Here is a 57,671-nt window from a genome sequence, read left to right on the forward strand (position 1 = left end):
AATACGGGGGATTATCATGGACAAGCTCCTTATCTGTGGTGTACAGTTGCACTACTGGAAAAGTAACAGAGCTCCATCATGTTTAGTTATCTTAAAGCAGATACACATTGTTTTCAAATATTAATAGTCAATCTATTGGCTACTAATACCTAAGATATTGAGGATTAATAGCTGATATATTAACTATTAATCCTCAACAAGCAGAAAAACAATAATCATTTTGAAGCCCTAGAAACGTATTATGGGAGTTTGTTTATGATTTTATTCCTGTCACCAAATAAGAAACTGAAGACAAAACAGCGAATGATGTGTTGATGATCCGTTTTCCTGAAAATATATCGCGGTTCATTTTATCAAGCTGGTGCTGAAAGATGAAAGACCATACTGACCAGACCTACCGCTTCAGATTTCAAACAATTGGATGGTCTCAAATCTCCCAAAATAAAGCTATTATATATGTTTAGGGAAGATGGGGAGCATATTTTATTATTTATTGATTCTTATCTTTACATTCTTCTAAATGTTTTTGCCTTACTTTGCATTGTTGAATCTAAAACTAGTTTCATATGAAAACTAAAACCTTGTCATTAAGACATCTTTGTCGTTATCTCATTTCAATCAACCATTTCCCATATAACTATTGTGGGTAACTTTTAAAATTAATGTTTAAGATGAAAAGGCAGTTCGTTACATTAATAATATTTTTTATAGTAGTATCCGCTTTTGCTCAAAAAACATATTATTGCCAGCAAGAAGGAGACACATTAGTTATTGGGAATGATCAGATTGAACGGAAGTTTATTTGGAATGGTGGGAATTTAATGACATATAGTTTAAGTAACAAAGCAAGTGGTAAAATAGAACTAGTAACCGCTCCCCTACCGGATCTACTCATTTCCAAAACGGAAAAAGTCGGTACTAACGGTCTATGCCGAACGGAAGAAGTAACTGCTACTGATATTCATCCAGCTTATCTAAAAACGACAGTAACATTCACCTTGGGTGCATTAGATATTCAAAAAATATATCGGATTTATGATCATTGCCCAGCAATAGCATGTGATACCTATCTGAAAGGAACAATGAATCGTATTTCAGAAGAACAAAATGAAAATTCAGCCGACCACAAAAATATAGAGTCTGCAGAAGACATGAAATCCAGGGCTGTAACTGCGATCTTAGACCAATTGAATTTTAAAGGGCAGCATTGGCATGCGAAAGCTGTAGAATTTTGGGATGTGACAGATTGGAATAATAATTTAGTAACAGAACGAAATGCCATTATTTATCGTAAAAACAATTATCGTGGGAACCTTTTTTTCGTACGTAACGGAGAAGATAACAATGGTTTCTTCTTTTTAAAAGAAGCTCCTTGCTCCAGTGTTCAGTTAGCGTATAAAGATGCAGACTTCATCGCTGAATTTGGAAAATTCATGATCACGGGATTAGGACTTACAGAAACAGATATCCGAGAAGATGAATGGACGCGAACATACAGTTGCGTAACAGGAGTATATACTGGAGATGAACTGGAAGCATTGACTGCATTACGCAATTACCAGAAAAACATCCGTACCCATCTTCAAGAACGTGACGAAATGATTATGATGAATACTTGGGGTGATCGCAGCCAAGATACTAAAGTCAATGAAGCATTCTGCTTACAAGAATTAGAACGTGCAGCTAAATTAGGAATTACTCATTTTCAAATAGATGATGGGTGGCAAACGGGAAAAAGTCCTAATTCAGCTACAGCCAAAGGATCTTTCAAGAATATCTGGGATAATAAAGACTACTGGAAACCCAATATAGACAAATATCCACATGGATTAACTCCAATTGTTGAAAGAGGAAAAAGGTTAGGTATTGAGATTTGTCTATGGTTCAATCCCAGTGTACAAAATGATTTTGCAGACTGGCATAAAGACGCGGAAGCACTGATCGGAATTTATCGTAAATACGGAATTCGAATTTTTAAGATTGATGGATTGACCATTCCCACCAAAACATCTGAAATAAATCTTCGTAAACTATTTAATAAAGTACTGGCAGAGACGGATAATAAAGTCATGTTCAATCTAGATGCGACAGCCAGCCGTCGTGGAGGTTACCATATGTTCAATGAATATGGAAATATCTTTCTGGAAAACCGCTATACAGATTGGAAGAATTACTACCCATATTGGACACTTCGCAACTTATGGATGCTAGCCAAATATGTACCCGCAGAAAAATTGCAAATCGAATTTCTAAATAAGTGGAGAAATTCACAGAAATACGGTAACGAACCATTTGCTCCGGCAAATTATTCATTCGAATATCTCTTTGCAACTACTATGGCAGGACAGCCATTAGCCTGGATGGAAGCTTCCAATCTTCCTGACGAAGCGTTTAAACTGAAGAAGCTAGTAGAGCAATACAAAGAACTACAATATAATTTTCACCAAGGAATCATTCTCCCTATTGGAGATGAACCTTCCGGACGCTCTTGGACAGGTTTCCAATCGATCTGCGATCAAGTGAACAAAGCTCCGAGTGGTTACCTCCTTATTTATAGAGAAGATAATGACCAAGATGAAACATGGATAGAAACTTGGTTACCTGAAGGTAAAGAAATCGTCTGTACTCCAATATTTGGAAGTGGTAAAGCAATAAATAGTATAGTTGGAAGAAAAGGCTCAATAAAAGTCACTCTTCCCCAAAAAAATAACTTCGTCATGTATCAATATCAAGTAAAGGAAAACTGATATTAAACTATAAACACAAGAGAATTTACACTTAAATATAACTTCAAATAAAAAACAGATATGAATAAGAATCTATATTTGTTACTATTTCTACTCTTTCAATCTTTAGCAATATATGCCGGAGAAAAAGTAAAACCATCCGATCTAGACTTATATTTATGTATAGGTCAATCTAACATGGCAGGACGTGCAGATCTAACTCCGGAAATAATGGACACTTTGCAAAATGTATATCTATTAAATGACAAAGGACATTTTGAACCGGCTTCCAATCCGTTAAATCGTTATTCAACAGTCAGAAAGAACCTATCAATGCAACGTTTAGGACCAAGTTATGCCTTTGCCAAGGAAATTGAAAGAAAAACGAAAAACCCGGTAGGTTTAGTAGTAAATGCCCGCGGGGGAAGCTCCATAAATGCCTGGTTGAAAGGCAGCAAAAATGGGTATTATGAAAAAGCCTTATCACGAATCCGAATAGCCATGAAACAAGGAGGACACTTGAAAGCTATTCTCTGGCATCAAGGAGAAGCCGATTGTTCGAATCCGGAAGAATATAAGCAAAAATTAATTTTACTTATTAAAAGTTTCAGAGAAGATCTGGGAATGCCTGAGCTTCCTGTTATTGTTGGACAGATTTCTCAATGGAATTGGACAAAAAGAGAAGCAGGAACAGCTCCTTTTAATAAGATGATTAGGAAGGTTTCTTCATTTATCCCATACTCTGATTGGGTTTCATCCAAAGGAGCAGATTGCTACAAAGATGAAACAGATCCTCATTTTGGGACTAAAGGACAATTGCTAATAGGAAAACGCTATGCTAAAAAAGTATACAAGTTCTATAAATAAAATGAAGCTGTATCAAAATGCCGATTAACTTATCATTCTGTTCTAAGAGAACATAGCGAAGAATCTCTTCTTTCACTTAAATAAAGAGTAAATTCTTCGCTACGTTCAGAATGACAAAGCAAAATAAGAACGATTATCTATTTTGATGCAACTTCACCTCACATTAGCTCCAGACAAAGATTTCACCTCTTAATAACATACGAGATCATGATTCTCCAGAAAGCGGAGGCTGACCAATATAATCTTTAGGCAAAACACCATACTGAGCCTTAAAGCACTTAGCAAAATAAGAAGAAGAACCAAATCCTACCTGTGAAGCGACTTCAGAAATCCGCGTACCACTTTTAATTAACTCGGCAGCACGATTCATACGAAGAGTCTTCAAGTAATCATTTGGAGACACACCAGAGAGAGCTTTTATTTTCCTATAGAAATTAGAACGGCTCATATGCATTTGCTCAGCAAGCGTATCTATAGAGAAATTTTCATCTGCTAATTGATCTGCAATCACTCCCTGTATTTTAGCAACAAACTCACAGTCTTTCTGAGACATCGCAAGATCTGTTGTAACAATAGAGTCTGCTGCTCCAACAGATAAGCTATTCATCAGTTTATAGAAAGACTGCCTCAATTTAAGAAGATTCTCAATCTGCATATGAAGCTGTTTTATTGAAAACGGTTTCTCAATATATACATCTGCTCCGGATTCAAGACCTTCCACTTTAGATTCAAGAGTTGTTTTCGCTGTCAATAAAATAACCGGAATATGCGAATATTCAATATCATTTTTTACTCGGCTGCATAACTCTAACCCATCCATTTCCGGCATCATCACGTCACTTACAATCACATCGACACTTTCCCGAGAAAGTACTTCCAGTGCCTCAACGCCATTAGTAGCTTTCAATACACGAAACCAAACACTCAGTGATTCACGAGTCAGATTCAGTAAATCGACATTATCCTCCACCAGCAACACAGTAAATTTCTTTCCAGAAAACTCGGAAACAATTCCTTCTCCCCCCTCTTCCGATTGAGCTTCTATTATTTCAGCCTCAGGCTCTACGTTTACTTTCTCCAATGGAAGAGATAAAACAAAAGAGGAACCTCCACCAACAGCGTCTTCTACCCACAGATCACCATGATGAGCCTCAGCTAAAGACTTTGCAAAAGCCAATCCAATACCTGTTCCTACAGAAGCGACCTTGTCTCCCGGCAATTGGTAAAAGGCTTCAAAGACCTTTATTTTTTGTCCATCCGGGACTCCCGGTCCATCATCACTTACAGAGATTCTTATATTGGTATCTGTCACCGACAGTTTTAATTCCACATGTGTCTGGGAATATTTTAAAGCATTTCCCATCAAATTGACCAGAATCTTACTGATCTTTTCCGGATCAATCATTAATACCAATTTATTATCAGGCAATACCAGTTTTAATTCAAGCCCTTTCAGTTCCGCCGGACTAGTAAACTGGCTATAAATATCTTGTACCAATTCATTGATCGAACACCGTTTCTGATTCAATTGCAAAGCTCCACTTTCCATTTTCTGGAAGTCAAGTAACTGATTGGTAATCCCCAACAGATAATTCACATTCTTATCAATGACAGAAAGATACTTAACATCCCTCCCCTCTCTCTGAGTTTCCTGCAACTTCTCAAGTGGAAGCCGAATTAAACTTAGTGGAGTACGTATCTCATGTACCAGATTAATAAAGAAGTTAATCTTCGACTTATATACTTCTTTCTCTTGCTTAACCTGATAATCCTCCATTCGAAGTTTGTATTTGCGTTTGACATACCAGTTCCAACGCCAAGCAACCAGATAAGTCAGTCCAAGCAACAAAAGGATATAAACAATATAAGCAATTGTACTTCGCCACCAGGGAGGAGTAATGATTATCCATAGACGAGTTGCTTTATCACTCCACTTATAATCGTTATTAGAACCACGAACCAGAAATTCATACTCACCAGGAGGCAAATTGGTATAAGATGCCATATAACTTTCCGAATTCATAATCCATTCCTTATCTACACCTTTCAATATGTATGAATAACGATTCTTATGCGGGTCTTCATAACTCAATGCAACAAAACGGATAGAGAAACTATTATATTTAAAAGGCAATACAATTTTACGAGCCATATATAACGGTTCGTTAAGCTGAAGAACCTGTTTTACGGTCTTATCTTTGGGTAAATAAGGTAATCGGATATCTGTAACATAAACCGGAGGAATATAAGAATTATCTTCGAATTGTTCCGGAACAAAAGCATTAAAGCCATTTATACCCCCAAAATAAATCTTACCATTAGAAGATTTTAAAGAAGACTGTGCTGTAAACTGATTTCCCTGCAAACCATCATTCACTGTAAACTGACGATAGCTATCTTTAATAACAGGATTAATCTTAATCAATCCTATATTAGAAGATATCCAGAAATTACCTGACTGATCTTGTTCTATAGAATAAATCACATTATTAGGCAATATTTTATTCTGAGGATCAAAATTGGCAAAGTTCTCTTCTTTCGGGTTGAAAGAACAAAGTCCACCTCCATTCGTTCCAAACCACATCGTACCTCTCATATCCTCAAACAAACAGATGACAGAGTTACTGGAAATAGTAGTCGAATCTTCGCGTTTATGCTGGAAATGTCTCCAACTATTATTAATAGTATTATTGAGGAAAACACCATTATTGGAAGTTGCAATCCAGAGATTGTTATACATATCTTCGTATATATCAACTACGGATATCATCGAACCAATGGTTGTAATAGTCAAGAAGTCATCACTCTCCGGAGAATAACAACATAACCCCCAACTTGTCCCGACAAAAATATTTCCTCGTCTATCCTTATATACACATAACACATCATTACTACAAATTGTATTAGGTACTCCTCGCGAATGAGTATAATTCCTCGTCATTCCTGTATTCAAATCTATAACATACAATCCTCCGGCATAAGTACCCACCCATAATTTATTATCATCAAGTAATAACGAACGAATGTCTAATTTCAAATTCTTATCGCCTCCAATGGAATATTCAGATAACTCACCCGTCACAGAATCAAAAAAACATAAACCGTTACGTGTACCTATCCAAATGTTTCCTTCTTTATTCTCACAAAAAGGGCCTACCACTTTTCCTGCACTCAGTACTCCGGGTAATGTAGCCGGTGAATAATAATCAAAGCGTTTGGACTCTTTCGGCATATAATTTACTCCACCTAGGTTTGTCATTACCCAAAGTGCACCTTCCGCATCCCACATCATCGCATTGATTGTCTGATCGCTTAAACTTCGTGAATCATATGGATTATCTCCTCTGCAAAACGTATTCGTAATACGATTAAAAAGATATAATCCATTGTCCGTCCCCACCAATAATTCTTGCTCCGAATATTTCAACAAACAACGAATGGCCCCAAAGTTCAAAGAAGTAGTATAGTGTTCCAGTAACCCTGTTTGTTTATTCAAGTGGTACAGAAGATTAACATCCGCTCCAACCCAAATTTCGCCATCCACATTCTGTACACAATTAATTTTATGACTGTCTGACGCATCCACAAAAGGTGAAACCTCATAGGCCTGCAAGAACTTACCATTTTCATCGAAGCAAAGGAGTCCCTCTTGCAAAGAAGCCGTATAAATCAACCCATCATTTCCAACACAAATATCCCAAAGAAAAGATGTCTGCGAACTATTCTGGATTAACACTTCTCTTTCAGGATCATAAATAAAAATCCCCTGCCCTAAAGTTCCAATCCAAATCTTCCCATCCTTTGCTTTTACTACTTTCTTCACTTCACTACTTACAGACACTCCGTAACTAGTCGTACTATTGAATCTGGAAAAACGGTCGGTCTCCCGATCATAAATATAAAGTCCCGAATTAGTACCGACCCAAATTCTCTGCTCATCTTCAAAAAGAGTTTCCACAAAGTTGCTTTCCAAAGAATAATCTTCATTCAGTGCATTGCGGTAAACTTTATTCCCCTGTCCGTCATATCGATTCAGCCCATCACTGGTACCCAACCAAATAAAGCCATAACTATCTTGAATAGCACACCATACCGTATTATGAGATAAACCATCCTCAACTTGATACTTCTTGAATGAGAAGTATGGAGCCGCTGATAATGGTTCGAGCCAAAAGGCTAATAGAAATATTAGGATTTTAGTCAATTTCATCTTACACATGTGTTTTATTAATTCAATTATCGGTTTAACCATGGTTCCGGATTCAATTTTTCTTTCTCTTTACGCAATTGGAAATGCAATACTGTACGTCCATTATCTGTTCCGTCTGAGAATATCTGTCCTATCTCTTGCTTAGTCTTAACCGTATCACCCGACTTAACTGATGCAGAAGAAAGATTACAATAAACAGAAATATAATCCCCATGACGAATGAGCACATTAAATAGTCCATTCAGTTGAAATACTGCTGCTACCTTACCATCAAAAATCGCACGCGCCTTCGCACCCGGCTTACCTTGGATATCAATTCCTTTATTATCCAGCTGGACATTACGAAGTCCTTCGACTGCATACTGACCATAATGACTGACAATGATATAAGGCCCGGTCACCGGCATTGGAAGCTTTCCCCGATTCGCAGCAAAACTCCCAGATAACTCCCGGTCTTCTTTACTCATCCTGTAAGCATCCAGCGGTTTTGCCTTCGTGGCAGTTACTGTCTCTGTAGATTTCTTCTCTTTAGACTCTGTTTTCTCACGGACAGTAGCGTTACGACGAGCTTCTTCCGCTCTTTTATGTGCACGTTCTATTTCTTCGTTAATCAAACGATCAATGCGTGCATTCAACTGATTAGCTTCTTTTCTCTTCTTATTTATCTCACTTTGCAATCCTTTCTGCTTTTTCTGCAGATTGGCAACCAAAGTACGCTTTTCTTTTTCTTGATCCTCCAGTTTTGCTTTTTCAGCCTCCCGCTCCTTCAGCAATCCCTCCTTAGCGTTTCTTACCTGTTGGCGTTCTGCTTTCTTTTTTCGTATCTGTTCCTGCTTTTTCAATATTTCCTCTCCCTGCAAACGTTGATAAGTCGCATACTCACGCACATACCGCATACGACGATATGTCTGACTCAAACTTTTTGCAGAGAAAATAAACATCAGTTTCTCTTCCACCGATTTGTTCTTATACAAATATTGCACAGAGGCTTCATACTTTTTCTTCTTATCCTTCAAATCTTTTTGAAGAACATTTAACTGATATTCCAAAGAAGACAACTCACGTTCAATCGCCTCCATATCATTATTAATAGCAAGAATATAACGTTTTCTCTCTTCAATCTGTCCGGTTAGCGCAGCTAGACCATTCAACTGACTACCTACATCCTTTTTTGTATCTTTCAATAATGATTCTGTATCAGATATCTGCTTTTGCAGAGCACCACGTTTGCCTTCCAACTCACGAATCAACTTATTCGACTGAGCCGAAAGAGGGATTGCCAGCCATAGGCAACTTATCAGAATCATAAAGATGCGTTTTATCATAACAGAGCTATCAGCATTTTTACTAATTCTTCCAAAGGAACCTCCGTATATTTAGAGGTAAGTTCCGTTGGAGCCATTGAAAATTCTTTTGTCGAGAATTCATATAACTGTATTTTTGCCTTCTCTAATGAAGGAATTCCTAACTCCTTTCCCGTTAGTTCAGTCTTTCCACCCGGGAGAGCTGCATCAGTCAGGGCCCTTTCCAAACGTGAGAATTCTGCATTTTTAGGCAATATATCTTTCAATTCATCTTTGGTTGCACGCACATATCGCTTATTCATCCGATCCACAATCAGTACTTTATCCGGAGCTATCTCGATACGTGCAATCTCGGTACGCAAGATAGGCATTAATAAAGAAATCTGCACCAGTTCGTTACTTTTCATCTTCATGAGACCTCCCACTGACATACTACCACTTTTGCCGGGAATAGTCAGCTGGAGTTTGGAAGCCAAATAACTGAAAGCCGGAGTAACTACCGCCTTCTCCTTTTCTTTCTCTACCACCACATGTTTGCTACTCTTACAGCCCGCCAACATTACCAGCATCAACAACAGATAAGCAAATCTTCTCATTCAGCAATATACTTTTTCTTTTCTATTTTTTGTTTCAGTGTTTTCGAATCATTCCCCATTTCCAATGATTGCTTCCAATACTTTAATGCACCTTCCACATCACCAGTCATGAAATAAATATCTCCACAATGTTCAACCACTTCACTACTCTTCTCTCCATCACTTTTCATCGCATTGTCTATATAGATGCGAGCCTCCGAGTAATTTCCTTTTTCAAACAATATCCAGGCATACGTATCCAGATAAGTCGCATTATTGGGTTCAGCCTTTACTGTCTTATAACTCATTTCTTCTGCTTTGTCAAGATCACGACGTTCCAATGATAAATAGTAGGCATAATTATTCAAAGCACCGACATTCGAAGGATTGTAAACCAAAGCAGAATCATAAGCCGCATAAGCATCTGCCATTTGCTTTTTGGTATGATACATATCCCCCATAATCGAATAAAAATCGGATATAACTTCCTTCTTAGTATCAGGCGTAATATGTTCCAAAGCCTTTTTGCAAACACTCACCACACTATCCGTTTGCTCTGCCTGATTATAAGCAATCGCAAGATAATAATAAAGCTCCAATGCATCGGGAGTTGCTTCAATACCAGGTTCACAGATTTTGATAATTTGCTTATAATCCTCTTTTTTAGCAGCCGAACTAATTAACATCAAACGAGCTGCCTTATTCATAGGATCCAAATCAACCACTTGCTCCAATACCGGCACAGAAGCATCTTCCATATTCTTAGACAACAGATATTGAGCATAAAGCATCGGGATCTGAGGGTCATCTACATCCTGTCGCATCACTTTTGTAAACAAATCAATCACCTGAGTACTATCTTTACCAGCTTGTTCATTTTCTACAATTACTTGACGCATTACATTCAATTTGATATCAGAAGCCACCTTCTTATTCAGCAACAACGTATCCAATTGTTGTTGGTAAAGCTCTTTCTGGTCAGTCTGTTCATAATAAGAAGCCATTGAATAAAGAGCCATTGGATTATCCGGTTCGGCTGCTAATACTTTCTGATAAGCATCATAAGCTTCCTGCTTCTTTCCATTCTGAAGATATACATCACCCAATATCACCTGATAACGCATATCCATCGGATATTCCTGTACCAGACTTTCAATTTCCTGAAAAGCTTTCTTATCATCCTTCATTTGAAGATAAATACGGAACTTTTCCATGGACAACTGTTCATTCTTTCCGATACGTTTCTCCAGACGGTTCAAAGTGGCAATAACTTCATCAAACTTTTCCTGACGTCCGTAAATATCCAGAAGATTGAACAACGGTCCCTGTTTACCGGGAAAACGCTTTGCCATCTGTTCTAATAACACTACGGCTTTATCCAATTGATCTTGTTGCTGATACAAAGAAACTAATCCCTGACTATACCAGAAATTATCCGGCGCATTTTCTACTGCTTTTTCCAATGCAGCCTGTCCTTGAGGAATCTGTCGGAGAAACATATAATACTGAGAAATCTCATAAAGTGCAGAAGCTGCATTGGGATCAATATCCAAACAATGTTGCAACAACTCAAAAGCAGCTGCATACTCCTTCTTTTCCTTCAATCGTATGGCCTCCAAAAAGAAATAATCAAACTTCCGTTGTTCCTCTTCCGTCAGTTGTGATTCCGGATTTTCGCTAGCCTTAGCTACTTTCTTCTTCTTTTTCTCAACTTTCTTCACAGCCGATTTTGTATCAATGGCATTCCCTGACACAACAGCTGTGCTTCCTGTTACTATACCTGCTGCTTGAGCAGCCATACAAGAAGTAAGTAACAAAGTACTAATCAGTAAAAATAGTATTAACTTAGCTTTCATTTCATTTTTTTCCTGTATGTCCGAAGCCACCGGTTCCACGTTCTGTTTCATCCAACACTTCCACTTCCTGCCACTCCACTTGTTCATGCTTAGCAATAATCATTTGGGCAATACGCTCTCCGTCTTCAATTACAAAAGATTCCGAAGAAAGATTGACCAAAATTATACAGATTTCTCCCCGATAATCAGCATCTATCGTACCTGGAGAATTGAGGACCGTAATTCCTTTTTTAATAGCCAAACCACTCCGAGGACGAATCTGTGCTTCAAATCCTTGTGGAAGAGCAATATATAGTCCAGTAGGTACTAAACACCGTTGCAACGGAGCCAATGTCATTGGTTCGGAAAGGTTAGCACGGATATCCATTCCTGCAGATAATTCAGTGGCATAAGCCGGAAGCGAATGCTTCGATTTATTAATAATTTGAACGTTCATAAAATCACATTTACTATTTAACAGGCGAAAATACACATTTTGTACTGAAAAAGAGTTAAGTTTGCAGTTAAATATTGTGGCGATGTGCAAATATGCCAATCCACTAATAGGGTTACACTATAAACTCACACAAAATTTAGTAGATTGAGCAGTATATTGACAGATTAAACATTTATTTATGATGAATTGGAATCAATTAATATCAGCGAAACGCTTCGGCATGGAAGAATTTCATTCGGAACGTCTGGAAAACCGTTCGGAATTTCAACGAGATTATGACCGCCTTATTTTCTCCGCTCCTTTTCGACGTTTACAAAATAAAACACAAGTATTCCCTCTCCCAGGGAGTATTTTCGTGCATAATCGTCTCACACACAGCTTAGAAGTTTCTTGTGTAGGACGTTCTTTAGGCAATGACGTTGCCAAAGCTATCTTAGAGCGTAAGCCGGAACTCCACAATTCCTTTCTACCAGAGATCGGTTCCATTGTATCCGCTGCTTGCTTGGCACATGATCTTGGCAATCCGCCATTTGGACATTCCGGAGAACGAGCCATTTCAACCTTTTTCTCAGAAGGGAAAGGATTAAACTTACAATATAAGCAGTTAAACGGAGAACAACTTTCACCGATGGAATGGGAGGATTTAACACATTTCGAAGGAAATGCCAATGCATTCCGTCTTTTGACTCACCAGTTTGAAGGACGTCGGAAAGGAGGTTTTGCGATGACCTATACAACGCTTGCTTCTATTGTAAAATATCCCTTTTCATCGAGTCTTGCAGGTAAAAAATCCAAATTCGGTTTCTTTGTCAGTGAAGAACAAAGTTTTCAAAAGATAGCTACCGAACTAGGACTTACTCAGCTCAACGACCATCCTTTGAAATATGCGCGTCATCCTCTAGTTTATCTGGTAGAAGCGGCCGATGACATTTGCTATCAAATGATGGACATAGAAGATGCCCACAAATTAAAGATCCTGACTACCGAAGAAACAAAAAAGCTTCTGATGTCCTATTTTAGTGAGGAACGTCAAAAACATATCCGTCAAACTTTCCACATTGTCAGTGACACCAATGAACAAATCGCTTATTTACGTTCTTCTGTCATCGGGCTATTGATTCGAGAATGTACCCGCGTATTCCTTGATCATGAAGATGAAATCTTGGAGGGAAGTTTCGAAGGAACACTCATCAAGCATATTTCTGAATGCCCGGCAACAGCGTACAAACATTGTGCAGACATTTCTATTAAGAAAATCTACCGTGCAAAAGATGTGCTGGACATCGAATTAGCCGGTTTCCGCGTTATCAGTACTTTGCTTGAACTTATGATAGATGCTGTAACTTCACCCGAAAAAGCATATTCTGAATTATTAATCAACCGCGTTTCCAGCCAGTACAATATAAAAGCACCTGTACTCTATGAAAGAATACAGGCGGTGCTTGATTATATTTCCGGAATGACCGATGTATTTGCACTCGATCTTTACCGCAAGATTAACGGCAACAGTCTGCCTGCGGTGTAACAACTTTAGGAGTAAATACTTCTTCAGTCTCACAAGGTGCTTTCAACGCATCCGGATTACTTTCAATAAAGGTCTGGATGTGTCGAATTCGTTTTTCTTCTAATATCTCATCAACAGCAATCAGGATACCGGTTTCTTCCACGTCACCAAATTCATAATTAATCGCTGTTCCAAACATACGCATAGTCGGACTTAAGCTCATATAAGCATTTACCAACGGCGGAATGTTATATCCTAATTTACGGATCTCACAATTCAGAATTTTATAATCCTCTTTGAATGTATCTTTGCAGAATAAAGCTTGTAATTCTTCTTCCGAAGTTTCCATTTTCAACGGTTCCATCGGGTAAACCAGCTGATCTTTATCCCAAAAGTGTTTCTTTAGAAAGTGAAGAATCATATCACGACCACGACGATGATAACTTGGATACATAGTCACTTTACCGAAGAAGAATTTCACATTCGGCATTACTACTGTCAAAGCTCCCAATCCATCCCACAAATTATCTAACGCAAACAGTCCTTTGCTCCCTGCGCGGGTAGACTGATATTCTAATGTCACAAACGAACGTCCCAACTCGATTGTTTGCGGCAAATAATCCTTAATAAACGCATCAGAGAAATGGAACATATGAGAAGTAGCTAGAATCGGAGCCCCCTTTTCATCAAAGCGGACATCTGTCCCAAGCAAATACCGATATCCTCCCAGAATCTCTTCCGCTTCCGGATTCCAAACAATCAGTTGTTTATAAGGATGTTCCATGGTATCGTATTCGTCGATATCCATCGACATCCCAGTACCTCCACCTGCTGCACGGAAAGCTATTTCACGTAAACGCCCAATCTCCTTCATTACATTCGGGGCATCCTGATGAGTAATAATATAAATCTGATTATTACTTTTATTCGTCATACGCAAGCGCCTTTCTTCTGTAAGTTCCGCTTTTAGTAGTTCTTTGCTTACCGGTCTTATAATCTCTTCCATATTCTTTGTTATAGTTGTTCTATAAGTTACAATTTATATACGATATCCTTTACATATTCGGCCCATTGTGCAGGCGTTTTCGATTTATCAAAAGTTTGCCAGGGAATTGGCTTGCCAAATGTAATAGTAAAGGTTTTATGACGATTTTTCAGCATTTCATCGGCCAAATACAGCATTGCGATATTGAATTTGATCCCTAATGTTTTACATGTATTTGCCAGATTGTAAAAGAAATCGGAATTCCGACCTTCAAAATGAACAGGCACCACGTCGCGTTTTGCCTGTACACTCTTCACAATAAATGTTTTCTTCCATTCCAGATCGCGAATAACCCCATTTTGACGACGCGAACAAAGTCCTGCTGGAAACATGATAAGCTGATTATCAGATTGAAAACCGGCTTCTACCATTTTGGGAAAGTCCTTAGCTTGCTTCCCAGTCTTATTAATAGGTATACAAAGCGGTGCCAAGCCACGAAGGTTCATCAATAAGTCATTGACCAGATATTTCACCTTTCCATTATAATGCCGTCCTAATACATAACCGAGTGCTACACCGTCCTGTCCCCCCAATGGATGATTGGAAACAAAAGTATATAAACCATTATCCGGTAGATTCTCAGCTCCTTTCACTTCTACCTTTGCATCCAGAAACTCCAGAGATGCCTCGAGGAAATCCACTCCTAACTTATCTTTCGACTCATTCAGGAATACGTTTAATTCATCCTGATGAACGATTCTCTTTAAATAGGAGATTACGAACTTAGGAATGTACTTATACTGCTTCGGTGCCTTTGCCCGAAGTATCTTATCAACATCAATTAAAAACAAAGAGTCATCAGTCATTCTTTTCAAATAAAAATGATGCTACAAAATTAGCGGTTCTTTTTTATTAATCGCAATAATTTGATAGAAAATGCAGGAATTGAGTTCAGAACCTAAAAAAAGAACACCTAAAAACTATCAAATATGACCTAAAAACTATCATCTGACAGATTTACCCCCCAAGAAAGTTGAATTTACCCCTGTCACTTTTCTTGAATCGCGCTAAACTTGCAACATCAAAAAAAACCGAATAGAATATTAACTATTAAAAAGCAACGCATATGAAAAGTTTAAGCTTCAGAAAAGATCTAATTGGAGTACAAGATGAATTACTCCGCTTTGCATACAAATTAACAACCGACCGTGAAGAAGCAAACGATTTGTTGCAAGAGACCTCACTTAAAGCATTAGATAATGAGGATAAGTATATGCCGGACACCAATTTTAAAGGATGGATGTATACTATTATGCGCAATATCTTTATTAATAACTACCGTAAAGTAGTCCGCGACCAGACATTTATCGACCAGACTGATAATCTTTATCATTTAAGTCTGCCGCAAGATGCCGGTTTTGAAAGCACAGAAAGAGCCTATGACTTGAAAGAAATGCACAAAGTGGTGAACTCTCTTCCTAAAGAATATAGAGTACCGTTCGCTATGCACGTATCAGGTTACAAATACCGCGAGATTGCAGAAAAATTGAATCTTCCGTTAGGAACTGTAAAAAGCCGTATTTTCTTTACGCGTCAAAAATTACAGGATGAATTGAAAGACTTTCGCTAAACCTTAACTATAAACTTGTCAATTTCAGACTTTATATTCTTTAGTACAGATTTTTAGTTGTGTTAATGACCTCAGAGACATGGGAAAATCAACGGATTTTCTCATGTTTTCATTTTTTCCGCACAGGACTCGTCCTTCTTTATCTTCCTTTCAAACGAAGTTTATCTTCTATTACCCCAATTACATATATTACACTAAAGAGGTAATAAAAGCCAAGTAATTTTAATTACTGTACGTATCCCTCTACCATTAATTAGATTTTCTTTTATATTCCTTTGTTAGTTCCATTCCCTTATTGAGGAATTATGGTTTCAGTGCTTGAAACTTTTAGTTTCATCTAATTGAAACCATTAGTTTCAGTGCTTGAAACTTTTAGTTTCACCTAATGAAACCATTAGTTCCAGTGCTTGAAACTCTTCATTCAATAGGATCAAACACTTCATTCATACAGTTAGTTTAAACCTCTCATAACTATTTCTTCATGTTTTGTTCCCCTGCCCCTCTTCCTGATGGTGACGACATAATTTTCCATCACACTGCCATCACCACTTGCCATCACATCGTCGATCATTAATACAAAGGAAGTTAGCAACAAATAGGTGACTGTGATGGATTTATTATAAAACACACATAGGGAAGAAGTGGGCTGAATAAACAAAATAATTAGATGAATCCCCCACCAACAAAGTCTTTTCGGAGCAACTTCATTTTCAATGAAATAAGCAATTAACATTCTGTTGAAAACTTCTCAAAAAGATTTTTGTGGAATATAGTGGGGAATTGTGGGGAAATTCATACTTTTACCGTCGCTTATTATAATAAGGTAAATGATACGTTTTTTAGGGAATATTGAAGCCAGAGCGGATGCCAAAGGAAGAGTATTTATACCCGCCACTTTTAGGAAACAGTTACAAGCTGTTTCTGAAGAGAGGCTTATTATGCGTAAAGACGTATTTCAAGACTGCCTGACACTCTATCCAGAGAGTGTGTGGAATGAGGAACTGAACGAACTCCGAAGCAGATTAAATAAATGGAACAGCAAACACCAATTAATCTTCAGGCAATTTGTTAGTGATGTTGAAGTGGTCACTCAAGATAGTAACGGACGAATACTTATTCCCAAACGATACTTGCAAATTTGTGATATCCGGGGGGATATTCGTTTTATCGGCGTCGATAACAAAATAGAGATCTGGGCTAAAGAACGGACAGAACAACCATTTATGTCGTCTGAAGAGTTCGGAGCCGCATTAGAAGAAATTATGAACGATGACAAAATAGAAAATGGAGAAAGATGAACTGACATACCACGTACCTGTATTACTGAAAGAAAGCGTTGATGCAATGAATATTCGTCCGGATGGAACGTATGTAGACGTTACATTTGGAGGGGGCGGGCATTCTCGTGAAATCCTGTCACGACTCGGAGAAGGAGGACAGCTACTAGGATTTGATCAGGATGAAGATGCAGAACGTAACATCGTCAACGATCCCCATTTCACTTTTGTACGTAGTAATTTCCGTTATCTGCACAACTTCCTCCGTTACCATGACATCGAACAGGTAGATGCGATCCTAGCTGACCTCGGCGTATCTTCCCATCACTTTGATGACAGTGAACGTGGATTCTCTTTCCGTTTCGATGGGGCACTGGATATGCGTATGAATAAACGCGCCGGACTTACAGCTGCGGATATAGTAAATACGTACGAAGAAGAACGATTGGCGAATCTTTTTTATTTATACGGAGAATTAAAGAACAGCCGGAAACTGGCTTCTGTCATTGCAAAAGAACGGAACGGAAAATATATCCAGACGATCGGTGAGTTTCTGGATATTATCAAACCTCTTTTTGGACGAGAACGAGAAAAGAAGGAACTGGCAAAAGTATTCCAAGCACTTCGCATTGAAGTGAACCAAGAAATGGAAGCACTAAAAGAGATGTTACTGGCGACTACCGAGGTGCTTAAGCCGGGAGGAAGATTAGTTGTCATCACCTATCACTCATTGGAGGACCGCATGGTGAAAAACATCATGAAGACGGGTAACGTAGAAGGAAAAGCAGAAGTAGACTTTTTTGGAAATGTACAAACCCCTTTCCGATTGATCAACAATAAAGTGATTGTTCCCAATGAAGCGGAGATAGAAAGAAATCCGCGTTCGAGAAGTGCTAAATTACGTATTGCAGAGAAAAAATAAAAGATATGGAAGAAACAGTAAACAAAAAAGCAGCAGAGGAGAAGAAGAAAAAACGGACTTCGTTGAAAAGTATTCTGGGTGGGGATATTCTGGCTACTGACTTTTTCCGTCGCCAGACGAAGTTATTGGTACTTATTATGGTAATGGTGATCTTCTATATCCACAACCGTTATGCCAGTCAGCAGCAGCAGATTGAAATAGACAAGTTGAAAAAGGAACTGATAGATATCAAATACGATGCACTGACTCGTAGTTCCGAATTAATGGAAAAGAGTCGTCAATCACGTATTGAGAATTACATATCGAGTAAGGAAAGCGATTTGCAAACTTCCACTAATCCGCCTTACCTTATTAAATAGAAAACGAGAGTAGAACATTTGTAGTTTTAAAAGACAAGCACTGTGGCAGTTAATAAAAAAAACATAATGACCCGTTACTTCTTCGTCATACTGATTATGATATTGATAGGAGTGGCAATTGTCGTAAAGGGAGGCATCACTATGTTTGCCGATCGACAATACTGGCAGGATGTAGCCGACCGTTTCGTAAAAGAAAACGTAACGGTGAAGCCCAACCGCGGAAACATTATTTCTTCCGACGGCAAACTAATGGCAAGTTCTTTGCCTGAATATAAGATATATATGGACTTTATGTCCGGTGAAAAGGATGAAAAGAAAAAAATAAAAGATCAGGCACGACGTGATTCTATTCTGAAAGCAAACATGGATTCTATCTGTAAAGGACTCCACCAAATATTTCCGGATAAAAGTGCAGCAGAATTTAAAGCGCATCTCAAAAAAGGACGTCAGGCAAAAAGCCGTAACTACCTGATCTATCCGAAACGTATTTCATATATACAATATAAAGAGGTGAAACGTTTGCCCGTTTTTCGTTTGAATCCCTACAAAGGCGGATTTAAAGGACTGGCATTCAACCAACGCAAAAAACCATTCGGTTCATTGGCTGCACGTACTTTAGGTGATGTCTTTGCCGATACGGCACAAGGAGCTAAAAATGGAATTGAGCTTGCTTACGACACTATCCTGAAAGGACGCGACGGCTTGACTCATCGCCAGAAAGTGATGAATAAATATCTGAATATTGTAGATATCCCTCCGGTAGACGGCTGTGACTTGATTACTACTATTGATGTAGGTATGCAGGATATTTGTGAAAAAGCTTTAATAGACAAGCTGAAAGAAATTAATGCTAGTGTAGGCGTTGTTGTTTTAATGGAGGTTGCTACCGGAGAAGTAAAAGCTATCGTCAATATGATGAAAGGAAAAGATGGTGAATATTATGAAATGCGTAACAACGCTATAAGTGATATGCTAGAGCCAGGATCTACCTTCAAAACAGCTTCCATCATGGTAGCATTAGAAGATGGCTATATCACTCCTGACTACATTGTCGATACCGGTAATGGACAAAAGCCCATGCATGGACGTGTTATGAAAGACCATAACTGGCATCGCGGAGGATACGGAAAGTTAACTGTTACAGAGATTTTAGGAGTGTCTTCCAATGTCGGCACATCTAGTATTATCGACCACTTTTATAATAAGAATCCACAAAAATTCGTTGATGGGTTAAAGCGGATGAGCATCGACCAGACTCTTCATTTACAAATTTCAGGAGAAGGGAAGCCAAATATTCGTGGACCGAAAGAACGTTATTTTTCAAAAACCACTTTACCATGGATGAGTATCGGTTATGAAACACAGGTACCGCCCATAAACATCCTGACATTCTATAATGCAATTGCTAATAATGGCGTATCCATACGTCCGAAATTTGTAAAAGCAGCCATGAAAGATGGAGAAATGATACAAGAGTTCCCTACAGAAGTCATTAATCCTAAAATTTGTTCGGATAAAACATTAGCGCAAATCCAAGATATTTTGCGAAAAGTAGTAAGTGAAGGACTTGCTAAACCAGCAGGCAGCAAGCAGTTTCATGTATCAGGAAAAACCGGAACAGCTCAAATTTCGCAAGGAGCAGCTGGATACAAAACCGGAACAACAAATTATTTGGTTAGTTTTTGCGGATATTTTCCTTCTGAAACACCGAAATATAGCATGATTGTTTCCATACAAAAACCTGGGCTACCAGCCTCGGGAGGTTTGATGGCAGGTAGCGTATTCAGCAAAATAGCTGAAAGAGTCTATGCTAAAGACTTGCGACTGCCACTTACAAGTGCGATTGATACAAACAGTATCGTAATCCCAAACGTAAAAGCAGGAGAAATGCGATCTGCAAAACGGGTTTTGGATGAGTTGAATATCAAAACACAGGGTGAAATTGCCTCTTCAGGAAAGGAAGTATGGGGAAGTAGTCATGCAGCCCCACAAGCAGTGGTTCTGGAAAGCCGGAGTAACATGCAGAATTTTGTACCCAGCGTTATTGGCATGGGAGCAAAAGATGCAGTCTACTTACTTGAAAGCAAAGGGTTGAAGGTTCGCCTGGTGGGTGTCGGTAAAGTAAGAAGCCAATCTATAGCAAACGGAACCGTAGCGAAAAAAGGGCAAACAATTACATTGCAAATGAGGAATTAAAAATGAAAAAAGAAGAGCCAAATAAAGTTATGTTATTAAAAGAGTTACTGAAAGCAATACAACCGGTACAGATATCCGGAGATTCGGAAATTGAAATCACCGGGATCAACATAGACTCCCGCCTGGTGGAGAAAGGACATTTATTCATGGCTATGCGTGGCACACAGACTGACGGTCATGCCTACATACCTACTGCTATTGAAAAAGGAGCAGTAGCAATCCTTTGTGAAGACTTGCCGGAAGAGCCAAAAGCAGGAATTACATATATCCAGGTGAAAGACAGTGAAGATGCAGCAGGAAAGATTGCCACAACTTTCTATGGGAATCCAACCTCCAAATTGGAGCTGGTAGGTGTCACCGGAACAAATGGGAAGACTACGATTGCTACCTTATTATATAATACATTCCGTTACTTCGGATATAAAGTTGGACTAATCTCTACTGTCTGTAATTATATTGATGATGAGCCTGTTCCAACTGAGCATACTACTCCTGACCCTATTACACTAAATCAGTTGTTAGGACGAATGGCAGATGAAGGATGCAAATATGCTTTTATGGAAGTCAGTTCACATTCTATTACTCAGAAGCGGATTAGCGGATTAAAATTTGCAGGAGGTATTTTCACCAACCTGACTCGCGACCACTTGGACTATCATAAAACTGTAGAGAATTATCTGAAAGCCAAGAAGAAATTCTTTGATGAATTACCCAAAAACGCATTTAGCCTGACTAATCTAGATGATAAGAATGGATTAGTGATGACACAGAATACACGTTCCAAAGTATATACCTATTCATTAAGAAGCCTTAGTGACTTCAAAGGGCGGGTACTTGAATCGCATTTCGAAGGAATGCTGCTCGACTTTAATAACCACGAGTTAGCTGTTCAATTCATAGGCAAATTCAATGCTTCCAATCTTTTAGCTGTATTTGGAGCTGCGGTATTATTAGGAAAGAAAGAAGAAGATGTATTACTGGCTCTGAGTACTTTGCACCCGGTAGCCGGACGTTTCGATGCAGTTCGTTCTCCGAAAGGATTTACTGCAATCGTAGACTACGCACATACTCCGGATGCACTTATCAATGTATTGAATGCAATTCATGGAGTTCTTGAAGGCAAGGGAAAAGTGATTACTGTGGTAGGTGCCGGTGGTAACCGTGATAAAGGCAAACGCCCCATCATGGCAAAAGAAGCCGCCAAAGCCAGCGACCGAGTTGTTATCACATCCGACAATCCACGTTTTGAAGAACCACAAGACATCATCAATGATATGCTTGCCGGACTAGATGCAGATGATTTAAAGAAAACCCTTAGTATCGCAGACCGTAAAGAAGCAATTCGTACAGCTTGTATGTTTGCTGAAAAAGGAGATGTAATTCTGGTTGCCGGAAAAGGGCACGAGAATTATCAGGAGATTAAAGGAGTGAAACATCATTTCGATGATAAAGAGGTATTGAAAGAGATTTTTAAATAATGAATCATTCTGCCGATAATTCATAAAGGACAGGCACAATGACACTTTGATAAACTGATAAATATTATGTTATACTATCTGTTTGAATGGCTACATAAGCTTAATTTTCCCGGAGCAGGAATGTTTGGATACACCTCATTCCGAGCTTTGATGGCAGTCATCCTTGCATTACTTATTTCAAGTATCTGGGGAGACAGATTCATTAATCTACTTAAGAAGAAGCAGATTACGGAGACCCAACGCGATGCAAAAATTGACCCATTTGGTGTTAATAAAGTAGGTGTACCGAGTATGGGAGGAGTCATCATTATCGTCGCTATTCTTATCCCATGTTTGCTATTAGGTAAGCTACACAATATATATATGATATTAATGTTGATTACCACCGTATGGTTGGGATCACTCGGATTTGCAGATGATTATATCAAAATATTCAAGAAAGACAAAGAAGGTCTACATGGAAAGTTTAAAATTATCGGTCAGGTAGGTTTAGGATTAATTGTAGGACTCACATTATACTTAAGCCCGGATGTGGTAATCCGGGAAAACATTGAAGTACATAAGCCCGGACAAGAAATGGAAGTAATACATGGAACCAATGACCTGAAATCCACTCAAACCACTATTCCTTTCTTTAAGAGTAACAACCTCGATTATGCAGATATCGTTGCCTTTATGGGTGACCATGCACAAGCAGCCGGATGGATATTGTTTGTCATCATCACAATCTTTGTTGTTACCGCCGTATCGAACGGAGCCAATCTAAATGACGGAATGGATGGAATGGCAGCAGGAAATTCCGCGATTATCGGTGTCACGTTAGGTATTTTAGCCTATGTATCATCCCATATTGAATTTGCCGGTTATTTGAATATCATGTATATTCCGGGATCGGAAGAACTAGTAATCTTTATTTGTGCCTTCATTGGTGCATTAATTGGTTTCTTATGGTACAATGCCTACCCGGCACAAGTCTTTATGGGAGATACAGGTAGTTTGACCATTGGAGGAATCATTGCCGTATTTGCTATCATTATTCATAAGGAATTACTGATTCCAATCCTTTGTGGTGTATTCCTGGTAGAGAATCTGTCGGTAATCCTGCAACGTTTCTACTACAAAATAGGAAAACGGAAAGGAGTAAAACAACGATTGTTCAAACGGGCCCCGATTCATGATCATTTCCGTACTTCCATGAATCTGGTAGAACCCGGTTGTACAGTGATGTTTACTAAACCGGAACAGTTGTTTCATGAATCAAAGATTACCGTTCGTTTCTGGATTGTAACCATCGTATTGGCAGCGATCACTATCATAACATTGAAAATAAGATAACATATAAAAGTAACAAGTATGAGGTATAAGCCGCAAGTACTCATGCCTGTTACTAATATAAACCAACACTTGCAGCAAAACTGAGTATTCAGTTATTATAACCAATACTCTTTTATCCTAGTATATATGAATACAGAAAACAGTAGCAAAGTTAATTTTGCTTCCTCTTCTTCGGAAAGAGCTGAAAAGAAGTCGAGAATTGTAATTTTAGGAGCTGGTGAAAGCGGAGCTGGTGCAGCCGTTCTTGCCAAGGTCAAGGGATTCGACACATTCGTTTCGGATATGTCCGCTATTAAGGACAATTATAAAGAACTGCTGGACAGCCATCAAATTGCTTGGGAAGAAGGGCACCACACAGAAGAACTTATTCTGAATGCTGACGAAGTGATTAAAAGTCCTGGCATACCGAATGATGCACCTATAATTTTGAAATTGAAAGCTCAAGGTACGCCAGTGATCTCCGAAATAGAATTTGCCGGACGTTATACAGATGCAAAGATGATTTGTATCACAGGATCTAACGGAAAGACTACCACTACTTCCCTAATCTATCATATTTTCAAAAGTGCAGGAGTAAATGTAGGTTTAGCCGGTAATATCGGAAAGAGTCTGGCTTTGCAGGTTGCTGAAGATGATCATGATTATTACATTATTGAATTGAGCTCATTCCAGCTGGATAACATGTATAATTTTCGTGCGAACATCGCCGTATTAATGAATATTACCCCTGATCATCTGGACCGTTACGACCATTGTATGCAGAATTACATTGATGCAAAATTCCGTATCACACAAAATCAGACACCAGACGATGCATTCATCTTCTGGAATGACGATCCCATTATCAAACGGGAGCTTGCGAAACATGGTTTGAAGGCTCACTTATACCCTTTTGCCGCTGTAAAAGAAGAAGGTGCTATCGCATACGTAGAGGACAAGGAAGTAAAGATAACAGAACCGATCACCTTCAACATGGAACAAGAAGAATTGGCTCTGACCGGACAACATAACCTATATAATTCCTTAGCAGCAGGAATCTCTGCCAACTTAGCCGGTATCACCAAAGAAAATATTCGGAAAGCACTTTCCGATTTCAAAGGTGTGGAACATCGTTTGGAGAAAGTAGCACGTGTACGTGGTATCGATTTCATCAATGACTCTAAAGCAACAAATGTCAATTCCTGCTGGTATGCTTTGCAAAGCATGACTACCAAAGTGGTATTGATTCTCGGTGGAAAGGACAAAGGCAATGACTATACGGAGATAGAAGACCTGGTACACGAAAAATGCTCGGCATTGGTATACCTAGGACTTCATAACGAAAAGTTGCATGATTGTTTCGACCATTTAGGTCTTCCGGTGGCTGACATACAAACGGGAATGAAAGACGCAGTAGAAGCAGCCTACAAACTAGCTCAAAAAGGTGAAACCGTATTATTAAGTCCTTGTTGTGCTTCATTCGACCTCTTTAAGAGTTACGAAGATCGCGGCGATCAATTTAAGAAGTACGTCCTCGCCCTTTAATTACCTATTTCTAATTTTTAATTCTTAATTAAAAAGATGGATTTATTAAAGAACATATTCAAAGGTGACAAGGTAATCTGGATTATTTTCCTCTGTCTCTGCCTCATCTCAATTATTGAGGTATTTTCGGCAGCTTCAACGCTTACCTATAAAAGCGGTGACCATTGGGGACCTATTACACAACACTCTATCATTCTGATGGTAGGTGCTGTAGTAGTGGTATTTCTACACAATGTTCCTTATAAATGGTTTCAGGTATTTCCTGTTTTCCTATACCCGCTTTCTCTAGTCTTATTGGCATTTGTTACGCTGATGGGTATCATTACAGGAGACCGTGTCAATGGAGCTGCTCGTTGGATGACTTTCATGGGACTACAATTCCAGCCTTCAGAGTTGGCAAAAATGGCGGTTATCATTGCTGTCTCATTCATTTTGTCTAAGAAACAGGATGATGAAGGAGCTAATCCGAAAGCCTTTAAATATATCATGATTATCACCGGACTGGTACTCATATTGATTGCACCGGAAAACCTTTCAACAGCTATGCTATTGTTTGGAGTGGTATTCATGATGATGTTCATCGGGAGAGTATCCTCCAAAAAATTATTAATGTTGATGGGAGGACTTGTACTCGTAGCAGGGCTTGGCGTAGGAACAGTAATTGCTATTCCTGCAAAAACATTGCACAATACTCCCGGACTCCATCGTTTGGAAACTTGGCAAAACCGTATCAAAGGTTTCTTTGACAAAGAAGACGTACCTGCTGCAAAATTTGATATTGACAAAGATGCACAGATCGCACATGCACGCATTGCTATTGCAACAAGCCATGTAGTCGGCAAAGGACCGGGAAACTCGATTCAACGTGACTTTCTTAGCCAAGCATTCTCCGACTTTATCTTTGCCATTGTTATCGAAGAGATGGGACTGATAGGAGGGGCATTTGTGGTATTCTTATATCTCTGTCTGTTAATGCGTGCAGGAAGAATCGCACAAAAATGTGAACGGACTTTTCCCGCCTTTCTTGTAATGGGAATTGCCATATTGCTAGTATCACAAGCGATATTAAATATGATGGTTGCCGTCGGATTGTTTCCTGTAACCGGACAACCTCTCCCCCTGATAAGTAAAGGAGGTACAAGTACATTAATTAATTGCGCTTATATCGGAATGATATTAAGCGTCAGCCGATATACTGCCCATTTGGAAGAACAAAAAGCACACGATGCACAGATTCAGATGCAAATAGCAACTGGTACCTCCGATTCGGAAGCACAGACAGCTGCTGAACCGACTGCACAGATTCTGAATAGCGATGCTAAGTTCGAAGATGAACAGGACAGTCATAATAGCTGATAGATCAGCAATAAAAGAAACGATGAACGGTGAACAGGAAAGAAGAAAGGATTAGTATGGAAAAAGAACTTAGAATTATCATCAGTGGTGGAGGAACGGGAGGTCATATTTTCCCGGCTGTATCCATCGCCAACGCAATAATCGAATTACGCCCGGATGCAAAAATACTTTTTGTAGGTGCCGAAGGACGAATGGAAATGCAACGGGTTCCCGATGCAGGTTATAAGATAATCGGGCTTCCAATTGCAGGATTCGATCGCAAACATCTATGGAAGAATATAGCTGTACTGATGAAATTGGCACGTAGTCAATGGAAAGCACGTAGTATCATCAAAAACTTCCGCCCACAAGTAGCGGTAGGTGTAGGAGGTTATGCCAGCGGTCCCACATTAAAGACAGCAGGAATGATGGGAGTTCCTACTTTAATCCAGGAACAGAACTCTTATGCAGGAGTAACAAATAAATTATTGGCACAGAAAGCCAGAAAGATATGTGTAGCATATGAAGGAATGGAGAAGTTTTTCCCTGGCGATAAAATCATTATGACAGGGAATCCGGTTCGCCAGAATTTGACAAAGGATATGCCTTCCAAAGACGAAGCACTCCGTTCATTTCATCTGCAATCCGGTAAGAAAACTGTATTAATTGTAGGAGGCAGCTTAGGAGCTCGTACTATTAATAATACATTGATAGCCGGATTATCTGTAATCAAGGCAAATAGCGATGTACAATTTATCTGGCAAACAGGAAAATTCTATCATCCGCAAGTCATGGAAGCCATAAAGGCCACAGGAAAACTGCCAAATTTATTTGTAACCGATTTCATCAAGGACATGGCTGCTGCATATGCTGCTGCCGATTTGATCATTTCACGTGCGGGAGCCGGCTCTATTTCTGAATTTTGCCTATTGAACAAGCCTGTTGTTTTGGTTCCTTCACCTAATGTTGCAGAGGATCATCAGACTAAAAACGCACTAGCACTTGTCAACAAGCAGGCTGCAATCTATGTGAAAGATAGCGAAGCCGAAAATACATTGCTGAATATAGCTTTAGCAACTGTAACAGATGATCGTAAATTGAAAGAGTTGAGTGAGAATATTGCCAAACTGGCTTTACCTGATTCTGCAAAAATCATTGCACAGGAAGTGATAAAGTTAGCAGAAGAATCTCTATAATCCATACCCGATATCATAAAATAAAACAGTGAAAACAATGAATATTGAATCCATAAAGTCAGTCTATTTCGTAGGTGCCGGAGGTATCGGCATGAGCGCACTCGTACGTTATTTCCTTTCCAAAGGGAAAATCGTAGCCGGATATGACCGTACCCCTACTCCATTGACTGAGAATCTTATTGCTGAAGGTGCACAAATACATTATGAAGAAAACGTTTGTCTGATTCCAGAAAGTTGCAAAGACAAAGAAACAACATTAGTGGTATTAACTCCTGCTATTCCTCATGAGCACGAGGAACTGGAGTATTTCCGTAATAATGGATTTGAGATACAAAAACGTGCACAGGTATTAGGAACAATCACTCGTTCGAGTAAAGGATTATGCGTAGCAGGTACACATGGTAAAACAACTACTTCTACTATGGCTGCACACCTGCTAAATCAATCACATATAGAATGTACCGCTTTTCTCGGAGGTATTTCTAAGAATTATGGTACTAATCTGTTGCTTTCCCAGAAAAGCCCCTACACAGTAATCGAAGCAGACGAGTTCGACCGTTCATTCCATTGGTTATCTCCTTATATGTCAGTCATCACAGCAACTGATCCTGACCATTTGGATATTTACGGAACAGAGAAAGCCTATTTGGAGAGCTTCGAACACTATACCACTCTGATCCAACCGGGAGGTGCATTGATTATCCGTAAAGGTATCGCTTTGCAACCTAAAGTACAAGCAGGGGTTCGTGTATATACATATTCACGCGACGAAGGAGACTTCCATGCTGAAAACATTCGCATCGGAAACGGAGAAATCTTCATCGACTTTGTCGCTCCTGATACGCGAATCAACGATATCCAGCTCGGAGTTCCTGTTAGTATCAATATCGAAAACGGAATAGCTGCGATGGCACTCGCCCACTTGAACGGAGTAACTGACGAAGAGATTAAACAAGGAATGTCAAGTTTCCATGGGGTAGACCGCCGTTTTGACTTTAAAATAAAGAACGACAAGATTGTATTCCTAAGCGACTACGCTCATCATCCTGCCGAAATCAAGCAAAGTGTACAGTCTATCCACGAACTTTATAAAGATAAGAAGATCACAGCGATCTTCCAGCCACATCTTTATACCCGTACTCGCGACTTTTACAAAGACTTTGCAGACAGCCTTTCCTTACTGGACGAAGTCATTTTGATAGACATCTATCCTGCTCGAGAGACACCTATTCCAGGTGTTACCAGCAAGCTGATTTATGATAATCTCCGCCCGGGTATTGAAAAAAGTATGTGTAAAAAGGAAGAAATACTGAACATTCTGAAAGATAAAAACATTGAAGTATTGATTACCTTAGGTGCCGGAGACATTGACAATTATGTTCCCGAAATAAAGAAACTATTGGATATGAAAGTTCTTCATTCTTAATTAATAATATTATGGTAAAGAGAATCCTTCTGTTCATTGTCATGCTGGTGCTTATAGCCTACCTCGGTATAGCTATAACTGCCTTCAACCGTAAGCCTGCCGATCAGACTTGCCGGGACGTGGAGTTAGTGATCAAGGATACCGCTTATGCAGGCTTTATCACCAAAGACGAATTGAAAGGTGTCCTTCAAAACAAAGGTATATATCCTATCGGGAAGAAGATGGAACGCATCTCCACTAAATCGTTGGAGCGCGAACTAAGTAAACACCCGCTCATTGCAGAAGCGGAATGCTATAAGACACCTAGCGGAAAGATCTGTGTTGAAGTAGCGCAACGCATTCCTATCCTTCGTGTTATGAGTAGCAACGGTGAAAATTACTATCTTGATAACAAAGGAACCATCATGCCACAAGATGCGAAATGTGTCGCTCACCGGGCAATTGTCACCGGAAACGTAGAAAAGTCGTTCGCAATGAAGGATTTATATAAGTTTGGTGTATTTTTGCAAAACAATAAGTTCTGGGATGCCCAGATAGAACAAATTAATGTGTTGTCCGACCGTACTATCGAACTGGTGCCACGTGTAGGAGATCACCTTGTCTATCTCGGAAAACTGGAGAATTTTGAAAATAAGCTTTCACGCCTAAAGATATTTTATGAGAAAGGACTCAATCAGGTAGGCTGGAACAAGTATTCACGCATCAATCTAGAGTTTAGTAACCAGATTATTTGTACAAAACGAGAATAATAACAAATAAAAAGATATGGCAACAACAGAATTTATCGCCGCGATTGAACTAGGTTCATCGAAGATAACCGGTGTGGCCGGAAAAAAGAACAGTGACGGAAGCATGCAGATTTTAGCATATGCGCAAGAAGACTCTTCAACGTTTATCCGTAAGGGAGTCATCTTTAACCTTGACAAAACTGCACAAAGCCTGACTTCTATCATTAACAGACTGGAAGGTGAATTGAATAACTCAATCGCCAAGGTATATGTAGGTATTGGTGGACAATCGCTCCGCACAGTCCGTAATGTAGTGAGTCGCGACCTGGAAGAGGAAGCCATCATATCGGAAGAACTTGTAAACGCTATCGGTGACGAGAATATCGCTATTCCGGTGGTTGATATGGATATATTGGATGTAGCACCACAAGAATATAAAGTAGGTAATAACTTACAAGCCAATCCGATTGGCCTAGTTGGAACCCATATTGAGGGGCGTTTCCTCAATATTGTGGCCCGTTCTTCTGTACGCAAAAACCTGGAACATTGTTTCCAACAAGCAAAAATCGAGATTGCCGATCAACTGATTGCACCATTGGTTACAGCGAATGCCGTATTAACAGAAAGCGAACGCCGTTCGGGATGTGCATTGATTGACTTCGGAGCTGATACAACAACCATCTCAATTTATAAAAATAATATTCTTCGTTTCCTGACTGTTCTTCCATTGGGAGGAAACAGTATCACACGTGATATCTGCACCCTGCAAATGGAGGAAGAAGAGGCAGAACGTCTGAAAAAAGCATACGGAGATGCATTATACGAAGAAGACGAGAACGAAGAACCCGCTACCTGCAAACTGGACGACGATAGCCGCACGATTGAGCTAGGTAAACTTAATAACATTATCGAAGCACGTGCCGAGGAAATCATAGCCAATGTATGGAATCAAATCCAGCTTTCAAGCTATGAAGACAAGTTGCTGGCTGGTATTATCATGATCGGTGGAGCAGCTAACCTGAAGAATCTGGATGAAATGTTACGCAGACGCAGCAAAATAGAAAAAATCCGACTAGCTAAATTGCCTCGTAATACAGTTCATGCTTCTAATAATATGCTAAAGAAAGACAGTTCTTTGAATACAGTCTTCGGGCTTCTTTTTGAAGGTAATCAGAACTGTTGTTTAACAGAGACTACTCATAAAGCTCCAGTTGCTGTTCCTAAAGCAGAACCGGAAATTCACCAGACAGTGGATATGTTCGAAGACGACAAAGAACTGCAAGAGCAAGCCCGATTAGCAAAAATCAAGAAAGACGAAGAAGAAAGAGAAGCCAGACAAGCTGCCAGAGATGCTGCTAAAGAAAAGGAGAGACTTCGCAAACTAAAGGAGAAAGAAGAAAAGGAAAAACGGAAACGGGAAGCCGGTCCAAGTTGGATCCAGCGAAAGATTGATTCGCTGACAAAGGAAATCTTCTCTGATGATGATATGAAATAATTCAAAATTCAATAAGATATGGACGAGATAGTACAATTTGATTTCCCGACCGACTCGCCGAAAATCATAAAAGTAATCGGTGTAGGTGGCGGTGGCGGTAACGCCGTAAACCATATGTACCGGGAAGGTATACATGACGTAACGTTCGTTCTTTGCAATACGGACAACCAAGCTTTGGCGGAATCACCTGTTCCGGTAAAACTGCAATTGGGCCGTAGCATTACACAAGGACTTGGTGCCGGCAACCGTCCCGAACGGGCACGAGATGCCGCTGAAGAGAGTATTGACGATATAAAAACTCTGTTGAATGATGGTACCAAAATGGTATTTATCACAGCTGGAATGGGAGGAGGTACCGGAACCGGTGCAGCTCCGGTTATTGCCCGTATCGCCAAAGAAATGGATATTCTTACGGTAGGTATTGTTACTATTCCATTCATCTTCGAAGGAGAAAAGAAGATTATTCAGGCGTTGGATGGTGTAGAACGTATCGCTCAGCATGTAGATGCATTGCTGGTCATCAATAACGAACGTTTACGTGAGATATATGCGGACCTTACCTTTATGAATGCATTTGGTAAGGCTGATGATACTTTGTCTATTGCTGCTAAAAGTATTGCTGAAATTATCACCATGCGCGGTACTGTCAATCTGGACTTTGCTGACGTAAAAACAATCCTGAAAGATGGTGGAGTTGCTATCATGAGTACAGGATTCGGAGAAGGAGAAAATCGCGTAACGAAAGCTATTGATGATGCACTGCACTCTCCATTGCTAAACAACAATGATATCTTCAATGCTAAAAAGGTAATGCTCAATGTTTCTTTCTGCTCAACATCCGAGTTGATGATGGAGGAAATGAACGAAGTGCATGAATTTATGAGTAAATTCCGCGAAGGAGTGGAAGTGATCTGGGGTGTCGCCATGGACAACTCACTGGAAAGCAAGGTAAAGATCACTGTATTAGCAACCGGATTCGGCGTAGAAGATGTACCGGGTATGGATAGTCTGCACGAAGCTCGAAGCCAGGAAGAAGAAGAACGTCAATTAATGCTGGAGGAAGAAAAAGAAAAGAACAAAGAACGTATCCGCAAGGCATATGGAGAAAGTGCTAATGGCATTGGTAGCAAGAGTCTCCGTAAACGCCGTCATATCTATCTTTTCAACATCGAAGATTTAGACAATGATGACATCATCGCTATGGTGGAAGACTCTCCTACTTACCAACGGGATAAAACGACTCTTACCAAAATTAAAACAAAAGCCGCTCTCGAAGAGGAAGTAGCAACAGAAGAAGCTACTGATAGTGACGGAGTGATTACTTTCTAGTAATTTAGATTAAAAAAGATATGGATTTATTTGAAAAAGTCAGCGAAGACATTAAAACCGCAATGAAGGCGAAAGATAAAGTAGCCTTGGAAACTCTGAGAAACATAAAAAAATTCTTCTTAGAGGCGAAAACAGCTCCAGGAGCTAATGATACATTGACAGATGATGCAGCCTTGAAAATTATTCAGAAATTGGTGAAACAAGGGAAAGATGCTGCTGAGATCTATATTGGACAAGGACGTCAGGATTTGGCTGATACAGAAATGGCGCAAGTTGCAGTAATGGAGACTTACTTACCCAAACAGATGTCTGCAGAAGAACTGGAAGCTGCTTTGAAAGAAATTATTGCAGAAACAGGTGCTACCAGTGGTAAAGATATGGGTAAAGTAATGGGCGTTGCTTCCAAGAAACTAGCCGGACTTGCTGAAGGTCGTGCTATCTCTGCTAAAGTAAAGGAACTCTTAGGATAAAATCGTTCTTTTTACACAGCAAGAAAATACTATAGTTCTATCGACTATCACCGGTAACGCAGAATCCCCTTATCCATTGAGGATGCAGAACGGTGATAGTTTTTTATATTCTCTGCCTATTACTTCTCCCTAACATAATTGAAGTGAACTTTTCTATTCATGAATTAGGAAGTTGTCTATTGATTTTTATCCGGAATTCAGGTATTACCACAGGAGATTTGCACAATACTGCTAAAGACGCATTAAAGACTTCCAGTACTCAAAACGAATTTCATAGTAAGTTGTTAAAGCAATGCCCGGAATAGATAAAGAACAATTAAGTAGCCAAAAACAAACCACATGTATGCCTACAATTAAAATCGAATTTAGGTCGCTCGCCGATTATTCGGGATTAATACCAATATTACTAAGCTTGTATACACGAGAATTAACAAAAAAATCACCTCATTAACAAGCCCTCTTTAAATAATTCTCAATCAAACAATTCTTTCAAAATCTCCAAAGATTTTAAAACCGGGAAATCCGGCAAATGCAAGCGATAATAGTCATTGATAATCGTTAGACAACGGATACGTTCCGCACGGCTCATCGTGAAAAGATGCATGGTATCATAGTTCATGCGCATCAGCCGGCAGAGATACCCCGCTTCTTCAGGATTAATATAAGAAGAATGTAATTGAGGACGTATAGAAGTAAAACAAGCATTCAACATATCGAAGTAATCACCAGCATGATAATCTTCCAAATTCGGGTAAAGTCCTAGGAAACGCGAAAGGCGCATCAAAAAAACTAAATGAAAATTAGCAAAGTTCTTCTTACACTCATCGAGCCATATGACCGAATGTTCCAAATAGGCAAATAACGGACGATTCTCCGCTTCCTCACGCATTGCCCGATAAAGAAATTCAGCTAGAAAAAGAGCCATCGACGATTTATACGGATCATACGGAATAGAGGAGAACGGATAGAAAGATTTCGCTTCCTTTATATGATAAAGTGTTGTATTTGGACGGTAATCGGCTTCAAACTCAATAAAAGCCAGTGGCTGAAATAGCACAGACTTAACAGCAGCTTTACGTGAACGTGGCACAGCTACCAGAAAAGAAGCTCTTCCAAATAGCTCTGTATATATATCTACAATAATAGACGTATCATTGTATTTAAGCGTGTGCAAAACTATTCCTCTTGTTTTTTGCAGCATAACATCCATTTATCCTATTCCGGTAGCAAAACTACAAAAAAAAGAGAAATGAACAACCATACACTTAGCGAAGATAATCATGCTTATCAATGGGATGTAAGATCTTAGGAGCTCATTTTTCTTAATTTTGAAAGTCCAACAAATCACCAATATCTATCAATCGAGGCTGTTTGCCTTCCTACTGAACAGAAAAACTTATTCAAGAATAACCAAAACTATCAATTTTTGAGATATTAGATATTAATAGCCAAGAAATTGAGTATTAATAATCAATATGTAGACTATTATTAATAGCAGAGATGCGAACTATAGTAAAATAACATCTTCTTAAAACGACAGATGAGTAATCTGCAAAATCTAGCTATATAATATAATAAGGTAGGTGTGAAACAAAATAATTTATTGCTTTCTATACAGAAACAAATCTTCAAAGGTAATAAACATCTATATTATATTGATTTTCAGGCAATATAAACAAATCACCACAAATAATTGGGAGTATTACTGATTTTTTTTCGCAAATAGTTTGTCAGTTTCAAAAAAGTTCCTACCTTTGCATCCGCAATCGAGAAACAATCCCTGCTTCGAGAAAGCAAACTGCAGAAATGCAACGACAGGATGGCCCGTTCGTCTATCGGTTAGGACGCAAGATTTTCATTCTTGAAAGGGGGGTTCGATTCCCCCACGGGCTACAAGTTAAAAGAATAAAGAACTAAAAATAGATTAGTCGAGATGGCAAATCACAAATCATCACTGAAAAGAATCAGACAAGAAGAAACAAGAAGACTTCATAACAGATATTATGGTAAGACCATGAGAAATGCTGTTAGAAAGCTTCGTGCAACTACCGATAAAGCAGAAGCAGTTGCAATGTATCCAGGCATTACAAAGATGTTGGATAAGTTAGCTAAAACGAATGTAATTCATAAAAACAAAGCTAACAATCTGAAATCTAAGCTGGCTCTTTATATCAATAAGCTCGCTTAATAATAGAAAATAAACAATTCTATATAGCATTCAGGCTGGACTTTTAAGTTCGGCCTTTTGTGTTTTAAGTCACTGATTATTAAGTTTGTTTCATAATAAAGAATACGCGCTTATTCTTTATTTTTTCACCTTTCATTCTTCGCCAAATCGACATTTTTCACTATATTTGCTCTGTTATTATAACTTAGAAAGGTAATTATGAGCGAAGAACAAATCACTCCCAATAACGGGTCATATTCTGCGGATAGTATCCAAGTATTGGAAGGTCTCGAAGCAGTAAGAAAACGCCCTGCGATGTACATTGGCGACATCAGCGTCAAGGGTCTTCATCATTTGGTATACGAAATCGTTGATAACTCTATTGACGAAGCATTGGCCGGATATTGCGACCACATTGAAGTAACTATCAACGAAGATAATTCAATCACAGTTCAGGACAACGGACGTGGTATCCCAGTCGATTATCATGAAAAAGAGAAAAAGTCGGCATTGGAAGTAGCCATGACTGTGTTGCACGCCGGAGGTAAATTCGACAAAGGTTCGTATAAAGTATCCGGAGGTTTGCATGGTGTAGGTATGTCTTGTGTGAACGCACTGTCTACACACATGACTACACAAGTATTCCGTAATGGAAAAATCTATCAACAGGAATACGAAATCGGCAAACCGCTTTATCCTGTGAAAGAAGTCGGCATTTCCGATATTACAGGTACTCGTCAACAATTCTGGCCGGACGATACTATCTTTACAGAAACAATATATGACTATAAAATTCTTGCAGCCCGTTTGCGTGAATTAGCTTATTTGAATGCAGGTCTTCGCATTTCTTTAACCGACCGTCGGGTAGTGAATGAAGACGGCAACTTCAAGAGTGAAAATTTCCATTCGGAAGAAGGCTTGAGAGAATTCGTACGTTTTATCGAATCCTCACGTGAACATTTGATCAATGATGTTATCTATCTGAACTCAGAGAAGCAGGGAATTCCTATTGAGGTAGCAATCATGTACAATACCGGATTCTCGGAAAATGTACATTCCTATGTCAATAATATTAATACCATCGAGGGTGGAACACATCTTGCAGGTTTCCGTCGTGCACTGACCCGTACACTGAAAAAATATGCAGAGGATAGCAAAATGCTGGAAAAAGTAAAAGTCGAGATCTCAGGAGACGACTTCCGCGAAGGACTGACTGCTGTTATTTCTGTAAAAGTAGCTGAACCACAGTTTGAAGGACAGACCAAAACGAAGTTGGGAAACAACGAAGTAATGGGAGCAGTAGACCAAGCTGTAGGCGAAGTTTTAGCTTACTACCTGGAAGAACATCCAAAAGAAGCAAAAACCATTGTAGACAAAGTGATTCTGGCAGCTACTGCACGCCATGCTGCAAGAAAAGCACGCGAGATGGTGCAGCGCAAGTCTCCAATGTCCGGAGGTGGTTTACCTGGTAAACTTGCTGACTGTTCGGACAAGGATCCTTCAAAATGTGAGTTATTCCTTGTCGAAGGTGATTCAGCAGGAGGTACTGCTAAACAAGGACGTAACCGTATGTTCCAAGCTATCCTTCCACTGCGTGGTAAAATCCTTAATGTGGAAAAAGCAATGTATCACAAAGCTTTGGAAAGCGATGAAATTCGCAACATATATACAGCTTTAGGTGTTACAATTGGTACGGAGGACGATAGCAAAGCTGCCAATATTGACAAGCTGCGCTATCACAAGATTATCATCATGACCGATGCCGACGTTGATGGTTCTCACATCGACACATTGATCATGACATTCTTCTTTCGCTATATGCCACAGATTATTCAGAATGGCTATCTGTACATTGCTACTCCCCCGCTCTACCTTTGCAAGAAAGGTAAAGTAGAAGAATATTGTTGGACAGACGCCCAACGCCAGAAGTTTATCGACACCTATGGTGGTGGTTCAGAAAACGCTATCCATACACAGCGATACAAAGGTTTGGGTGAGATGAACGCTCAACAATTATGGGAGACAACTATGGATCCGGAAAACCGTATGCTAAAACAAGTAAATATAGATAATGCCGCAGAAGCCGACTATGTTTTCTCTATGCTGATGGGAGAAGACGTAGGACCACGCCGCGAATTTATAGAAGAGAATGCAACGTATGCAAATATCGATGCATAATTTAGATAATACGTTTTTATAAACCAACCTCACATCTTACAACGAAGAAACGCCGGTTAATAAAGGAAAATCCTTTATGCCGGCGTTTTTCTTTTATTTTTAGCCAACTTTTCCTTAATAAAATCTAATGTTTAAAGATTTTTCCAATCCGATTCCCTACATTTGTATGCCACAAACGATAACGCCTATGAAAACTACCAATCCATTATTAAAAAAAATAAGACTCTTCCTGATCGTCTTGGCATCCTGCATTATAGTAACCTGTATTTTCCTCATTATTATTCATCCGAAAGTTTGGATAACACCGACATGCTTGATCATAGCTATGGCATTTTTATTAGTGATTCAATATAGAATCAAACATAAATATTCACACAAATGAGAAAAGTATTATTCATTATTGTACTGCTATTAAATATAACAATACTTCTTCATGCCCAACAAGCTGATGAGAAAATAGGAAACCTTATCAGTCAGGCTAAATGGTTCGAATTGCAACGAGAATATACTATTTATAAAGACTCCTTGTCTCCTTTTATTCATGATTTTGCGTGCAGCCTTCTTAGCTATTACTTTAATGAACCGGATGCACCTGAGAAATTGAGCGATATGATGAATAAACATGGACAAATGCTAGATTACAATAGCCAATTGAGTTATGGATATTTCATACATTCCTGCTATGCCCGAATGGGACAAAATAAGGCAGCAGCAGTCGTACTATCTGATATTATGAAACAATTGGAAGGCCATTTAGACGAAAACATGCAGTTGGAATATACTGATATGCTAAAATCATACCAAGTTTTGGCTAACGAAGGAAAAATCCTACAAGTCTAACGTCCAAATAAAGATGTAATCATTCCTATCACAGTCGATAGCGTAGGAAAATATAAACAAAAAGCGATTCACCTAAATGCCCAGATAAATGGAAAAGCACAGCAATTTCAATTGGATACTGGAGCCGGGCATAGTGTAGTTAGCCCTGAAATGGCGAAAGAATGTAACATGCGAATCATTAGAGACAGTATAAGGGTCGGTGGACTAAAAATAGGTTACGGACAACTAGCAATAGCCGATACATTTAGCATTGGTGACATAACAATTCACAAAGTCCCCTTCCTAGTACTGAATATGAAAACAAATAATGTAGCAGCAGACTCTTTTATGAACAGCCTGAAAAGCCTAATAGGAGCCGATTTGTTGGTTCGACTGGAGGAAATCAATATTAATTTTGATTCTCTACAAATAAAAATACCTCAAAAAACGACTCCCAACCCATTCGGGCATTCTAACTTAAGATTTAACAATGAACACTTATGGACAATAGAAGTAACGAATGGAACCGAAAATTTATCAATGCACTTTGACTGTGGAGCTACCGGAAGTTCTTTAACTGAAAAATATTTTAAAGAGCATCAGAATCAGATAGAGCAAACAGGCAAACAGGACACAGTAAGAATCGCTGGGTTTGGAGGTGTAATGAAAAAGGACATATACAAGCTACCGAACTTCTGCGTTTCTATTGATTCACTCGAAGCATGCCTCCCTGAAATTTTTGTATATATAGACAGAGACAGTGATGTTCCGAACGTAGTAGCGAACGAAGACGGCTGGTTCGGAATGGATTTATTTTATTCATATGGGAATGTCTTAATAAATCTAAAAGACATGTATGTGAAAACCACTCCCAAGAAACAGACTGATGGTTAAATCAGATGCTGTTTCTTCAGTTCTTCTACAGCTATTTCCAGTTCTTGGTACCACTCTGCTCCAAATTTACGAATTAAAGGTTCCTTTAAGAACTGATAGATAGCCACATTCTCTTTTTTCCCTAACAAGACAGCTGCTTTACACACATCCCAACGATGATAATTAACAGCTTTATATGGACCGTAATCACCAATCCGAATAGGATAAAGATGACAAGATATCGGTTTATAGAAATCTGTCTTTCCTTCGCGATAAGCCTTCTCGATAGCACAATAGCAATAGCCTTTATCATCATAACAAGTAAAAACACAATCTTTACCATTAACGATAGAGGTTACCAGATCCCCTTCCTCATCCGTATATACGACTCCCTGTTTTTCAATCATCGCACGTGCTTCAGGAGCCAATTCATCCCAAATTATAGGCAATACCTCCTCTAACTTTTCCACTTCATCCAGTTCTACCGGTGCACCAGCATCTCCTTCAATGCAACATTCGCCTTTACAAGCATCCAAATTACAAAGGAATTTTTCACGAAGCACATCCAAACTCACTACCACATCATCTATCTGAATCATATCTTCTTTTAATTGAACGTGCAAAAATACGAAAAAGTAGCAAAAGAGTTTTTTAAAATCCTATATTTGTATTTATTAAACTTCAAAAAACCTTTGCTTATGAAAGAACCATTATTAGTATTACTAATCGTCTCCTCTAACTGCTGGGAACAAAACAGGAAAGAGCTATCTCCTAAATTAGGAGAAACTATCGACTTAAGTAGTGAAGGAGAGAAATACGATGACACAGTTATTTCCAAGATATACATTGACGGAATCAATCATCATTAAAAAATTCTGATCATCATTAAAAAATAAAGGCTGTCTCCGCTCTACACGTAAGACAGCCTTTAGTTAATATCTATTAAGAATTTATTTAATCAATACATCACCGTTCATATCAGCCGGCATCTCCAGCCCCATTATCTTTAAGATAGTCGGCGCAACATCAGCCAGACGACCGTTCTCTACTTTCGCAGCCTTATTTTCTGTTACATAAACACAAGGAACAGGATTCAGAGAGTGAGCAGTGTTCGGAGTACCATCTTCGTTCAAAGCATGGTCAGCATTACCATGATCGGCAATGATAATCGCTTCATAATCTTGCGCTTTAGCAGCTTCAATTACATCCTTCACACAAGCATCTACAGCAACAACAGCTTTTTCAATTGCTTCATAAACCCCGGTATGTCCCACCATATCACCATTAGCAAAGTTTACTACGATAAAATCATATTTGTTTTCATTAATGGCAGCTACCAGTTTATCTTTTACCTCGTAAGCACTCATTTCCGGCTTCAAATCATAAGTAGCTACTTTCGGAGACGGGACAAGGATACGATCTTCTTTTTCAAACGGAGTTTCGCGACCACCGTTGAAGAAGAATGTAACATGCGCATACTTTTCTGTTTCCGCAATGTGCAACTGGCTCAATCCTTTTGAAGATAGATATTCGCCCAATGTATTCGCCACATTCTCCTTATCAAACAAGATATGAACGCCCTTAAAAGAAGCATCATACGGAGTCATACAATAATATTGCAAACCCGGAATAGTGTGCATACCTACTTCAGGCATATCCTGTTGAGTCAATACAACAGTCAATTCTTTTGCACGATCGTTACGGTAGTTGAAGAAGATTACCACATCACCTTCTTTGATAGTTCCGTCACAATTAGCATTCACAATCGGCTTGATAAATTCGTCAGTAACCCCCTCATCATAAGATTCTTGCATAGCTTGAACCATATCAGTTGCTTTTTTACCCTGACCGTTTACCAACAAATCATAGGCTTCTTTCACACGTTCCCAACGTTTGTCGCGATCCATTGCATAATAACGCCCAATGATAGAAGCAATTTTACCAGCAGACTTTTCGCAATGTGCAGAAAGTTCTTCAATAAAACCTTTACCACTCTTCGGGTCAGTGTCACGACCGTCCATGAAACAGTGAATGAAAGTATTTTCGACATTATATTCTTTAGCGATATCGCAAAGTTTGAATAAGTGAACCATTGAGCTATGTACTCCACCGTTAGAAGTCAATCCCATAAAATGTATGTTCTTCCCGTTTTCTTTTGCATAAGAAAAAGCAGAAACTATTTCCGGATTCTTCAAAATACTACCGTCAGCACATGCACGGTTAATCTTCACCAAATCCTGATAAACCACACGTCCGGCACCAATATTCAAGTGACCTACTTCTGAGTTACCCATCTGTCCATCGGGCAGACCAACATTTTCACCGCTTGCCTGAAGTTGAGAATGAGGATAATTGTTCATTAGATAATCCCAGTAAGGAGTGGGAGTGTTGAAGATTACGTCGTCTTTCTTTTGGTCGCCTAATCCCCAACCATCAAGGATCATTAAAAGGGCTTTCTTGCTCATACTATTTCAATATTTAAATTATCACTCTGATTTTCGGATGCAAAGGTACAAAAAAGTTAATTACGCAAACGTTTAATCTATGTTAAGTTGCAATGTACGAGAGTACTAACCTATCGATATTTTCCTTACCTTGTAAAAGTATCACTAACAAATCAATATTATGAAAAAGAATTTACTATGCCTTCTATTATTATTATCAGGGATACTGCATGCACAAATAATAGACAATCCTTCCTTCAAAGCCCGTTCTGGAAGCCGATCCAACATCACGCGTATTGAACGAACCTCTGAGAGCACACGCTTATATATACATGCTATCTTCCGTCCCCACTGGTGGATTAGAGAAGATGGAGACAATTATTTGGAAGACGCAGCAACCGGAAAGAAGTTCTTCTTTAAAGGTGCAGAAGGTATCGAGCTAAAAAAAGAAGTTTATATGCCCGCTTCCGGAGAAATGGATTATGTACTAATCTTTGATCCGTTACCCAAAGAGACACAAATCATACATTACCTCGACCCAAGTTCCTCAGAAGGAAATACTTATGACATCAATTTAGTTCCACCAAAGAAAAAAAAGCCTTCTCCTTTAGAAAGCATCAAAGGAAATTGGTATAAAACAGATTCTTCTAACACTTGGGAATATGGTATATATGATTCTCTAACCATTATGAATAACCGTATCTACGTCAACCAAAGTATCCGTAAAAAAGGAAAACGGATAGAAATGGTAGTAAAAGATAAAAAAGACGGAAATACAAGTACTCTTTTAATCAGTCCGAAAAAAGACGGGAATTGCCATATACAAGTAAACGGGAGCAACGAAGATATGTTTACCAGACAATTAAGACCCATCCGAACAATAGCATCCGATACAGGGTATAGCGATTTCTTCCATACAGATACTACTTGTTTGCAGGGATATATCAATGGATATGACTCTCGTTTAGGATTCGAAACAGGACTTATTTATTTCTCCAATGAAATCAACCGTGAAGATTATCCGACAGTAGTACAAATTCATCCTGACGGAAGCTTCGAATGTAAGTTTGTCATTCATCATCCTATTTCACAGTCCATAACGATCGGGAATAACTGGTTGCCCTTCTATATTGAACCCGGTCAGACGCTTACCATGTATATCGATTGGGAAGATATATTGGCACGTAGTCGTGCGCGCGACCGTAATTTTCCAATCAAAAACACCGCTTACATGGGACCGTCAGCCTCTTTATCATATCTGGCAAAAGATTGTAATTCTTTGATTTCTAATAATTACGAGGACATGTATAAATCACAAAAAGAACTGACTCCCAACCAATATAAAGAACATATTCAGCCTTTTATTTCTCAATGGGAACATATAGCCGACTCATTGATCCAGATTTATCAACCTTCAAAAAAGGCAATACGCCAGATAAAAAACAAAGTAAAATTGACAACAGGAATTGCCCTTTATGAGTTCCTATTAAGCAGAAATTACTATGCAAAAGAAGATACAACTAATGAAGCCTTAAAAGTTCAAGCAGATAATACCTATTTTAGTTTCCTGAATGACATGCCGCTCAACGATATAACAACACTTATAGAATCTTCAGATTGTAGCATATTCATTAATCGGTTTGAGTATATGGACCCTTTCAGAGAGACATACGGTTCTACAGCTCCCCAAGAGAACTATATAACATCTATCTATCCCAAGAAACCGATTTTGTCTTTTCTCAAAGAAAAAGGAGTTAAGCTAAATGCCGACCAAGAAACAATCAGAAAACGTCATGAGTCATTAGCGGGGAAAAAAGTAACTGTATCATTTAAAGAAATAGAAGAAGAGAATAAAAAACTAGGGAAATTGTACGAAGATGAAAGAGAACTTATTGACGAATACCTTACGCTACAGGAACAAATGGAAGAATCTCAAGAAGACAGAGACAAATCTAGAGTAAAAGAACAACTGGATGAAATACATAGGAAAGATTCCATACTCGCTTCATTATACAAAGAACCCAATCCATTACTTTGGCAAGTAGCCAAAGTACGTGCACTACGCTATAGCCTACAATCTATAAGTACCAAGCAAATAGCCAACCAATACATAGATGAATTCAAAAAGCAACTCACTCTTCCTTTTTTAGCAATGGAAGCAGAACGAATATTGGAAAGCACTCATCCTGAGAAAGAGGAAAAATCCTATCAATTACCTGAGGGAAAGGCAACTGACATATTCCGCAACATTATTAAAAACCACCCGAACAAAGTATTATTTGTTGATTTTTGGGCAACTAGCTGTGGACCATGCCGAGGAGGGATTGAAGCTACTGCTAACTTACGAAAAATATATAAGAATCATCCGGAATTTCAGTTCATCTACATTACCGGTGAAAAAGAGTCGCCAAGAAAAGCCTACGAAGAGTATGTGGAGAAGAACCTGAAAGGAGAAGCTAGTTATTATGTCACCGAAACTGAATATAACTACTTGCGCGAATTGTTCCATTTCAATGGTATTCCACATTATGAACTGGTAGAAAAGGACGGAAGCATTTCCCGGGATAATCAACATAGCTATACCATTCAGAATTATTTGGAGAATCGTTTCGGAATACCTAAAAAAGAATAATCAATGAACTGATTGTGATATTAACAAAGTACTCTATCTTCACAAGTAATCTTCTAAAGTCTCGAAGAGATAAAAAAAGGAAAAGAATAAATAAAAACAAATCCTAAAAAAGCGATGCAAATCCAGAACTCTTAACTGTTTTCCGTACTTTTGCATCGCTTTAAAATAAAATGATAGAATATGGACGATTCAAACCCACGAACGTGCACAATTAGTATTAATTAAAGCGAACAGAGTCATGGAACGTTAATGCCTCTGCTCGTGTAAACAAACGAAAGGAGGCAATAAGATGAGAAAATATCTTTATTGTGAAGCCGGCTTTGTGGAAAAAGCCCAATGGCTTCCCAACAGTTGGGTAAACGTAGTATGCCCAGATAACGATGACTTTGAGTTTCTGACTCAAACCCTGAAAGTTCCCGAATCATTCCTGACCGACATTGCCGATACAGATGAGCGCCCACGTACCGAAACAGAAGGTAACTGGTTACTAACCATTCTCCGTATTCCGGTACAGGACAAATTAAATGGAAATCTTCCCTTCAGTACAGTGCCTATCGGAATCATTACCAATGATGAGATTATTGTTTCCGTCTGCTATTATAATACAGACTTACTGCCGGACTTTATTGACCACACTCGTAGAAAAGGTATCGAGGTGCGCAACAAACTCGATCTGATTCTGCGCCTTATTTATTCCTCTTCCGTATGGTTTCTAAAATATCTGAAACAAATCAACCTGGATATCACAGCCGCAGAAAAGGAGCTGGAGAGAAGTATACGTAATGAAGACCTTCTACGTTTAATGAGGCTACAGAAAACATTAGTTTACTTCAACACCTCTATTCGTGGTAACGAAGTTATGATCGGAAAACTACAAAGTATTTTTCAAGACACCAATTACCTGGATAAAGACCTGGTTGAGGACGTGATTATCGAACTGAAACAGGCACTTAATACCGTAAATATTTATAGTGACATTCTTACTGGCACTATGGATGCATTTGCTTCCATCATATCCAACAATGTGAATGCTATCATGAAACGAATGACCAGCATATCTATTACCCTGATGCTTCCTACATTAATAGCCAGTTTCTATGGCATGAATGTAGATATTCATCTTGAAGATACGCCACATGCATTTGCACTCATTATCCTTTGTTCAGTTATATTGTCGGCATTATCATTCGTGATTTTCCGGAAAATTAAATGGTTTTAGAGTCAGACTCTTCAATCATTAAAAAGAGTCACTGATAAATGATCAGAAAGATAACAGCCTGTCATCAGAGTTTCTTTAACAAGACTTTTGATTACAGGCTGCTAAACTATACGTTTTTCCTCAATAGAGAATACTAAAAAAGAGAATGTTTAAGAGAGAGAAATTATATTTATCCTTCTTTATTATATTTCTTTCCGCCCAATGGAATAGATATTCCAACAAATCCATTCACAGCATTAGAATTCTTTCCTAAGAACATATAGTCAGTTCCGACAAACAACGGACCTAGTTTCAGACCAAGTCCAAATGATTTACCAGCCGATTGGATAGCCGAATAACTTAGTGCTACATTAAACCAACTCTTCGGACGGTAGTTTGCAGAGAGAGTTACTTCTGTCAATGCATCAGGCTGTACAAAACGAGTCGTAGACAATACACCTAGTCCCAGTTTATTATCAAAGAATCCGTACTCAGCTCCAAACACAAGTGTAGAGGCCAATCGAGATTTACGAGACTTCTGCGCATCTTCAGTTCTAAGTTGCAACATTTCGTAGTTCAGTACATCACCATTACCAACACGATCTAGATAGTCCATAGCCTCATTAGAGAAACTATTGACAATTTGTTGGGCTTCAGATAAACTGGTAGCAGATGATAGTTTATCAACATATGTCTGTCCGTCCATATCTATATTTCCACTGGCTGTACCTATTTTGGTACTTTCTTTTGACCAAGAAATAAAACCTAAATCAAGAATAGACGCAGACACTGTCAAATTATCCAATATTTTATACGATGCTCCTAAATCAACACCAAAACCATAGCCCGCTACACCAAGCTTTCCTGCATCAAAATCAAGATCACTAACATAATCCTGACCATCTTTTTGTGTTAACTCCAAACCTTTAAAAGAACTTTCCAAGTTAGCACCTACAGCCAATTTAGCTCTATAATCACCGATCTCCTTCTTTAATGCCTCAACCTGACTCATATCAGTAATTTCCATACGGCTAAATTCCTGTATACGAGCTTCACTAGGCAAATTTGCATTCATATAAATCTGATTAATTTTCAGATCTAAATTTCCTATACCCAATAATGCTTTTACTTTAGCACCAACAGTCAAGCGATTGTTAATCTGTCTGGAAAATCCCAATCCTATTTCTGTAAAAGCATTAATATTCAGTTTTTGATTATCAATTTCAAATTTCTTGTTTTGCCAAGTATTTTGAAGTTCATCCATCTCACTTAAGAAAGTAAACATTGATTTCGTAAGATTTGCACCAATATCGGCACGAATTCCTACATTGAATGACCAGAAGTTCTTTCCCTTGTACCATCCTGCAGAAAGAATTTCAGTACTAAAATTTACATTTAGTTTATTATTATCTTTCAAACGTCCCAGAAATTTCGGATTAGTATAAAAATCATCTCCATTATCAATTATATCAATAATGTCCCTATAACCCAATGAAGAAGATCCTACAGTTGCATTCAAAGAACCAACTACTGGAAAATTAAAATATCCCTTAGTCGGAGCCAATGCCGGATTCAGTTGTTGGCGATAATGGGTACCTTCCATAAAATAAGAAGTGCGTAAGAACTGTGCATTTACTGGCAAAGCACCAATCAGCATAATTATAAATACTCCAACGAGTCTCACACAGAAAAGTAGTTTGTTTGATGTCATGATTTAAATCTTTTTTTATTCTTGTTACTGCTTGCAAATATATAGCATTTCTATAACAAATAAAAGTATTAAGCAACATATTTTTAGCATAAAAAGGATATAAAGACCTATTTATAGGGCATAATCGCGCATAAATTGCAAAAATATGTAGAATATATTTCTACACTTGTGGCTAGAAGTTTAAACTTAATTGACCATCACCAAGAAGATTGAAAGTCATTCGATGGTAAGGAGTAGTACCACGTTCGGCGATAGCTGCCCGATGTTTCTTTGTTGGATAACCTTTATTGTGGTCCCAATCGTAATAAGGGTATTTCTTATGAAGATCATTCATGTAATCATCTCTATATGTCTTTGCCAAGATGGAAGCAGCAGCAATCGAAAGATATTTTCCATCCCCTTTCACGACAGTGGTATGTGGAATATCCGGATATTTATTGAAACGGTTTCCGTCAATTAATAAATGTTGGGGACGGATGGACAATTGATCTATAGCACGATGCATAGCTAAAAAAGAAGCTCGCAAGATATTTATTTCATCAATCTCTTCAGGAGTAACAACTCCCACTGCCCAAGCAACAGCTTCCTTTTCTATCACCATACGAAGTGCATAACGTTGTTTTTCAGTCAGTTGTTTCGAGTCGTTCAATAACTCATTCTCAAAGTCTTTTGGAAGTATAACGGCAGCGGCATAAACAGGTCCTGCCAAGCAACCACGACCGGCTTCGTCGCAGCCGGCTTCTGTCAGGTCTTTATTTAAATAAGGTAATAGCATTGAGATATCTTTTATTGGCTTCAAAAGTACAAAAAAAGTATGGATTTTGAGTGCCAACAGTTCATTGAACATGGAGATGCATGCATCAGGAAATGATATACCGTTACTTGTGGGGATAAGTATGAATAGAAAAAATGTTCTTCCCTAATTGCAAACTTCCTTTTCTCTAATAGGAAAGTTATTTTCTATTTAGCTCCATCTGTAATTGCAAGTTGCGTTTTTACAATTGGAAGTTGCAATTATACAAATGCAAGTTCCAATTGTACAATCAGAACTTGCGTTTATAGTTTAATCTTAATAAAAAAGATGTTTGCTATTAGGAGAAAGCAACTTTACTACTAATAGAAAAGAAGTTATTCATTAATGCAGCGGAGGCTATCTATTAAGATACTAATCAGGCAAATTAGGAGATCTTGCAATAACCCCTACTTGCTCTCCATTTTCATAGAGGTAGTCGAACACATAGAATGAAGAAAGGGATACATCGCCTGTTCTTTCACCATTAAGTGTATAGAATCCATGAGCATAATATGCATGTCCCTTCACACAAGGAATTTCTTCCTGAGTCCAGGTATCCTCATTGTATGAAGGCGCGCGCGCATCTAGAAACTCCTGATAAGAACTTTTACTTCCCGCATCATATAAATAGGTCTCATAAGCTCCACCGTCCCATTTTTGAATAGTTTTAGTAGAGTTATAATAACGGATATAAAGTTGAGAATTTCTAGGCGAAGAAGATGTATGACCTATATTATACTTTTTAGACTCACCCTTACGCATATAGATTAAGTCATCATAATCTCTATCATGATATTTTATTTCCGCACCGACAATCTCAGTACCTTTCATAACATAGTCTTTTACCCAAAAGCGGGCGAGTCTAGAATCATCAAGATTTCCCCTATAAGTTATTGCGGAAAAATACCCATGTCCTTTTTTGCATGGAACGACTTCACCCACCCAAGTTTCTTTATCCCAAGCAGGTTTCTTCATTATGCTAAGATCCTTCCATGACATCTCTCCACAATCAAGCAAATACATTCTTTGTCCTTCACCACCTTTGCCACCTTGAAAAAAGCCCGGCTCTTTAAAATAAATATAATGCCCAGTTGGACTAAGCATATAATCCTGCCCATCATCTATAATAAACATTTCCTTATAGTCCACCCATTCATACTCTTCACCGGAGTCTCCTCCTTCTTCTCCTCCGCTTTCATTTGTATTTTTCTGGGTAACAGAAACCACAATTTCCTCTGATCCCGAATTGACTGTAATCGTAGCGGTACGTGTTTTGCCCGTATTATTGGGAGTTAATGTAATGTTCAACGTATGTTCTCCCGCTTCACCGCTATATTTATTCAAAGAAATCCAGCCGGGAGAATGATTCGCATCTCTAGCTGTCGGCACTTCTGCTATGGTAGCAGTCCAAGATGCCGTTGCAACAAAAGAGAAGCTCCCGGAAACATCACTTGCATTAAAGCTTTGTTCTCTCTCACTTGCATTCGGCAGTCTGATGCTTTTATTCTCATCATCGTCACTACTGCACCCCGAAATGACAACTGCCCAAGCTGTCAAAAACAAAAAACAGATCCAACTATTTACTCTTTTCATCACAATTACTTTTTTTACCCGATGGCTTCCTCTTTCGGAATAACAATACATAGTGTAGAAGCCTCAAAAGAAACACTTTTGAACACTAGCTGTAGTTTCGCATTTCGACAAACGTAACGAATCGAGAGACATTTAACAAATATATATGCTTATTTTTTTCTATGGAAAGCCATCTTTTACATCAAATAGGGCTGAATGAAGGAAACACCCCCTAAAAATAAGAATGGGCTGCAAGAAACACCTCCTACAGCCCATACGCCATCAATTCATTTTTATCTAGCAGAGCATACTAAAACACACTCCATGCTACCGTCAGACCGGCCATTACGATAGCAACCATACTCATAAGCTTAATCAATATATTCAAGCTCGGACCGGAAGTATCTTTAAACGGGTCGCCCACTGTATCGCCAACCACTGTTGCCTTATGCACTTCACCGCCTTTTCCTCCTAAGTTCCCCTCTTCCACATATTTCTTCGCATTATCCCATGCACCTCCGGCATTTGCCATAAAGATGGCCAATACAAATCCACTACTCAAACCGCCTATCAGCAATCCAAGAACACCCGGTACCCCCAAAATGAATCCTGTTAAGATAGGAGCAATTATAGCAATCAATGAAGGAACTACCATTTCCTTCTGCGCACCTTTTGTTGAAATAGCGACGCAACGCTCATAGTCAGGTTCTGTCTCCCCGGTAAGAATTCCCTTTATTTCACGGAACTGACGGCGGACTTCATCTACCATATGCCCTGCCGCTCTTCCCACTGCATTCATTGTCAATCCGCAGAATAGGAAAGCCATCATCGAACCGATGAACATACCCGAAAGAACTTTGGGATTCATCAGATTCACTTCATAATAGTTCATAAAGTCTACAAATGTAGCGTTGGCTATGCTGACCGAGCCTCCATCTGCGAAATCCAAGTTTGTATTTCCCAATCGAGTAAGCCCGATACGAATCTCTTCAATATAAGATGCCAGAAGTGCCAAGCCTGTAAGAGCAGCAGAACCGATAGCGAATCCTTTTCCGGTAGCAGCAGTCGTATTCCCCAGGGAATCAAGTGCGTCAGTACGCTTACGAACTTCAACGCCTAGACCTGACATCTCAGCATTACCACCTGCATTATCAGCAATAGGGCCATAAGCATCCGTTGCTAAAGTTATTCCTAATGTAGAAAGCATACCAACAGCAGCAATACCAATTCCATACAATCCCATACCGACATTCGCAAAATCTCCACCGGCTGCCAACAGATAGGAAGCAATGATACCTAGTACCACAGCAATAACAGGGATAGCTGTAGAAAGCATTCCCAAACCAATACCGGAGATAATTACAGTTGCAGGTCCTGTCTTGCCACTCTCACTCAATCTCTGGGTTGGACGATAAGACTGGGAAGTATAATATTCCGTAGAACGGCCGATAATGATTCCTACCACTAAACCAACGACTACCGCTCCCGAAATCAGCATCCAATTATCCAATTGCAAAAGCCACAGGATAAAGAAAGTTGCAATTACAATGAGTACGGAACTAAGATTGGTTCCCCATGCTAACGAGCCAAGTAAATCTTTCATCGTAGCATTCTCTTTCGTACGGACAGAGAAAATGCCGATAATCGAAAGAATAATACCGACAGCCGCAATCAACATTGGGGCAATCACTGCTTTGAACTGCATCACGGTATCGGCAGAATGAATAAAGGCCGCAGCACCCAATGCAGCAGTTGCCAGAATAGAACCACAATAAGATTCGTACAAGTCAGCTCCCATACCCGCAACATCGCCTACATTATCGCCTACATTATCGGCAATTGTTGCAGGATTCCGCGGATCATCTTCAGGAATACCTGCTTCTACTTTACCAACCAAGTCAGCACCTACATCGGCAGCTTTCGTATAGATGCCGCCACCTACACGAGCAAAGAGTGCCTGTGTAGAAGCTCCCATTCCAAAAGTAAGCATTGTAGTAGTGATTACGCAAAGTTTATGAGTGGGTGTCAGAGCATCGGCAGGAATTACCTCATTCAAGAGCAGATACCAAAAAGAAATATCGAGCAATCCAAGACCAACAACAACCAAACCCATCACAGCACCACTACGGAAAGCAATTCTCAATCCGGCATTCAACGAGTTACGGGCAGCATTTGCTGTTCGTGCAGATGCGTATGTTGCGGTTTTCATTCCCAAAAAACCGGAAAGGCCCGAAAAGAAACCACCTGTCAAGAAGGCTATTGGCACCCAACTATTCTGGACATTAAATCCATACGCCATAATAGAAAACAGAATAACCAATCCCAAAAACACAAAACCTACAATTTTATACTGCTGTTTCAGATATGACATCGCACCTTTACGAACGGCAGCGGCTATCCTTATCATTTGAGGAGTACCTTCACTCTCTTTCATCATTTGCTTATGGAAATAATAAGCAAAACAGAGGGCTAACACAGAAGCAGCTGGAACCAGCCAAAAAAGAATGTTATCCATAGAATTAATTATTAAAGGGTTTATGAGCTCTAAAAGTATAGATTTCTGATGAAATAAACAAATTAATTGAAACTAATATACCAAAGGTAGTCATAGAAGAATATGATTAGAATAATTATACTATTATCTTCTGTCAGATAACTTTCTGAATGTTCCTTTTATCTGTTTACGGGAATAATGCAGCTATCGAAATTACTTTGTGCTGATTTATCTTTCCAGATGAAGAAAATCCGCTCTCGTTGCTTTATGTCTGCTGTCTGTAGTAGCAACAAACAAGTTTATTTAGAATCGTATATTTTTCTTGTCGTACACACTCAGCTCAACAAATAACAGTAACGTTAATAAGCAGAATATAATCATTATAAAGCCATTTCATCCAATCTACACAAATATAGGACATATTCAATATATATAACGAAATGAATGTTTGCACGTACATTTTTTGTCTTCTAAGAGATTTTCTTTAACTTGCCGTCGTTTACTAGCAAGAGAAATGTAATATTCTCCAGTATCTCTTCTTTATTGTACAATTTAATCCTTATAATTAAAGAAAGAGAAACAGAGGAAACTACTATTTACAAACACTTGTGGTGAATCAATACTGTACCAAATTATTCAAAACAAAAGCCTTAAAGGACCGAACTTTATAAATATAACAAATATGTCAATAAACAATAAAATAAAAATCAGCTGTTCTATCATCGCTGTCACTCTCTTGTTAGTATATGGTTGTCAAAATCAAGATGCCCGAATAGAAAGAGCTTTGAGTCTTGCTAAAAGTAACCGACCGGAATTAGAAAAAGTACTAGAACATTATCAACACGACTCATTAAAACTGGAAGCTGCTAAATTTTTAATCCGTAACATGCCCGGACATTACTCTCCGGCAGATAGTTCAATCAACAAGTATTATGATGCAATAGATTCCACACTCCATGCTATGAAGAACCATAACGTTGATGAAATAAAATATTCTTTAGAAAGAATATCAGATAGATTTTGCACGATTATAAAAGACGAGACTGTACCGGATGTGGAAATAATCACATCTGAGTATCTAATAGCTAACATTGATACAGCTTTCGCCCAATGGCAGGAAGGACCATGGAGTAAACATTTAAACTTTGAGCAGTTTTGCGAATGCCTGCTTCCATATAAGACTGAAGACCTCCAAAGTTTAGATAACTGGAAAGAGTATCTTAAAACAACTTACAATCAAAAGCTGGAGAATCTGAAATATTGTGATCTATATAAGAATTCAGCTCTACGGGCTGCTATTCAAGTAAACAGCAATTTAAAAAACGATCTTCATCCGGTTTTAGTACCTTCAAGAATGACACCAGTCTACCGGATGTCCACAAGAGTGAAACTTCCTTTCGGTATGTGCGATGATTATACAGAGATTGCAACTGCCGTTTTCAGAAGTAACGGAATACCTGTTTTCTCCGATTTCACTCCTCAATGGCCTTTCCGCTCCATGGGACATACATGGAATGTACTGCTGAATAACAACGGGAAGAATTTGTCTTTCGGCGGTGCAGACACCAATCCGGGCGATCCACACAAGCTGGACGAACATATGGCAAAAGCATTCAGAAGAACGTATGCAGCAAATTCCGAATTAGAAGAATTACAAGCAACGGAAAAATACATTCCCTCCACTTTCTCCACGCCTTTCATCAAAGATGTCACACCGGAATATACAGACTGCGTGGATGTGGAACTGGAAGTAAACGGAAAGAATGGGAAATTTGCCTATCTCTCAGTCTTCAATAACCATACATGGACGCCTATTGATTTTACGCGAATAAAACATGGCAAAGCACACTTCAAGAATATGGGGAAAAATATTGTGTACTTACCTGTATATTATGAAGAAAATGAATGGCAATTAGCAATAGCCGATCCTTTTGTACTGACTTACAAAGGAGAAGTGAAGAAATTGATTCCGGATACACTGAAACGTCAGACATTGGTTTTACATAGAAAATACCCTGTTTTTCCACATCTGAATGAAGGGGCAGAAAGATTGTACAACGGTGAATTTCAAGTTGCAGATAATCCGGATTTCAAGAATGCCAAGGTCGTTCATAAGATTAAGCAGTGGGGGACGATAGGTATGGAAGCGAATATTCCTGATTCTTGCGGGAAATACAGGTATTGGCGTTACTACCAGCCCGAAGAATATTGCAATTGTAACATAGCAGAGATATACTTTGTGGAAAGAGAGAACCATTCGTTCATCGAAGGGGAAATAATAGGTACAGATGGTGCTTGGAACAATAATGAGAATTACAATAAAACGAAAGTATTCGACCATAACTTATTGACTTCCTTCGACGCACCGACATCTAATGGGGCATGGGTAGGTATGGATTTTGGAAAACCTGTAGATATTGAAAAGATTCTTTTCACAGCCCGCGGTGATGGAAATACAATCGACATAGGAGATACCTATGAATTGTTTTATTGGGGCAACGGACATTGGAACTCACTTGGAAAACAGAAAGCTAATACGGTAACACTAGAATATAAAAACGTACCTACAGGTGCTCTGTATTGGCTGAGAGATCTGACAAAGGGGGAAGAAGAACGTATATTTACGTATGAGAATGGGAAACAGATCTGGTGGTAATGGTAACTTTTTGCACCCACTTGCCATAGAGTCCGGTGCAAACTTAAATCCTGAAGTTATTCAGACATAATAAATAGAATCATTATCTTTGCGATTCGCTTAATCTATTTTGCAAACTAGCCCAATTTATTATTAAAAACACATGAAGAAATTATTTGTATTATTGATGGCTTTATCTATGTTAGCACAGATAAATGCTCAAGAAAAGAAAATCATCCGTATCTCTACGGACAACACAGACTTAATCTTACAAGTTGCACCCAACGGACGCCTGTATCAATCTTATCTTGGAGATAAGTTATTGAACGAACAGGATATCAACAACTTCTCTTATGCCGTAAAAGGTGGTTCGGACGGTAGTGTATCTACTCGCGGTTGGGAAGTATATCCAGGTTCCGGTGCTGAAGATTACTTCGAACCGGCTGTAGCAATTACCCATTGCGACGGAAATCCAAGTACAATATTCCGTTATGTTTCTGCCGAGCAGAAAGAAGTAAAGGGCGGAACAGAAACAGTGATTAATCTAAAAGACGACCAATATCCGGTGGAAGTAACACTGCATTACATCGCTTATCCGAAGGAAAACGTTATAAAGACTTGGAGTGAAATCAAACATAGCGAAAAGAAACCTATCAATTTATGGCGTTATGCTTCGACCATGCTTTATTTTTCCAACACCAATTATTATCTGACAGAGTTCAGTAGCGATTGGGCTAAAGAAGCTAGAATGAGTACACAGCCTCTGATGTTTGGGAAAAAAGTGATTGATACCAAACTGGGAAGCCGAGCTGCGATGCACACACATCCTTTCTTCGAACTTGGGCTGGACCAACCGGTGCAAGAGCAACAAGGACGTGTAATGTTAGGTACTCTTGGCTGGACCGGAAACTTCCAATTTACTTTTGAAGTAGATAATGTAGGCAATCTGCGTGTTATCCCGGCTATCAACCCCTATGCTTCCTACTATGAATTGAAAGCTGGCGAAGTTTTCTCTACACCGGAATTCATTTTCACTTTCAGCAACAATGGTACAGGAGAAGCTAGCCGTAATCTTCATGCTTGGGCACGTAATTACCAATTGAAAGATGGACAGGGTGATCGCCTCACTTTGCTGAATAACTGGGAAAATACTTACTTCAACTTTAACGAAGAGCTACTTGGGGAACTAATGAAAGAAGCGAAACATCTTGGTGTGGATATGTTCTTACTTGATGACGGTTGGTTTGGCAACAAACATCCGCGTAATGATGATCATGCCGGACTTGGTGATTGGGAAGTCATGAAATCAAAACTGCCCGGTGGTATTCCTGCTCTTGTAAAATCCGCCAAAGAAGCCGGAGTAAAATTCGGTATCTGGATTGAACCGGAAATGGTAAATCCCAAAAGTGATTTATTTGAGAAACACCCTGATTGGGCAATACATCTTCCAAATCGTGAAACTTATTATTACCGTAACCAATTAGTACTCGACCTTAGTAATCCGAAAGTACAAGACTTTGTATTCGGCGTTGTAGATAATATTCTGACAGAAAACCCGGAAGTAGCCTTCTTCAAATGGGACTGCAACTCTCCTATTACGAATATTTACTCTCCATATCTGAAGGACAAACAGGGACAGCTTTATATCAATCACGTGCGTGGTATATATAATGTACTGAATCGTATCAAAGACAAATATCCCAATGTACCGATGATGCTGTGCTCCGGTGGTGGTGCACGTTGTGATTATGAAGCCCTGAAATATTACACAGAGTTCTGGTGCAGCGATAATACTGATCCCGTAGAACGTATCTTCATCCAATGGGGATTCTCACAAATTTTCCCGTCTAAAGCAATGTGCGCACACGTAACCAGTTGGAATAAAAATACCAGTGTTAAGTTCCGTACCGATGTGGCAAGTATGTGTAAACTTGGCTTCGACCTCGGTTTGAAAGAGTTAAATGCCGACGAACTGGCTTATTGCCAAAATGCAGTAGCTAACTGGAAGCGTTTGAAATCGGTAATCCTGGATGGTGATCAATACAGACTTGTTTCTCCATATGACGGAAATCATATGGCTATAATGTATGCCGCTCCTGATGCTTCAAAAGCGGTATTATACACATACGATATCCATCCACGTTTCGGCGAAAAGTTATTCCCTGTAAAACTTCAAGGATTGGATGCAAAAAAAATGTATAAGGTAAAGGAAATCAATCTAATGCCAAACAAAAAGTCTAATCTGGCAGCCAATGAAAAAACTTATTCCGGTGATTATCTGATGAAAGTCGGAATTAATGCGTTTACCACAAGCCAAACTCATAGTCGTGTCATTGAACTGACTGCGGAATAAAGCAGACGTTTATTCTCCGTATGAACATATTACAATGTTGTGCGGAGATTCTTTTATCATACATTTTTAGCGAATAATAATTGTAAGTATTGAAATAAAGTACTATATTTGATATACGTAAACAAAAACAACATGAATTATTTCAAAACATTTATCCTCTTCATAATTGTATTTTCTGCCATCTCATGTATGGAACAAAAGAAGAAAAAGGGCATCACCGACTTTCCACAAGAAGAGGCAACGTTAAATGAGCCCGGCAATGAAAACGGAATAAATCTGCAAGAAGAAATAACCGATGCCTCATCTCAGGAAGCGATCGAGAGGCAAAACGACCCTGGCAGCGAAAATGAAATAAATCCGCAAGAAGAATCTATCGACATTCCAGTTGCAAACCCCAAAGCGGTCGAAATGCTAAAGAAGTTTTATAGCAGTTACCTTTCTCCGTCATCAAGACGTGAACATATATTTCAACTGCACGCCGGATACATGACAGAAGCAATGAAAAATAAAATTTTAAGAATGAGTGCTAACACCGACATAAATGCCGTCATTCGTGCTCAAGATGTACCGGAAGACTCATGTGAAACGTTGAAGATAAAAGAATTGGGAAACGACTGGTACATGGTGAAATACACTTCT

The 57,671-nt window shown here is 38.9% G+C and carries 44 protein-coding genes and 1 tRNA gene (2 of these 45 cut by a window edge); 30 read left to right on the plus strand and 15 right to left on the minus strand.

All coding sequences use genetic code 11. The features are described 5' to 3' along the window. The 3 genes from CZ225_RS00185 to CZ225_RS00195 form a co-directional block, all read left to right on the plus strand. Nucleotides 1–66 carry the end of a glycoside hydrolase family 88/105 protein gene (locus CZ225_RS00185; protein ID WP_077155611.1) on the plus strand. The gene continues 1,038 nt to the left of window position 1, outside the view, so 66 of the gene's 1,104 nt are visible here — the last part of the coding sequence; its start codon lies off the left edge, out of view; the stop codon is at nucleotides 64–66. A gap of 605 nt (nucleotides 67–671) precedes the next feature. Then, nucleotides 672–2,747 carry an alpha-galactosidase gene (locus CZ225_RS00190; protein ID WP_077155612.1) on the plus strand — a complete coding sequence of 692 codons (2,076 nt, stop codon included), beginning with the start codon at nucleotides 672–674 and terminating at the stop codon, nucleotides 2,745–2,747. A gap of 60 nt (nucleotides 2,748–2,807) precedes the next feature. Further along, a complete protein-coding gene (locus CZ225_RS00195) occupies nucleotides 2,808–3,593 on the plus strand; it encodes a sialate O-acetylesterase (RefSeq protein WP_077152542.1) in 786 nt (261 codons plus the stop codon). Nucleotides 3,594–3,798: 205 nt separating this feature from the next. Here the strand turns inward: CZ225_RS00195 and CZ225_RS00200 are convergent, their stop codons facing one another. The 5 genes from CZ225_RS00200 to dut are packed head-to-tail and all read right to left on the minus strand — an operon-like array spanning nucleotide 3,799 to nucleotide 11,974. Continuing rightward, nucleotides 3,799–7,803 (minus strand): hybrid sensor histidine kinase/response regulator transcription factor, encoded by a 4,005-nt coding sequence (locus CZ225_RS00200; protein ID WP_077155613.1) that lies wholly within the window; start codon nucleotides 7,801–7,803, stop codon nucleotides 3,799–3,801. Between the two features lie 26 nt (nucleotides 7,804–7,829). Continuing rightward, on the minus strand, nucleotides 7,830–9,128 hold the full coding sequence (locus CZ225_RS00205; RefSeq protein WP_077152543.1) for a murein hydrolase activator EnvC family protein: 1,299 nt from the start codon (nucleotides 9,126–9,128) through the stop codon (nucleotides 7,830–7,832). Then, nucleotides 9,125–9,703 (minus strand): lipoprotein insertase outer membrane protein LolB1, encoded by a 579-nt coding sequence (locus CZ225_RS00210; RefSeq protein WP_077152544.1) that lies wholly within the window; start codon nucleotides 9,701–9,703, stop codon nucleotides 9,125–9,127. The genes CZ225_RS00205 and CZ225_RS00210 overlap by 4 nt, the downstream gene beginning before the upstream one ends. Beyond that, the gene (locus CZ225_RS00215; RefSeq protein WP_234983117.1) at nucleotides 9,700–11,538 is read right to left on the minus strand and encodes a tetratricopeptide repeat protein; all 1,839 of its coding nucleotides are present in this window, start codon (nucleotides 11,536–11,538) and stop codon (nucleotides 9,700–9,702) included. Before CZ225_RS00215 ends, CZ225_RS00210 begins: the two co-directional genes overlap by 4 nt. A gap of 1 nt (nucleotide 11,539) precedes the next feature. Further along, complete coding sequence (gene dut / locus CZ225_RS00220; protein WP_025074739.1) at nucleotides 11,540–11,974, minus strand: dUTP diphosphatase; 435 nt, start codon at nucleotides 11,972–11,974, stop codon at nucleotides 11,540–11,542. Between the two features lie 178 nt (nucleotides 11,975–12,152). Here dut and CZ225_RS00225 point away from each other — a divergent pair, with 178 nt between their 5' ends. Next, entirely contained in the window at nucleotides 12,153–13,499 is a 1,347-nt protein-coding gene (locus CZ225_RS00225) for a deoxyguanosinetriphosphate triphosphohydrolase (RefSeq protein WP_077152545.1), read from the plus strand. On the opposite strand, the gene CZ225_RS00230 is transcribed toward CZ225_RS00225, so the two are convergent. Continuing rightward, nucleotides 13,471–14,484, minus strand: a complete 1,014-nt coding sequence (locus tag CZ225_RS00230; RefSeq protein WP_077152546.1) for a glycine N(alpha)-acyltransferase GlsB — start codon at nucleotides 14,482–14,484, stop codon at nucleotides 13,471–13,473. The two genes, CZ225_RS00225 and CZ225_RS00230, sit on opposite strands and share 29 nt — an antisense overlap. Nucleotides 14,485–14,510: 26 nt before the next feature. Next, nucleotides 14,511–15,329 carry a lyso-glycine lipid O-acyltransferase GlsA gene (locus tag CZ225_RS00235; protein ID WP_077152547.1) on the minus strand — a complete coding sequence of 273 codons (819 nt, stop codon included), beginning with the start codon at nucleotides 15,327–15,329 and terminating at the stop codon, nucleotides 14,511–14,513. A gap of 260 nt (nucleotides 15,330–15,589) precedes the next feature. On the opposite strand from CZ225_RS00235, the gene CZ225_RS00240 reads away from it, so the two are divergent. After that, nucleotides 15,590–16,093 (plus strand): RNA polymerase sigma factor, encoded by a 504-nt coding sequence (locus CZ225_RS00240; protein WP_077152548.1) that lies wholly within the window; start codon nucleotides 15,590–15,592, stop codon nucleotides 16,091–16,093. A 451-nt stretch (nucleotides 16,094–16,544) separates the two neighbouring features. Here the strand turns inward: CZ225_RS00240 and CZ225_RS00245 are convergent, their stop codons facing one another. Further along, nucleotides 16,545–16,826 carry a hypothetical protein gene (locus tag CZ225_RS00245; protein ID WP_077152549.1) on the minus strand — a complete coding sequence of 94 codons (282 nt, stop codon included), beginning with the start codon at nucleotides 16,824–16,826 and terminating at the stop codon, nucleotides 16,545–16,547. 94 nt (nucleotides 16,827–16,920) lie between these two features. On the opposite strand from CZ225_RS00245, the gene mraZ reads away from it, so the two are divergent. The 14 genes from mraZ to CZ225_RS00315 all read left to right on the plus strand — a co-directional run bounded on the left by mraZ (nucleotide 16,921) and on the right by CZ225_RS00315 (nucleotide 33,163). Beyond that, nucleotides 16,921–17,391 carry a division/cell wall cluster transcriptional repressor MraZ gene (mraZ, locus tag CZ225_RS00250; protein ID WP_077152550.1) on the plus strand — a complete coding sequence of 157 codons (471 nt, stop codon included), beginning with the start codon at nucleotides 16,921–16,923 and terminating at the stop codon, nucleotides 17,389–17,391. Beyond that, nucleotides 17,378–18,292, plus strand: a complete 915-nt coding sequence (rsmH, locus tag CZ225_RS00255; protein ID WP_077152551.1) for a 16S rRNA (cytosine(1402)-N(4))-methyltransferase RsmH — start codon at nucleotides 17,378–17,380, stop codon at nucleotides 18,290–18,292. The genes mraZ and rsmH overlap by 14 nt, the downstream gene beginning before the upstream one ends. A 5-nt stretch (nucleotides 18,293–18,297) precedes the next feature. Further along, entirely contained in the window at nucleotides 18,298–18,651 is a 354-nt protein-coding gene (locus tag CZ225_RS00260; RefSeq protein ID WP_077152552.1) for an FtsL-like putative cell division protein, read from the plus strand. Nucleotides 18,652–18,717: 66 nt separating this feature from the next. After that, complete coding sequence (locus tag CZ225_RS00265; protein ID WP_077152553.1) at nucleotides 18,718–20,847, plus strand: penicillin-binding protein; 2,130 nt, start codon at nucleotides 18,718–18,720, stop codon at nucleotides 20,845–20,847. A gap of 29 nt (nucleotides 20,848–20,876) precedes the next feature. Beyond that, nucleotides 20,877–22,325, plus strand: coding sequence for a UDP-N-acetylmuramoyl-L-alanyl-D-glutamate--2,6-diaminopimelate ligase (locus tag CZ225_RS00270; RefSeq protein WP_077155615.1), 1,449 nt, complete (start codon nucleotides 20,877–20,879; stop codon nucleotides 22,323–22,325). 66 nt (nucleotides 22,326–22,391) lie between these two features. Further along, nucleotides 22,392–23,660, plus strand: a complete 1,269-nt coding sequence (gene mraY / locus CZ225_RS00275) for a phospho-N-acetylmuramoyl-pentapeptide-transferase (protein ID WP_077152554.1) — start codon at nucleotides 22,392–22,394, stop codon at nucleotides 23,658–23,660. Between the two features lie 126 nt (nucleotides 23,661–23,786). Beyond that, on the plus strand, nucleotides 23,787–25,184 hold the full coding sequence (murD, locus tag CZ225_RS00280; protein ID WP_234982965.1) for a UDP-N-acetylmuramoyl-L-alanine--D-glutamate ligase: 1,398 nt from the start codon (nucleotides 23,787–23,789) through the stop codon (nucleotides 25,182–25,184). A 36-nt stretch (nucleotides 25,185–25,220) separates the two neighbouring features. Beyond that, on the plus strand, nucleotides 25,221–26,540 hold the full coding sequence (locus CZ225_RS00285) for an FtsW/RodA/SpoVE family cell cycle protein (protein ID WP_077152555.1): 1,320 nt from the start codon (nucleotides 25,221–25,223) through the stop codon (nucleotides 26,538–26,540). 56 nt (nucleotides 26,541–26,596) lie between these two features. Continuing rightward, nucleotides 26,597–27,715: an undecaprenyldiphospho-muramoylpentapeptide beta-N-acetylglucosaminyltransferase gene (murG, locus tag CZ225_RS00290; RefSeq protein WP_077152556.1), complete on the plus strand. Its 1,119-nt coding sequence runs from the start codon at nucleotides 26,597–26,599 to the stop codon at nucleotides 27,713–27,715. A 37-nt stretch (nucleotides 27,716–27,752) separates the two neighbouring features. After that, on the plus strand, nucleotides 27,753–29,141 hold the full coding sequence (gene murC / locus CZ225_RS00295) for a UDP-N-acetylmuramate--L-alanine ligase (RefSeq protein ID WP_077152557.1): 1,389 nt from the start codon (nucleotides 27,753–27,755) through the stop codon (nucleotides 29,139–29,141). Nucleotides 29,142–29,152: 11 nt separating this feature from the next. Then, nucleotides 29,153–29,890: a cell division protein FtsQ/DivIB gene (locus CZ225_RS00300; RefSeq protein ID WP_077152558.1), complete on the plus strand. Its 738-nt coding sequence runs from the start codon at nucleotides 29,153–29,155 to the stop codon at nucleotides 29,888–29,890. A 16-nt stretch (nucleotides 29,891–29,906) separates the two neighbouring features. Then, nucleotides 29,907–31,364, plus strand: coding sequence for a cell division protein FtsA (ftsA, locus tag CZ225_RS00305; RefSeq protein ID WP_077152559.1), 1,458 nt, complete (start codon nucleotides 29,907–29,909; stop codon nucleotides 31,362–31,364). An 18-nt stretch (nucleotides 31,365–31,382) separates the two neighbouring features. Continuing rightward, nucleotides 31,383–32,693, plus strand: coding sequence for a cell division protein FtsZ (gene ftsZ, locus CZ225_RS00310; protein WP_025074725.1), 1,311 nt, complete (start codon nucleotides 31,383–31,385; stop codon nucleotides 32,691–32,693). A gap of 20 nt (nucleotides 32,694–32,713) precedes the next feature. Beyond that, nucleotides 32,714–33,163: a GatB/YqeY domain-containing protein gene (locus CZ225_RS00315; protein WP_077152560.1), complete on the plus strand. Its 450-nt coding sequence runs from the start codon at nucleotides 32,714–32,716 to the stop codon at nucleotides 33,161–33,163. 472 nt (nucleotides 33,164–33,635) lie between these two features. On the opposite strand, the gene recO is transcribed toward CZ225_RS00315, so the two are convergent. After that, nucleotides 33,636–34,364 carry a DNA repair protein RecO gene (gene recO, locus CZ225_RS00320; protein WP_077155617.1) on the minus strand — a complete coding sequence of 243 codons (729 nt, stop codon included), beginning with the start codon at nucleotides 34,362–34,364 and terminating at the stop codon, nucleotides 33,636–33,638. Nucleotides 34,365–34,984: 620 nt separating this feature from the next. On the opposite strand from recO, the gene CZ225_RS00325 reads away from it, so the two are divergent. The 5 genes from CZ225_RS00325 to CZ225_RS00350 all read left to right on the plus strand — a co-directional run bounded on the left by CZ225_RS00325 (nucleotide 34,985) and on the right by CZ225_RS00350 (nucleotide 39,221). Continuing rightward, nucleotides 34,985–35,056, plus strand: a tRNA-Glu gene (locus CZ225_RS00325). Nucleotides 35,057–35,096: 40 nt separating this feature from the next. Then, nucleotides 35,097–35,351, plus strand: coding sequence for a 30S ribosomal protein S20 (gene rpsT / locus CZ225_RS00330; protein WP_077152561.1), 255 nt, complete (start codon nucleotides 35,097–35,099; stop codon nucleotides 35,349–35,351). A gap of 198 nt (nucleotides 35,352–35,549) precedes the next feature. Further along, nucleotides 35,550–37,508, plus strand: a complete 1,959-nt coding sequence (gyrB, locus tag CZ225_RS00335) for a DNA topoisomerase (ATP-hydrolyzing) subunit B (RefSeq protein WP_077152562.1) — start codon at nucleotides 35,550–35,552, stop codon at nucleotides 37,506–37,508. A 378-nt stretch (nucleotides 37,509–37,886) separates the two neighbouring features. Further along, nucleotides 37,887–38,348 (plus strand): hypothetical protein, encoded by a 462-nt coding sequence (locus CZ225_RS00345; protein ID WP_077152563.1) that lies wholly within the window; start codon nucleotides 37,887–37,889, stop codon nucleotides 38,346–38,348. 84 nt (nucleotides 38,349–38,432) lie between these two features. After that, complete coding sequence (locus tag CZ225_RS00350) at nucleotides 38,433–39,221, plus strand: retropepsin-like aspartic protease (RefSeq protein WP_449374841.1); 789 nt, start codon at nucleotides 38,433–38,435, stop codon at nucleotides 39,219–39,221. On the opposite strand, the gene CZ225_RS00355 is transcribed toward CZ225_RS00350, so the two are convergent. Continuing rightward, on the minus strand, nucleotides 39,218–39,799 hold the full coding sequence (locus CZ225_RS00355) for a DUF3109 family protein (RefSeq protein WP_077152565.1): 582 nt from the start codon (nucleotides 39,797–39,799) through the stop codon (nucleotides 39,218–39,220). The genes CZ225_RS00350 and CZ225_RS00355 overlap by 4 nt on opposite strands. Nucleotides 39,800–39,898: 99 nt before the next feature. Here CZ225_RS00355 and CZ225_RS23550 point away from each other — a divergent pair, with 99 nt between their 5' ends. Continuing rightward, nucleotides 39,899–40,069: a hypothetical protein gene (locus CZ225_RS23550; protein ID WP_159441736.1), complete on the plus strand. Its 171-nt coding sequence runs from the start codon at nucleotides 39,899–39,901 to the stop codon at nucleotides 40,067–40,069. Between the two features lie 81 nt (nucleotides 40,070–40,150). Here the strand turns inward: CZ225_RS23550 and gpmI are convergent, their stop codons facing one another. Further along, nucleotides 40,151–41,665 (minus strand): 2,3-bisphosphoglycerate-independent phosphoglycerate mutase, encoded by a 1,515-nt coding sequence (gene gpmI / locus CZ225_RS00365; protein WP_077152567.1) that lies wholly within the window; start codon nucleotides 41,663–41,665, stop codon nucleotides 40,151–40,153. A 160-nt stretch (nucleotides 41,666–41,825) separates the two neighbouring features. Here gpmI and CZ225_RS00370 point away from each other — a divergent pair, with 160 nt between their 5' ends. Both CZ225_RS00370 and CZ225_RS00375 read left to right on the plus strand, forming a co-directional pair. Further along, on the plus strand, nucleotides 41,826–44,276 hold the full coding sequence (locus CZ225_RS00370; protein WP_077152568.1) for a TlpA family protein disulfide reductase: 2,451 nt from the start codon (nucleotides 41,826–41,828) through the stop codon (nucleotides 44,274–44,276). Nucleotides 44,277–44,565: 289 nt separating this feature from the next. Beyond that, nucleotides 44,566–45,495, plus strand: a complete 930-nt coding sequence (locus tag CZ225_RS00375; RefSeq protein WP_077152569.1) for a magnesium transporter CorA family protein — start codon at nucleotides 44,566–44,568, stop codon at nucleotides 45,493–45,495. Between the two features lie 169 nt (nucleotides 45,496–45,664). Here CZ225_RS00375 and CZ225_RS00380 read toward each other — a convergent pair whose 3' ends face one another. The 4 genes from CZ225_RS00380 to CZ225_RS00395 form a co-directional block, all read right to left on the minus strand. Continuing rightward, nucleotides 45,665–47,185, minus strand: coding sequence for a DUF5723 family protein (locus CZ225_RS00380; protein WP_077152570.1), 1,521 nt, complete (start codon nucleotides 47,183–47,185; stop codon nucleotides 45,665–45,667). 172 nt (nucleotides 47,186–47,357) lie between these two features. Continuing rightward, nucleotides 47,358–47,960, minus strand: coding sequence for a ribonuclease HII (locus CZ225_RS00385; RefSeq protein ID WP_077155619.1), 603 nt, complete (start codon nucleotides 47,958–47,960; stop codon nucleotides 47,358–47,360). Between the two features lie 390 nt (nucleotides 47,961–48,350). Beyond that, nucleotides 48,351–49,571: a BACON domain-containing protein gene (locus CZ225_RS00390; protein ID WP_159441737.1), complete on the minus strand. Its 1,221-nt coding sequence runs from the start codon at nucleotides 49,569–49,571 to the stop codon at nucleotides 48,351–48,353. A gap of 289 nt (nucleotides 49,572–49,860) precedes the next feature. Further along, nucleotides 49,861–52,065 (minus strand): sodium-translocating pyrophosphatase, encoded by a 2,205-nt coding sequence (locus CZ225_RS00395; protein ID WP_077152572.1) that lies wholly within the window; start codon nucleotides 52,063–52,065, stop codon nucleotides 49,861–49,863. A 661-nt stretch (nucleotides 52,066–52,726) separates the two neighbouring features. Between CZ225_RS00395 and CZ225_RS00400 the strand changes: the two genes are divergently transcribed. The 3 genes from CZ225_RS00400 to CZ225_RS00410 form a co-directional block, all read left to right on the plus strand. After that, complete coding sequence (locus tag CZ225_RS00400; RefSeq protein WP_077152573.1) at nucleotides 52,727–54,700, plus strand: transglutaminase domain-containing protein; 1,974 nt, start codon at nucleotides 52,727–52,729, stop codon at nucleotides 54,698–54,700. 142 nt (nucleotides 54,701–54,842) lie between these two features. Next, nucleotides 54,843–57,032, plus strand: coding sequence for an alpha-galactosidase (locus tag CZ225_RS00405; RefSeq protein ID WP_077152574.1), 2,190 nt, complete (start codon nucleotides 54,843–54,845; stop codon nucleotides 57,030–57,032). Nucleotides 57,033–57,164: 132 nt separating this feature from the next. Further along, nucleotides 57,165–57,671: the start of a DUF3828 domain-containing protein gene (locus tag CZ225_RS00410; RefSeq protein ID WP_077152575.1), read on the plus strand. 546 nt of this gene lie beyond the right edge of the window; 507 of the gene's 1,053 nt are visible here — the first part of the coding sequence; the start codon lies at nucleotides 57,165–57,167; its stop codon lies off the right edge, out of view.

The organism is Bacteroides bouchesdurhonensis (assembly GCF_900155865.1).
Lineage (GTDB): Bacteria > Bacteroidota > Bacteroidia > Bacteroidales > Bacteroidaceae > Bacteroides > Bacteroides bouchesdurhonensis.

Coding starts and splice junctions, on each gene's coding strand:
- CZ225_RS00190 (WP_077155612.1), top strand. CDS start 672: ATGAAAAGGCAGTTCGTTACATTAATAATATTTTTTATAGTAGTATCC.
- CZ225_RS00195 (WP_077152542.1), top strand. CDS start 2,808: ATGAATAAGAATCTATATTTGTTACTATTTCTACTCTTTCAATCTTTA.
- CZ225_RS00200 (WP_077155613.1), bottom strand. CDS start 7,803: ATGAAATTGACTAAAATCCTAATATTTCTATTAGCCTTTTGGCTCGAA.
- CZ225_RS00205 (WP_077152543.1), bottom strand. CDS start 9,128: ATGATAAAACGCATCTTTATGATTCTGATAAGTTGCCTATGGCTGGCA.
- CZ225_RS00210 (WP_077152544.1), bottom strand. CDS start 9,703: ATGAGAAGATTTGCTTATCTGTTGTTGATGCTGGTAATGTTGGCGGGC.
- CZ225_RS00215 (WP_234983117.1), bottom strand. CDS start 11,538: ATGAAAGCTAAGTTAATACTATTTTTACTGATTAGTACTTTGTTACTT.
- dut (WP_025074739.1), bottom strand. CDS start 11,974: ATGAACGTTCAAATTATTAATAAATCGAAGCATTCGCTTCCGGCTTAT.
- CZ225_RS00225 (WP_077152545.1), top strand. CDS start 12,153: ATGATGAATTGGAATCAATTAATATCAGCGAAACGCTTCGGCATGGAA.
- CZ225_RS00230 (WP_077152546.1), bottom strand. CDS start 14,484: ATGGAAGAGATTATAAGACCGGTAAGCAAAGAACTACTAAAAGCGGAA.
- CZ225_RS00235 (WP_077152547.1), bottom strand. CDS start 15,329: ATGACTGATGACTCTTTGTTTTTAATTGATGTTGATAAGATACTTCGG.
- CZ225_RS00240 (WP_077152548.1), top strand. CDS start 15,590: ATGAAAAGTTTAAGCTTCAGAAAAGATCTAATTGGAGTACAAGATGAA.
- CZ225_RS00245 (WP_077152549.1), bottom strand. CDS start 16,826: ATGTTAATTGCTTATTTCATTGAAAATGAAGTTGCTCCGAAAAGACTT.
- mraZ (WP_077152550.1), top strand. CDS start 16,921: ATGATACGTTTTTTAGGGAATATTGAAGCCAGAGCGGATGCCAAAGGA.
- rsmH (WP_077152551.1), top strand. CDS start 17,378: ATGGAGAAAGATGAACTGACATACCACGTACCTGTATTACTGAAAGAA.
- CZ225_RS00260 (WP_077152552.1), top strand. CDS start 18,298: ATGGAAGAAACAGTAAACAAAAAAGCAGCAGAGGAGAAGAAGAAAAAA.
- CZ225_RS00265 (WP_077152553.1), top strand. CDS start 18,718: ATGACCCGTTACTTCTTCGTCATACTGATTATGATATTGATAGGAGTG.
- CZ225_RS00270 (WP_077155615.1), top strand. CDS start 20,877: ATGTTATTAAAAGAGTTACTGAAAGCAATACAACCGGTACAGATATCC.
- mraY (WP_077152554.1), top strand. CDS start 22,392: ATGTTATACTATCTGTTTGAATGGCTACATAAGCTTAATTTTCCCGGA.
- murD (WP_234982965.1), top strand. CDS start 23,787: ATGAATACAGAAAACAGTAGCAAAGTTAATTTTGCTTCCTCTTCTTCG.
- CZ225_RS00285 (WP_077152555.1), top strand. CDS start 25,221: ATGGATTTATTAAAGAACATATTCAAAGGTGACAAGGTAATCTGGATT.
- murG (WP_077152556.1), top strand. CDS start 26,597: ATGGAAAAAGAACTTAGAATTATCATCAGTGGTGGAGGAACGGGAGGT.
- murC (WP_077152557.1), top strand. CDS start 27,753: ATGAATATTGAATCCATAAAGTCAGTCTATTTCGTAGGTGCCGGAGGT.
- CZ225_RS00300 (WP_077152558.1), top strand. CDS start 29,153: ATGGTAAAGAGAATCCTTCTGTTCATTGTCATGCTGGTGCTTATAGCC.
- ftsA (WP_077152559.1), top strand. CDS start 29,907: ATGGCAACAACAGAATTTATCGCCGCGATTGAACTAGGTTCATCGAAG.
- ftsZ (WP_025074725.1), top strand. CDS start 31,383: ATGGACGAGATAGTACAATTTGATTTCCCGACCGACTCGCCGAAAATC.
- CZ225_RS00315 (WP_077152560.1), top strand. CDS start 32,714: ATGGATTTATTTGAAAAAGTCAGCGAAGACATTAAAACCGCAATGAAG.
- recO (WP_077155617.1), bottom strand. CDS start 34,364: ATGCTGCAAAAAACAAGAGGAATAGTTTTGCACACGCTTAAATACAAT.
- rpsT (WP_077152561.1), top strand. CDS start 35,097: ATGGCAAATCACAAATCATCACTGAAAAGAATCAGACAAGAAGAAACA.
- gyrB (WP_077152562.1), top strand. CDS start 35,550: ATGAGCGAAGAACAAATCACTCCCAATAACGGGTCATATTCTGCGGAT.
- CZ225_RS00345 (WP_077152563.1), top strand. CDS start 37,887: ATGAGAAAAGTATTATTCATTATTGTACTGCTATTAAATATAACAATA.
- CZ225_RS00355 (WP_077152565.1), bottom strand. CDS start 39,799: ATGATTCAGATAGATGATGTGGTAGTGAGTTTGGATGTGCTTCGTGAA.
- CZ225_RS23550 (WP_159441736.1), top strand. CDS start 39,899: ATGAAAGAACCATTATTAGTATTACTAATCGTCTCCTCTAACTGCTGG.
- gpmI (WP_077152567.1), bottom strand. CDS start 41,665: ATGAGCAAGAAAGCCCTTTTAATGATCCTTGATGGTTGGGGATTAGGC.
- CZ225_RS00370 (WP_077152568.1), top strand. CDS start 41,826: ATGAAAAAGAATTTACTATGCCTTCTATTATTATTATCAGGGATACTG.
- CZ225_RS00375 (WP_077152569.1), top strand. CDS start 44,566: ATGAGAAAATATCTTTATTGTGAAGCCGGCTTTGTGGAAAAAGCCCAA.
- CZ225_RS00380 (WP_077152570.1), bottom strand. CDS start 47,185: ATGACATCAAACAAACTACTTTTCTGTGTGAGACTCGTTGGAGTATTT.
- CZ225_RS00385 (WP_077155619.1), bottom strand. CDS start 47,960: ATGCTATTACCTTATTTAAATAAAGACCTGACAGAAGCCGGCTGCGAC.
- CZ225_RS00390 (WP_159441737.1), bottom strand. CDS start 49,571: ATGAAAAGAGTAAATAGTTGGATCTGTTTTTTGTTTTTGACAGCTTGG.
- CZ225_RS00395 (WP_077152572.1), bottom strand. CDS start 52,065: ATGGATAACATTCTTTTTTGGCTGGTTCCAGCTGCTTCTGTGTTAGCC.
- CZ225_RS00400 (WP_077152573.1), top strand. CDS start 52,727: ATGTCAATAAACAATAAAATAAAAATCAGCTGTTCTATCATCGCTGTC.
- CZ225_RS00405 (WP_077152574.1), top strand. CDS start 54,843: ATGAAGAAATTATTTGTATTATTGATGGCTTTATCTATGTTAGCACAG.